Consider the following 51,548-nt stretch of genomic DNA (forward strand, 5'->3'; position numbering starts at 1 on the left):
CGCTATAAAAATTGAGCTATCTGGCTCAATCGAAGATATTATCCATTGTCATTGTTCGCTTTGCAGAAAAAATAGCGGTACAGCGTACGCTACGAATGGTTTTATTAATACTAGCGAGCTCAATATAACCGATCCACAAAATAAGCTTGGCACATATGAATTTAAGCCAGGGAAAAATAGACATTTTTGCACAGTCTGCGCATCTCCAATTTTCAGTTCAAATGCAGATAATCCTAGTAAACTCAGGATCCGCCTGGGCATCATTGATTCAGATATAACTGAAAGACCTTTGTCTCATAATTTTGTATCGTCAAAAGCCAATTGGGATAATTTAGACGCAGACATCCCCAGATATAACGGGTTTGAACCTGCACGTGCACGACACAGCAAGTAAATTTATCGCGGATTTTAAAAATTAAATGATTTGATGTGGTTAGCTGAGATACAGGTTATTTTAAAGCCGTTGTTAGTCATCATTCAGCTTAGTCTTTTGGCTAAAAGGCATTAACAACAAAGCCTTTAATGGGGTATTCACTTGCTCAGTGGAGTATTCTTTTAAGCCCAATTGAATACCATCGTCACCGTTTTTGGCCTGGTCGATATAGCTTCCAAATAACCTATCCCAAATGGATAAATTAAATCCAAAATTACTGTCTGTTTCATTAACTATGTAACTGTGGTGAATCCTGTGCATCGCTTGAGTGACAATCAGGGTACGTAAACACTTATCTAATTTAGACGGCAGTTTGATATTGCTGTGATTAAAAATAGAACTGGCGTTGAGTAATACTTCAAACACTAAAATCGCCACTAATGGCGCACCTAGGAATAGCACCGCGGCAATTTTCACCACTAAGCTTAGAGCTATTTCTATAGGATGAAAACGCAGACCCGTTGAAGCGTCAAGGTGCGGATCGGCGTGATGCACTCTATGGATCTTCCAAAGTATTGGAACGCGATGAAAAAGCCTGTGTTGCCAGTAAATTAGACAGTCCAATAACATTACTGTGATAGGCACAGTTACCCACAGGCTCAATGTTAAATTATTCCATAATCCAATCTGATTGTTTTGTGCGTAAATCGCAATAGCTGCCAAACCCGCTGGGATCATGAGCCTAGCGACCATGGCACCAAGCACCACTAAAGTGAAGTTACTTAGCCAACGTTTACCCGCACCGACAGGCGAATGGCGATTGGGTTTGAGGTATTCCCAAAGCATCATGATGGCTAATACTGAAATGAATACCCCAAGTCTAATCCAAGTTTCATTAATCATAGTGAGTGATGTTTACCCTTTAGGTGAATCAATTAGGAATATACCTGCAACTTCGATATTATCATCGAGATAATAAATTACAGGTCACTTATTTACAGGACATTATTTTTATGAAAATTCTTACATTAATTGCTGGTGTATTGGCTTTATTGTTGTTGCTGCTCTCTGGTCCGTTATATCAAGCAGAGATTCTTGGATTAATGAACGCATTTTTAGCCATGCGAGTTGCATTAATGGTAGGTGCGTTAGCAATTGTTTTGGCGTTAATCCAAATTATTTTTATGCGCAAAAATATCTCTTGGCCTGCAACTGGTGTGGCAGTGATATGTGCAGCTGTCGCAATTGTTGTACCTTTGAGTATGATGAACAAAGCCAAGTCAGTGCCTCCCATTCACGATATCACAACCGATTTAATTAACCCGCCTAAATTTGTTGCTATTTTACCGCTACGTGTTGATGCGCCAAATCCAGCTGATTATCAAGGTGAAGAAATCGCTAAACAACAGCGAGTCGCTTACCCAGAATTACAAACTCAAAAGTATCAACAAACAACAGATCAGGTATTTGACGCAGCGTTAGCGGCAGTGAAAAAAATGGGTTTAGAGTTAGTTAATTCCGATAAAAATACTGGTTTGATTGAAGCCTACGACACTACCACGTTTTTCGGCTTTGTTGATGATGTAGTCATTCGTATCCAAAAAGATGGCCAGGTGACCATGCTTGATGCCAGAAGTAAGTCACGTATTGGCAAAAGTGATATAGGTAAAAATGCACAACGTTTAAATTCATTAATCGCTGGTGTTAATAACAACCTAAATTAGCGCTTTCAATTTGCTTGCCTTTATTAAAGGCAAGCAATGCCTCTATTCAACACTCATAACATCTATCTATTGTGCCGAATGTATTTAAAGATTATTTACCACACATTCATTTGACAATTCCCAATTCACAACGTAATTTGACGATTGACCCTTGAGGTTAGGTTGCCCCCTAAAACCTAGTTCTGGAGCAAATCAAAATGGATCTTTTTCTAAACGAAGTGTTTAGCTTCCCTACTATAATATTCACCATTCCGTTGATTGTGTTACTGCTATTCTGGCTCATGGCTTTTGCAGGTTTAGCGGATATCGAAATGTTTGATATTGATGCCGATGCACAAGGTGATTCTGCTGTAGGCGGTTGGCTTGAAACTTTTGGTCTAAATGGTGTGCCTCTCACTGTTGCGCTCACTTTAGTTGATATTTATGCCTTTGCTTTGACCTATTTACTTCGAAAGACTGTAACGCCTCTATTTGATGGCATACTCTCGGCAACCGCTATCGGTTTTATTGTGGCGATCTTTGCATTAATGGTGGCGTTACCTATTGCTGCTCTTAGTTGTAAACCACTGCGTAGAGTCTTCGAAACCCACGAAGCCGTGTCTAAGAGAGATTTAGGTGGTGTTATTTGCACAGTCACCACACAAACTGTGACTGAGTCTTTTGGTCAAGCGACCTCAGACGACGGTATGGTGTACGCAGTAAGAGCCAATACCCCAAATGATTTATGTAAAGGTAGCCGTATCGTTTTGTTAGAATATTCTACAGAGCATGATAGTTACATTGTTGCTTCTGAAGCTGAAGTGATGGCAATGTCATCCACCAACCTATAACCTTCTTTTCTTAATCTATGTAGTAACGGAGTAAACACTAATGAATGCTGAAAGTGACGTAATTTTCTGGATCTCTCTTGCCGTTGGCATTTTTGTAGTAGTGATGGGAATCATTTTGATGTTAGCGCGCCTTTATAAAAAGGTTGAGCAAGGCCGCGCCATGATCATCAACAAAATGGGTAACGAGCCAACAGTCACCTTTACCGGTGGTGTGGTTATTCCTGTTTTTCATAAAATGGAAATTATGGATATCTCCCTAAAAACCATTGAAGTAGACAGAAGTGGCTCTGATGGCTTGATTTGTAATGACAACATTCGCGCCGATATCAAAGTAGGCTTTTTTGTTAAGGTAAATAAAAACCGTGATGACGTAATGAAAGTGGCTCAAGCCATTGGTTGTGAACGGGCATCAAACATTGCCACCTTAGAAGACTTGTTTAGTGCTAAGTTCTCAGAAGCTCTTAAAACCGTAGGTAAGTCTTTAGAATTTGAAGAGCTATACGCCAAGCGTGACAAATTCCGTGACATGATAATTGATAATATCGGCACCGACCTAAACGGCTATGTGCTTGAAGACGTGGCTATTGATTACCTTGAGCAAACTCCATTAGAAAAGCTCGACCCAAACAACATCTTAGACTCTCAGGGTATTCGTAAAATCACCCAATTGACCGCAGAGCAACATATTCAAACCAATGTGTTTGAGCGTGACGAAGAGATGAAAATCAAGCGTAAAGACGTTGAAACTCGTGAAGCAATCCTTGAATTAGAACGCCAGCAAGCTGATGCAGAAGCAAAGCAGAAGCGCGAAGTTGAAACAGTCGTAGCCCGTGAATCTGCCGAAACCGAACGTGTACAACACGAAGAAAAACTTAAGTCTGAACAAGCTCGCGTGCAGGCAGAACAAGAAATCGAAGTACAAGAGCAAAACAAACAACGTGAAGTTGAAGTCGCTGAAAACAACCGGTTACGTGCCGTTGCCATTGAAGAAGAGCGAGTTGTAAAAGCCCGTGAATTAGAGCAAATAGATCGCGAAAAAGAAGCCTCGCTACAGCGTATTGCGAATGAAAAACTCCTAGAGCACGAAAAGCGAGAAATTGCCGATGTGATCCGTAGCCGGGTTGAAGTAGATAAAACGGTAGCTGAAAAAGAAGAAGAAATTAACGATGTTAGGATAATTTCAGAGGCTGAACGTTTAAGAAAGTCTAAAGTAATAGCTGCAGAAGCTGAAGCTGAAGAAGCCTTAGTGAAAGATATTAAAGCGGCAGAAGCGGCAGAAAAATCAAGCGAATTTTTGGCTAAAGAGAAAGCCACGATAGCCGCAGCTGATTTAGATGTAGCTGAAAAACGAGCATTATCACAACGTAAAGAAGCAGAAGGTAATGAAGCACTTGCTGCGGCTACAGGCCTTGCTGAAGCTAAAGTAATGGAAGCCAAGGCCATAGCAGCAGAACAAGAAGGTATGGCTGAAGTAAGAGTACAAGAAGCCATGGCAGATGCCGTTGAGAAAACTGGCGTGGCCGAAGCTGAAGTTATGGCTAAAAAAGCCGCAGCCGAAGCAGAAGGCATGACCAAGAAGTTTGAGGCCATGGGCACCATGTCTGATAGCCAGCGTTCACATGAAGAATTCAGAATGCGTTTAGACAAGCATCACGAAGAAAACATGGAATCTATCACTACCAATGTAGAAATTGCTAAACAACAAGCCCTAGTGTTATCTGAAGCCTTGAAAGAAGCCAATATCGATATTGTAGGTGGCGATACCAGTTACCTAGACAGCTTTGTTAAATCTTTGTCTGTGGGCAAAGCAATTGACGGCACTATAGGTAAAAGTGAAACCTTACAAACTGCGTTTGCAGACCACTTTAACGGGGATGCCAGTTTTGTAGAAGATGCCAAAGAGTTAGTGGCTGGATTTGGTGGTGCTAGTGGTAATGCAAAAGATACCGCAATTACTGCTCTGGTGGCTAAATTCCTAAAAGAAGGTGGAGACAATCCACAAATAATGGATTTGGTGGCTAAAGCACTCAGTGCAAAAGGCACTAAACCCGACACCCCTTCAAGCTAATAGAGCGTTCGAGGGTAGCTTTCGCTGCCCGTTTTAATTAGCTGGGAGTATTTTAATGACAGATCACACTATGACTGATCAAAATCAGCTTGATCAAGCGGTTGCTGAAGGTGGCGCATACGAAGTGATTCGTGCCCGCTTAACGGAACAAGCCTCGACCCTTAAACAAAAAGTTGATGCCCTAAACCAAGCTCGAATTGATGAGTTTGGGCAAGCTAAACTTGATGTGCTTAGCCGAGTACGAGTTAGAACAGAAAACAATTGTGTTGCCCGCGACATAGTGCCAGTTGGCGATAACATTCTATTTGGTTACAACGTATTTATTGGTCTCAAAAAAGAGACCAAAGTCCAAGATGTGTTTGGTCTGTTCAAGTTAAAACCAAACGCAGCAGGGTTTGAGCTAGAAGCCCAAGACTTATCCGGTAGCTTTTTAGCAGATGCTAACTTTGTTAAAGAATTCAGCGAGTTATACGTTTATTACAAAGAAGCTAAGTTAATTCAGCTTAAGATACAAAACCAAACTCTGTTTGCAGTATTTCAAATTGGTCGAAAAATTGAAGATACCCGAGTATTTCAATGGCGGGTTAATAAAGATGGCTCAGCTAGTTACATTGATAACCGTGGCGAGAGGGCCATCAAAACCCCTGCTTCACATGATTTTGAATGGTTAAAGGCTGGCCGCGAACAACACGAAACCGGGCAACACCCCCACGTTAATATTCTCGATACGGTTTTTGTAGAAACCATTAGTGGGCAACTTACTATAAAAGTTGAGAATAATACCCAAGATGGTTTAGGCATTTATAATGAGCCAGTAGACGACCAAACCCAAAGCTTAGCTGATGCTGATATTCAATATGCACAAATTGGTAGCTTGATACTGTTAAAAATTCAGCCCTATCGAGAAAAACAGTATCGTTACTTAGTGTTTAACACTCGTACTAATCAAGTGACACGTATTGATGCCATAGGCTTGGCTTGCGTGTCGTTACCTGAAGATCACGGCATTATTTTCCCCGGTGGTTATTACCTACAAAATGGTGAAACTAAGTCTTTCCCTGATGAGATAGAAGGTTTACGTTTTAAACGTACTATCCGCTCGCCCAATGGCGAAGATGTGTTGTATGTGTTTTACGAACCAGAGTCTGGTTTGGTGGGCTTGTATTCTTACAACCTTATTCGTAAAGCCTTACAAAACCCTATTTATGCTCATGGTTATAGTGTGTTTGAAAACGGCACTATGGTGGTGTTTGTGGCTGAAGACGAAGCCACTCGTGTACATCCCATGCAGGTATGGGAGACCCCCTATTTCAGTCAAGAACATGCCGCTAAACAGCCCACAAGCGACAGCTTTTTTAGTCGTATCGGCAATAAAGAATTAGTGCGGGGTATTTCTGACCTAATTGCCATAAATCGTTCGGTGGCCAACCCAAATCCAAGTCGTAATTTATACGAAGATTTAATCAAAACCTGCCGTACTATGTTCGACAGTTATTATTGGTTAACCGAGCCCGAAGTGGATGGCCTGGGCGAAGTCGTTAAAAATATCACTGCTACCGCCGAGTTGGTAATCGATGAATTTATTAAAGTTGAGCAAATCCGACTTCAGGCTGACAAAGCCCTAACTCAAGCCGAGCAAAAACAGGCTGATGTGTTAGCCACAGTTAAGATTAGTGATTGGCAATCGCCCGAACACTATGTGGATTGTTTAACGGCTTTACGACAACAGCGTGGTCACTTGATCACCCTTAAAGATCAACGCTATATCAACAAAGCACGTATTACCGAGTTAGATACCCAAGTAACTGAACAATTTGAAATTGTCAGTAGTGCTACCGTTGAATTTTTAGCGGCTGATAAAGCCCTACAGCCTTATCACGACAAAATTATCACCTTAGAAAACAGTGTGGCTGAAGTCACACTAGTGGTAGATATTAAGCCATTAATCGATGAACTAGATGGTTTATCTATGGGCCTAGACTTATTAACCGAGATATTAAATGGCTTAAAAGTAGATGATGCCACAGTCAGAACTAAAATCCTTGATGATATTTCTGAGATCTATGCCAAGTTAAACCAAGTTAAAGCCCAAGGCAAAAAGCGCCGTAAAGAACTAGGCTCTGGTGAGTCTTCTGCTGAGTTTGCCGCGCAGTTCAGATTGTTTTCCCAAAGTATTAATAGCGCCATTGCTATGGTGGATACGCCAGAAAACGCCGACGAGCAGCTATCACGATTAATGATTCAGCTAGAAGAGTTAGAATCTAAATTCAGTGAGTACGATCAGTTTTTATCCGACATTATGGATAAGCGCGAAGAGTTACATAGTGTTTTTGAAAGTCGCAAACAAAGTTTATTAGAAGACCAACAGCGCCGCTCGCAAAATTTATATGGCGCTGCCGAACGTATTTTAAAAGGCGTCGCCCGTCGTGCTTACTCTTTTGGCGATCCTGACCAGTTAAATACCTACTTTGCCTCAGACCCTATGGTGATGAAAATCGCCGATTTGGTGGCGCAATTACGCGAATTGAATGACCCAGTTAAAGCAGATGATTTAGAAGCACAACTAAAAGCGGCCAAAGAACAAGGTATTCGTAGTTTACGAGATAAGCAGGATATTTTTGAAGACGGCGGCGCTGTTATCAAGTTAGGTAAACATAAGTTTAGTGTGAATTCACAAAACTTAGACCTAACCTTATTACCCCGTGATGATGGTCTGTATTGCCACTTAGTGGGCACAGATTATTTTGAACAACTCGATAATCAAGAACTAAATGATTTAAAGCCCTATTGGCAGCAGGCTTTAGTATCTGAAAATCAGCAAGTAAGCCGTATTGAATATTTAACCTCTTTAATTATTCGTGATGCTGAGCAACAACAAAATGGTCAGTCAATTAATGCCTTATACAAACTAGCGGATGATCCAAAGGCCTTACTTGAACTGGTGCGCAAGTATATTGCAGCTCGCTATCAAGAGGGTTACGAAAAAGGCGTGCATGACTCAGATACCGTTAAGGTTTTACAAGCTATTTTACCTGTGCATCAAAAGGCAGACTTATTACGTTTTGCGCCTAAAGCCCGTGGTTTAGCCATGATGTTTTGGGCGTTTTCAAGCCGAGACAAAAACCAAGAAAAGATTTGGCAAAGCCATGCTTTTAGTGCCCAGCTTTTGGCAAATTCCTTTAATAGCCTTAAGGGTTTTGAGCAACTACAGCAAAGTTTGCTGCAAAGATTACAAGGGTTTTGTGAGCAGTTTGGATTAACCTTTAGCCACAACGAAATTCAGCAAAGTACTGAATATTTAAGTGCAGAACTTGCACACAACAAACTCGCCTTTATCAGTAGCCAGCCAGCTAAAAGTTTATCTGAGAACTTCACCAAGCAGTTAGATGCCTTGGGCCATGGCCACGAATTCCAAGCGGCTATGGCACAGTTTAATCAGTTGATTGAACAGGCACCTACCGATGGACTTCATATACCAGGTTTAGAAGAACAGTGGTCGCTTACTAACGCTTGGTTGGCAGCTACTTTGTCAGAAAATGATAAGGCGCAGCTAGCCCATTATATACCAGAAGCCGCAGCCCTTATTATTTGCCAAGACAAGCTAAATACTCGCCCTAGTCAGGTCGACCTAAATGTCACCATTGATGGCTTGTTGAGTGATCACCCGAATATTAAAGATAGCCAACTGCTTATTGCCCTAGATGAATTCAGTGAACGCCTAAACCTGTATCACATTCAACACGTAGCGAATTTTCATCGATATCATGAGTTACGCCAGCAACAAATGGAGCTAAGCAAACAAGAGCTACAACTCGATGCGTATAAGGCCAAACCTCTTAGTTCGTTTGTACGTAACCGTTTAATTAACGAAGTGTATCTGCCTATTATTGGCGATAACCTAGCTAAACAAATGGGTACAGTGGGCGACAATAAACGTACCGATTTAATGGGGCTGTTATTACTTATTTCGCCGCCAGGTTATGGTAAAACCACCTTGATGGAATATGTGGCCGACCGCCTAGGTTTAGTGTTTATGAAAGTAAACTGTCCGTCACTTGGCCATGATGTTACCTCCATCGACCCTGAAAACGCACCTAATGCTACCGCTCGACAAGAACTTGAAAAGCTCAACTTAGGCTTAGAAATGGGCAGTAACGTGATGTTGTATTTGGACGATATTCAACATACCCACCCTGAGTTCTTACAAAAATTTATTTCATTGTGTGATGGCACTAGGCGGATTGAAGGGGTTTGGAAGGGCCAAGCTAAAACCTACGACATGCGTGGTAAAAAATTCTGTGTAGTCATGGCAGGTAACCCTTACACCGAATCAGGCGATGTATTTAAAGTGCCCGACATGTTGGCTAACCGAGCTGATATCTACAACTTAGGTGACGTACTTGGCGGTAAAGAAGAACAGTTTGCTCTGAGCTACATAGAAAACGCGCTGACCTCAAATCCAGTATTAGCGCCGCTAGCACTGCGAGATATGCAAGATGTCTACAAGCTAGTCACTTTGGCACAAAATGAAAATGGCGAAACGAGCAGTAGCGACCTAAGCCATCAATATAGCGGTGCAGAGGTGAACGAAATAATCAGTGTGTTAAAACACTTAAGCACCATTCAAGATGTGATCTTGAAGGTAAATTTACAATATATTCAATCCGCGGCTACTGCAGAAGATTACCGCGAAGAGCCGCCATTTAAACTGCAAGGTAGTTATCGCAACATGAATAAAATGGCCGAAAAAGTCTCGGCTGTTATGAATCATGATGAGTTGATGCAACTCATCGGCGACCATTACACGGGTGAAGCGCAAACCCTGACGTCGGGCGCCGAAGAAAACTTACTTAAACTGGCTGCATTACGGGGCGTGATGGACGACGAAAAAACTGCTCGTTGGCAGCACATTTGTAGCGCCTTTAGCAGTAAACAAACCCTAAAAGTAGAAGGTGACCCCACCACACAAGCGGTGCAACAACTAGGGCAAATGGCCAGTTCGTTAGAAGCCATAAAGCTTGATATGCAACAATCTGATACCACAGATCTCATCAAGCCCATAAACCGCGTAGCCACTGCCATGCACTTGTTAAGTAAGGTATGGTCGGGTGCTACCGAAGACGATTTTAAGAAAAATAAGTAATTTGAAAGCTGTTGTTTAATTAGCCACAGTATTAGAGATTAAGTCATGAGGGCAAAAATATGAATGGTGCTGGTGGAAGTTCAGGCGGTATAGGTCAATTTTTTATTGGTGTGGTAATGATGTGTGGTGGTTTTTATTTGTTACTTAACGCCATTACTGTTTCTTCAAACTTTGGTCTAGGTACACGGCTATTTGGTTTGGGTAATAACTTTGGGGTAACAGGTGGCATGATCATGATCCCTTTTATTTTCGGCATTGGATTGGTGTTCTTTAACGCTAAAAACATTCTGGGTTGGCTGTTAACTTTAGGTTCCATGACTGCGTTAATTTTTGGTGTGATTTCATCAGTGAGATTTAACTTACGCACCATGACAACTTTTGAATTGATTGTGATTTTAGTGTTAGCCGTGGGTGGATTAGGACTGTTTTTGCGATCATTGAAAAAAATTGATGCTAAGTATAGTTAAGTTGCAAAGTAATGAGCGTGAATCAGCAAATACTTGCTGATTACACCTAGCTAGGAAACGCTAAAGAACAACGACATATCATATGATTAGGGATAATTTATGAAACAAATATATACCAACGAAAATCGCCTGTTAGCCATGAATTCCAAGAATTTATTGGAGAGTGCTGGTATCGCAGTAGAATTAAAAAATGAACACACCTCAGGAAGCGCGATCCCAGGACATCAAATTTGGCTAGAACTTTGGGTAAACGATGACGACTACAATCGAGCGATGGAATTGTTAAGTTTGTCAAACAAAGAAGAATCTACGAGTTGGGTATGCGGCAAATGTGGAGAAGACAATCCTGAATCGTTCAATGTATGTTGGAACTGTCAAGCCGAAAAACCTTAAATAGATTAATGCGAGTTCCAGCTTACATTTTCTAAATGGAGAGCATAATCTAGTCTGAAAGACGGCACTGTGCTAATACCCTAATACCCTAATACCCTACCCTAATACCCGTCATTCCAAACTTGATTGGGAATCTCTGCTTAGTGCAAGTTATGGACATTGGGAAAGTGACTCAATTGCGTCAAGCGATAAAAGTTGCGCTTTATTTGTTTTGCTTGAACCAGTATCTAGATTAACTCACAGCACAAAGCAAACATCTAGAAAAGTTATGATTACATCCAATGCTTAACCAAGAATATGCTTAGGCTTCAACACTCCAAATGAAGTCTAAACTGAATTAGGTGGCGTACTTTCAATTAGAATCTGAAATCGATGGGGTCAGAGCCGCTGATTTATCATTAAACCAACGGCCGCAATTGGCATATGGGAAACTTAACTATCGACGAAAAAGCAGCAGATAAAAGCAAAAGACTAAAGCTTCTTACCACAGAGATGTATGGACTCCCTCCCCCTAGGGGGAGGGAGTCCATACATCTCTGTGGTTCAAATTCTTTTGCAAAAAGCGCAGCGGCAATTACTCTGTCACCCAATCTAATTGTTTTTCGACGGCATTAGCCCACAGCTTTTAAAATCAAAGGGGTTAATGATTCTGGTAGTTTTATTTTGCCCGCTAAAACAAACTCATGCGCATCAACAGACATTTTTTTCCAGGTTTTACGGATGATATCTATCCATTTTTGTTCTGTGTATTCAGGATGCTTGGCAGCAAAATCAAGCATGTAACTTTCTATGAAAACCAAGCCAACCACGTCTTCCAGTAATTGGGTATCAGGGTTTGATTTAATTCCTACTTTAGCAACGGCATTTTTAGCTCGTTTGATATCTTGCTCACTAAAACCTGCTTGAACCATGATGTTGGCCACTTTATCAGCATGAAAAATATAAAGATCACTACGCCACTTATGATAGCCCTGCTTATTCATAGGGTAAGCATTACGGGGCGATTGCCAGCGCTGAATATGCTGGCCGTGAATCGCCAGTTTTATTACAAAGTCAGCATCAGGTTTGTAACGCGCCAACATGTCGGACATGCGTCGACTATATAACTGCTCCTTAGGCCAATTTTTACCTTCAGCTTGCGCAATATTAGGATCCTGACTGTTGGCGTTATCAATAAGATTAATGGCTTGTTCGTAGGCAGCTTGAGTCATCACATTCTCCGAATAAATAAAGAGGGCAAAAAATTGATATAGGTGGGTATGTTATACCAATTCCATTGAAGAAGTACCCACTCAGTATGCCTCGGCGATTTTGGGCAAGGCGTCGTTGCGCTGTTATCCTGCTCCAAGTATGAACACAGAATAGGAAATTAATCAGGCATTGCATGATTTTCATTACGACTATTCAGTTAACTCGGTTAATTATCTATTGTGAAGTGCAACTAACCTTTCAATTCAGTGATGTGCCACCCAAAAATGGTATTCAAATTTTTCTCAGTAACCTGAACTTAGTTTAAGTAGCTTCCTTAAATTTTGCACATTTCCCCTAGGCGTTCTCGATTATATTTAGCCCAATGCTGAGACGAATTTGACACTTATTGACGACTAATAACTTATTTTTCTGCTCAGGTTGTCGCTCACATTTTCTAAAAATGTAGCTAAATAATGGGGTAGCCCTTTAGAGGAAAAGTCATGTTTACTCATAAAAATTTATTAGCAGCACTATGTGGTGTGGCGATTTTGCTAGTGTTGAGTGCCTGTGGTGGTAGCTCGTCTGACACTAACAATGCCGAAACAGTCACTGGTTCTGGCACTGACAGCGGAACTGGCTCGGGCTCAACAGCTGATTGTGATACGCCAGCGACAGAATTGTCGAGTGCATTCCTTGAATTTGTCGCTGCGCCTAATGTGACAGTTGTGTTATCTGAAGATGGATGCAGTGTTGCTTTAGAGTCAGCAGGCAAACCAGACCATACCTCTTCTTATTGGGATGCTGACAATGCTAGCGGTTTATATGTTGAGCCTGAGGACGCCACTTTATTTGCTACACAAAGGTCGCCAGGAGACATTGAGGACTATACCAACGATTTTGACTTGACCGTTTCGGTTTCGCCACAGCTTGCTAGCACACCTTCGGCTACGCCTTTAGGAGCTATAGGCATAGCTTTAAGTGGAGCTCCAATTTTTAATGACTCTGAAGGTAACGGTGATGTGTCTCTTGGGGTGATTCAAGGTTTTGACCGAAATGGTGCTCATACTGGTCCTCAAACTTACCATTATCACTTAGAGCCGAAGGCGATTTCTTACGATGATGATGCATTAGTGGGAATTATGGCTGATGGCTTCTTTATTTTCGGACGCAGATGCTACGCGACTGGAGGCTATCCCACTGATCTTGATGAGTCGAATGGCCACAGTACAGTAACTTTGTATACAGGTTCTGGTGAGGAAGATGCCGAGTACCATTATCATGTCTCAACCGAGCAATATCTCAATGGCGATTATTATCTAATTTTTCCTGGAAACTTCCAAGGTACGCCGAGTGAAATTAATTAAGAGCCATTTAGGATTATTAGAGGGCTGTTGTTTATTGATCTCGCTGACTGTTATTTGTATCTCTGTTTGGATGCATTTACAGGGGCCTTTAAAGGTCGATAAATCAGAAATTTCAATCAATAAACAAGGCCAGCGGGTATACCAAAGTCAACCTTTCACTGGTGAAATGCTGAGTTACCATGCTTCTGGAGCGCTGGCTTCGGCAGATCAATTCGTAAATGGTAGACGTCAAGGGTACGCCAAAAAGTGGTTTGCCGATGGAGTCTTAGGTTACGAGTCATATTATGTTTCAGGAGTAAGAGAGGGCACTACCCGAAGTTGGTGGTTTAATGGCAATCTTCGCTCTGAAACTAATTTTGTGGAAGGAAAATCGGAAGGTATCGCCTGGCGCTGGTACAGAAGTGGTGCCAAATTTAAACGATTTAACACTGAGGCTGGTAAGCCTGTTGGGTTGCAACAGGCATGGCGCAAGAACGGGACTTTGTACAGTAATTTTCAATACAAAAATGGACGAATTTATGGACTTAGAAAAGCAAACAACTGTGTTGGACTCGAAGATGAAGTTATCTCACCTGATTATTATGCCTCGCAAGATTATTAATATATTCACTAGCCTAGTGTTGTTAATGTTGGCTGTAAACGCCTCGGCAGGGAGTTTGCCTTATTACAACAGTAAGGAATTTACGCCTCATTGGTTACAGCCAAATAGTGCGCAACTAGAAAACTTTCATCAAATACCAGCCTTTAGCTTTACTGATCAAGATGGTACCCAAATCACCGAGAAAAATTTTGAAAATAAAATCTATGTAGCGGGGTTCTTCTTTAGCACTTGCCCCGGTATTTGCCCGATGATCCGCTCTAAATTATCTAAAGTTCAAGATACCTTTATTGCGGATCCTGACGTGAAAATTCTGCAACATTCAATTCGTCCTACTACGGACACGGTTGCTACGTTAAAAGCCTACGCTGATGAGCATGGTATTAAGAGTGGAAAATGGCATGTGGTAACGGGTGAAAAAGATGCAATCTATCAACTCGCTAAAACTGCTTATTTTGCCAGTGATGACTTGGGAAATATTCAAAACACCAATGATTTTTTGCATACTGAAAGTATTTTACTGATCGATCAGAATAAGTACATTAGGGGTATATACAACGGCTTAAACAGCGCCTCTATGGCGTATTTAATATCTGACATAGAAACCTTAAAGTTAGATTCTGGCACTCAGTGAGAGTATTAATTGTCGTTTTATAGAAAAATGGTAGTTGTTGTTTTAACCACAAGTGGCAGGATTAAGGAGCAACAAAACAAAAAAAGCGCCGAAGCGCTTTTTTAATAATTCAAACATTGAGCTAGCTACCTTGCTCACGAGCAATAGCGCGATAAGCAATATCATCGCGGTAAAACATGTCTTTGCAGTGAATAGTTTTCACTAAATCGTACGCATGTTTTTGCGCTTCGGTAACGGTTTTACCTAATGCGGTTGCACATAAAACACGGCCACCATTAGTGGTGATTTTACCGTCAACGTTTTTGGTGCCAGCATGAAATACTTTACTATCAGCACCGCCAAGTTCTAAGCCTTCAATAACGTCACCTTTGTTGTAACTGCCTGGGTAGCCACCTGCAGCTAACACTACTCCTACTGCGGCTCTAGCGTCAAAGGCTGCGCGAATTTGGTCAAGTTTGCCATCTAGTGCAGCTTCAACTAGTTCTACTAAATCAGACTGTAAACGCATCATAATCGGTTGAGTTTCTGGATCGCCAAATCGGCAGTTGTATTCAATTACTTTAGGGGTGCCGTCTGGCATGATCATTAAACCGGCATATAGAAAACCTACGTAGGTATTCCCTTCGGCAGCCATACCTTCGACAGTGGGATATATGACTTCTTCCATAACTCGTGCGTGAATATCGGGTGTCACTACCGGTGCCGGTGAGTATGCTCCCATACCTCCAGTATTGGGGCCTGTATCACCATCACCCACACGTTTGTGATCTTGGCTGGTTGCAAAAGGTAAAACGTTTTTGCCATCGACCATCACAATAAAGCTAGCTTCTTCTCCGTCGAGAAATTCTTCAATTACCACCCGGCTACCTGCTTCTCCAAAAGCGTTGCCTGCTAACATGTCGCGAATAGCGTCTTCTGCTTCGGTGAGTGTCATAGCCACTATCACACCTTTGCCCGCAGCGAGGCCGTCAGCTTTGATAACTATTGGCGCGCCTTTTTCTTGCACATAGGCGATTGCCGGATCAATTTCGGTAAAGTTTTGGTAGTCAGCGGTAGGAATTTTGTGACGCTCTAAAAAGTCTTTAGTAAAGGCTTTTGAGCCTTCTAATTGAGCTGCTGCTTGTGAAGGGCCGAATATACTTAATCCTTCGGCCTGAAACGCATCTACTACGCCTAAAACCAAGGGTACTTCAGGCCCAACAATAGTCAAATCAATTCGATTTTGTTTAGCAAAATCCAACAATGCAGGTACGTCTTCGGCGCCTACATCTACATTGCTGAGTTTGTCTTCAGCTGCGGTTCCCGCATTACCAGGTGCCAAGAATACTTGAGATACCTTTTCCGACTGGGCGGTTTTCCAAGCTAATGCATGTTCGCGACCACCGCCGCCAATAATCAATACTTTCATAGGGAGTGTTGTTCTTCTTTGAGTCTTATAAATTAAGGCTTAACAAACTTAAGCGTCATTCGAGTACTTTCACCAATGGCCAAGTATTTAGCTTGGTCTTTGTCGCCTAGTGCTAAGGTTGGCGGAAGTGTCCAAACCCCTCTTTCATGGTTAGATGAATCGAGTGGATTAAGATTAATTGCACTTTCCGCAACTAGGGTTAAGCCTGCTTTTTGTGCCGCGGCTACCACTACTGATTGTTTCATATACCCGGATTTTTTTTGCATATCATCTGAAGCTGACTCGGGGAGTTTGTGATCAACTACACCTACTATGCCACCTTTTTTCAGGGCTTTTGCAAAACTTATAAAGGCTTGTTCTATGCCTTCTTGTCCTGCATCCATATACCAATTGTGCACATTGCGAAACGTTAAAACACGGTCTAAAGAACCAGCAGGGGCAAAATCTTGAGCCTTAAGGTGATGAAATGCAGTGACTTTTGTATTCGAGTAGTCTGCCTGCGTGGCTACTTTTTGTTTAAAGCCGTCTAACAGTCGTTTGTAATAACCTGGCGCACCTTCGTAAAGATAAAAATGTGCCGCATAGTATTGGCCTTTGTCTTTAAGTAACGGTGCCAATATATTACTGTACCAACCACCACCTGGCGAAATTTCTGCTACAGCCATATCAGCTTGTACATCAAAGAAGCGCAGAGTTTGTTGTGGATTACGGTATTCATCGCGAATTTTTTGCTCAACAGGACGATTTTCGCTACCTACGGCATCAATAATTGCGTCCGCAAATACAGGGGCTGAGCTAAGTAGTGATAAAGAAACTGCCACTTTCAGTACATGTTTAAACATAATATTCTCTCTTTTATTCACATTAGAATTAAATAGATTGTATCGACAAAATACTCTAGAGGTAACAAAAAACCGAGCCAAAATGTTAAGGGATATTATTGGCTCAGTTTATTGGTTCAAACGTTTAGTGTTTAAAGTGACGCATGCCAGTAAATACCATGGCAATACCATGTTCGTCTGCTGCATCTATTACTTCTTGGTCGCGCATCGAACCACCGGGTTGAATAATCGCACTGATGCCCGCTGCAGCAGCGGCGTCTATACCATCACGAAATGGGAAGAAAGCATCTGATGCCATCACCGAACCTTCAACTTGTAATCCTTCGTCAGAAGCTTTAATGCCAGCAATCTTGGCAGAGTAAACGCGGCTCATTTGCCCAGCACCTACACCTATCGTTTTACCGTCTTTGCAGTACACAATAGCGTTAGACTTAACGTATTTAGCAACTTTCCAAGTAAACATTAAATCTTTCAATTGTTGTTCACTAGGTTGTAGCTTAGTCACAACTTTTAGCTCGTCTTGTTCGACCATTCCAAAGTCACGATCTTGAACTAACAAACCGCCATTGACTCGCTTAAAATCATGACCATCAGTTAATTGTCCTTGCCAATCTCCACATGCTAACAATCGCACATTTTTCTTGGCCGCTACTACTTCTACGGCGGCTTCACTAATAGATGGAGCAATAATCACTTCCACAAATTGTCGCTCAACAATGGCTTGGGCTGTGGCCGCGTCAAGTTCGCGGTTAAAGGCAATTATGCCTCCAAAGGCTGAAGTAGGATCGGTTTGATAAGCGCGAGTGTAGGCACTTAAAATGTCATCACCCAGTGCGACACCACAAGGATTGGCATGTTTAACTATGACACAGGCCGGAACATCAAATTCTTTTACACATTCAAGTGCCGCATCTGTATCGGCGATATTGTTAAAAGATAACTCTTTACCTTGAAGTTGAGTCGCGGTTGCAACCGAAGCTTCTTGAATGTCATTTTCAACATAAAACGCCGCGCTTTGATGACTGTTTTCACCGTAACGTAAATCTTGCTTTTTAGTGAACTGCATATTGTAGGTGCGTGGAAATTGACTGTGTTGATGTCCACAGTTTGTTTCACATTCGCTCGATTCAATCATGGCACCAAAGTAGTTAGCGATCATGCCGTCGTATTCTGCTGTATGTTCAAACGCCGCAATGGCTAAGTCAAAGCGTGTCGCCTGAGTAACTGTATTGTTGTTAGCTTGCATTTCTGCAGTTACGCGAGCGTAATCTTTAGCGTTTACAACAATAGTCACATCTTTGTTATTTTTAGCTGCGGCGCGCACCATGGTAGGTCCGCCGATATCGATGTTTTCAATCGCGTCTTCTAAGCTGCATTCGTCATTGGCAACCGTTGCCGCGAATGGATACAAGTTTACTACCACTAGATCAATAGCTTGAATGTTGTTGTCAGCCATGACTTGTTCATCTTGTCCGCGACGAGCCAGAATGCCACCATGGATTTTGGGGTGCAAAGTTTTCACTCTGCCATCCATAATTTCTGGGTGACCCGTGTAATCCGATGCTTCAATTACGGTTAGGCCATTATCGCTGAGTAACTTTGCGGTGCCACCAGTTGATAATAATTCGACACCTTGGCTGGCTAAGAATTGGGCAAACTCAAGTAGCCCGGATTTATCAGATACGCTTAACAGGGCGCGACGAATAGGAGTTGCTGGAGAGTCTTGTTGCATGTTTGTTCCACTATATAGACAAAGATTTCGGCGGATTAATCGAGGTGTTTGTTGACTGTTTGGTCATGCTTGTCACAAACAAAAAGAGCACCTAAAGGTGCTCTTAAAATTAGGCAATAAAACCTTAGTTCATGCCGTATTGTTTAAGTTTTTTACGTAAAGTGCCACGGTTGATACCTAACATAGTTGAAGCTTTTGTTTGGTTACCACGTGTGAAAGTCATTATTTCTTCTAACATTGGCGCTTCTACTTCGGCCATGACTAGCTCATATAAGTTTTCGATGTTGGTATTATCAAGTTGTTTTAAATACTTGTTTACAGCTTGTTTAACAGAATCACGAAGAGGTTTTTGAGCCTGCGTTTGCGAAGGAGTGGTTACCGTAGTGGTAAATGGAGAAGTTACATTTTGTTCGAACATATACAATCGAGCTCTTTAGTTAGTCATATTAAGCAGCAGGTGAAACGTCTTCAGACACCGATGAAGGTGCTGGTTCGCCTGCCAATTTATCAAAGTACATAGTTAACGCATCAAGTTGCTGCCTTGCATCTTCAATGACGTTGAACTTTGCACGGAACAGCCTTTGCTGGTCGTGTTTGGCCAAATACCAACCCACATGTTTGCGGGCAATTCTGCATCCCATAAAATCGCCATAGAACTGGTGAACATTGGCGACGTGTTCAAGCAAAATGCTACTCACTTCGTCAATGTTAGGTGCAGGCAATATTTGACCCGTTTGCAGATAGTGCAAGATCTCACGGAATATCCAAGGGTGACCTTGAGCACCGCGACCGATCATTAGCGCATCTGCTTCGGTATATTCCAAAACGTGCTTAGCTTTTTGCGCGCTGGTTATATCACCGTTGGCAACAACAGGGATAGACACGGCTTGTTTAATTGCCTTAATGGTGTCGTATTCTGCGTTGCCTTTGTACATACAGGCTTTGGTGCGACCATGCACCGCTAATGACTGAATGCCGTTGTCTTGTGCAATTTTGGCGATTGATACACCATTGCGATTTTCAACATTCCAACCTGTGCGTATTTTTAAGGTAACAGGTACATCGACTGCCTTGACTACCGCCTGAATGATTTTCTCAACCAGTGGTGGATCTTGCAGCAATGCCGAGCCTGCTAACTTTTTATTCACTTTTTTAGCCGGGCAACCCATATTGATATCAACAATCTGTGCGCCGTTACCTACATTAAACTGTGCAGCTTGTGCCATTAATTCAGGGTCAGACCCAGCAATTTGCACAGAACGCACACCCTCTTCACCTTCATGATCCATCCGTTGTTTGGATTTTTCTGAATTCCATACCCGAGGGTTGGACGAGAGCATTTCTGATACGACCAATCCAGCCCCGAGACGTTTACATAATTGCCTGAAGGGTCGGTCGGTTACTCCCGCCATGGGAGCCAGCATCAAATTGTTTTCTAAAGTATATGGACCAATTTGCATAATATAGAATGAATATCCTCCACACTTAATTGTGCAAAAATCGACCGGACTCTAAAAAGGGGCGCAAGTTTAAGGGTTTTTTGCTGGCTTGGAAAGGCTATAAATCAAACAAATTTGTACTTTTTTTAAGCAAACCATATTGACATTACAAAAAGTCGCAGTTTGAAGCTGGTTAACCAGTTTTTGACGGAAAATGGTGGGGGCATCGTTAGTTTTTTGTAAATGGTTTAATCCAAAAACGCTAACGTTTAATATTGCCAAGTAACATGTCTTTAAACATCACCCAATCACCTAGCAAGCTGTAAAGTGGATATTTGAAAGTAGCAGGTTTGTTGTGCTCAAAAAAGAAATGACCTACCCAAGCAAAGCCATATCCTAAAACCGGCAAAAACCACAACAATACCCATTGCTGTGTCAAAACTACATAAGCGATTAAAAACAAAATTAAAGTTGAGCCAACGAAATGCATGCGTCGGCAAGTCATATTTTCATGCTCTGAGAGGTAATAAGGATAGAATTCTGCAAAACTAGTAAATGATTTTTGTTTTGTTGTGTTCATAATTAATTACCTAGTAAAATACTAACGCTAAGTTAACATGGTAAATTTGTAGCAAATGTCTATTTAGCGACAATTGAGAGTAGAGAATCCAATTAGTTGCGTATTGAATATTTTAGTTATTCAACCCGAGCTCAGGTTATTTTAGGAGTAAATGCCCCAATAGGGCTTTTCGCCAAAATAATCGGCTAAGAAATCCACTAATCCCCTGACCCTTTGAGACAAATGTCGGGTGTGTGGATAAACCGCGTAAGCATTAGTCGTTTGGTTTCTCAACTGTTCACAAAGCAATAGCTTGAGCTGACCCGCTCTTATGGCTTCGTAGCAAATAAAATCTGGGCCAAACATTAATCCCCTGCCTGCTATGGCCTCTTCACAAAGGTAGTTGCCATTGTTGGCGCTAACCACTACAGGTGATTTTACAACTACAGTTTTCCCTGAGTCTGACACTAACTGCCATGCTTCAGGCATTAGGTTGTATCGTAAGCGCACATGGCCTTGGTTTAAATCCTCAGCGGTTTTGGGCTCTCCATATTGTTTTAAATAAGCAGGACTGGCACATAAAACCGGCGAAACAGACGTGATTTTTCTGGCAATTAGAGTAGAGTCAGCCAGCGTCGAAATACGAATAGCTAAGTCGTATCCTTCTTCAATTAAGTCAACTTTACGATCATTAAAATCTACATTGAATAAAACATTAGGGTGGGCCTGATTAAACTGCCTAAATGCTGGTGCAAGGTGCTTAAGGCCAAAAGAAAAAGGCACGGATATTTTGATAGTGCCGGCAAAAGAGCAATGCTTATCTTTAATACTCGCTTCCACTTCCGCTAGGTCCTCGATAATCCTTAGGCACTGCTGATAATAACTGAGCCCCGAATCGGTTAATGTTTGTGAGCGAGTGGTGCGTGTGAGTAGGGTTACCCCTAAACGTTTTTCTAACTCTGCTAAACGCCGACTAATGGCTGACTTAACTGTATTGAGTTGTTCCGATGCTCTAGTAATACTGCCTGCTTCAACAATACGTACAAAGGTTTGCATGTCTTCCAATTGATTCATTAACTAGTTGCTCCATATTTAATTGTTCTCTTTATGTGAACAATGATTTCAATTTTAAGTTGTTTTTCTTTTTAATGGCAACTGTAAACTGACCACTAAATTACTGTTAACCGTGAATCTTTAGGAATAAAAAATGAAGCAGTCAGGTATTTTATCTATTAACTCAAGCGGCCGTTACCAAGGCTCATTAACCCGTTTGGTTTCTGAAAAACTAGTAGACGAATTGCAAAAAAAAAGTGTGGGGCTGGCTGTCACTGAGCGTGATCTAGCCGAAGGAATACCTTTTGTAAATGAGCAGTGGATTGGCGCAAATTTCACTGACTCAGAGCAAAGAGACGAGACTCAAAAAGAGGCGCTTGCTTTGTCTGATAATTTGGTGAGCGAATTACAAAATGCCGAACATATTATTATTGGCTCGCCTATTTATAACTTTAGCGTGCCTGCCGTTCTTAAAGCTTGGGTAGACATGGTAGCCCGTGCTCGTGTGACTTTTCAATACACTGAAAATGGACCAGAAGGCTTATTGAAAGATAAAAAAGCCTATTTGGTCATGGCTTCTGGTGGCGTACCTATAGGTAGTGATATGGACATAGCAAGCATTTACTTAAAACGAGTTTTAGGGTTTATGGGGATTATCGATGTCACTGTGATTGATGCCACTAAAATAGATGTAAGTGCGGATAGAGTATTGCCGGCGTAATCATGGGGAGTTTGGGACATTCTCACACTAGCCTAGATCTAAACTGTGACTATGAATAGGAGGCACAAGGTGAAAATAATTCGACAAGTACAAGTTGTATTTGCAGGACAGCCTATATCAGAAGGCGCAGGGGTGCAGTTATCTCGTGTTATAGGTACACCGCAGTTCAATATGCTTGACCCTTTTTTGTTATTTGATGCCTTTAGTTCAGATCAACCCCAAGACTATATTGCAGGATTTCCACCGCATCCTCATCGAGGATTTGAAACGGTAACTTATATGTTGGCTGGCAAGATGCGCCACCAAGACAGTGCTGGCCACGAAGGCACCATTGAAGCTGGTGGTGTGCAGTGGATGACAGCGGGTAAAGGTATCATTCACTCAGAAATGCCAGAACAACAAGATGGTTTGCTTGCTGGGTTTCAGTTGTGGGTAAATTTGCCTAAGTCACATAAAATGATAGAGCCTGCCTATCAAGAAAAAAACGGTAATGAAATAGCTGTAGAATCCAGAGATGGCCTGAAAATTAGGGTCATTGCGGGGCAAACCCAAAATGGTACTACAGGGATTATCAACAACACTTTTGTAGAGCCTATTTACTGGGATATTCAGCAACAACCAGATACGCTGTTTGTAGAAAGCATCACAGCAGGTCACAACGGATTTGTTTATGTGTATGAAGGTGAAATTAAACTTTCAGAAGGCGCTAATCAAAGAGTTTCTAAAGGACAAGTAGCAGTGTTAACCGATGGCGATTCAATTGAAATTAGAGCTTTAAATGGTGCTAAGTATCTGTTGATTGCTGGTAGACCCTTAGACGAACCTATTGCTAGAGGGGGCCCATTTGTGATGAACACCCGCGAAGAGATCAATCAAGCCATTGCGGATTATCAAATGGGCAGGTTTGGTACTCAGAACTAGTAAATATCTATCCTTGAAATTGCATTGTTTGGCCCCATTCCTTTGGCAAGCCACTAATTCAGCATAAATCAGCTTTGGATTTTAAAATGCACAATTTCATCGATATTACCCCAGAAAATTTCCAGCAAGTTATCTTGCAAGACTCACAAACTAATGTTGTGATGGTTGAGTTTTGGGCTGAAGGTTACGAACCCAGTCAACAGCTGGCGCCAGTGTTAGCCAATGTGGCTGCAAAATTTAGTGACAGCCTTATTCATGCCCGAGTGGATTGCCAAACCCAGCAAGAAATAGCTGGTCAATTTGGAGTGCAAAATCTGCCAACCGTTATTTTAGTGAAAGAAGGTCAGCCAATAGATGGCTTTGCTGGGGTACAAACCGAAGCAGAGATTATTGCTAGTTTTGAGAAGCACTTACCTAAACCTGAAGATGGTTTGTATCAACAAGGCGTAGAACTCGTCACTGCGGGTGACTACCAACAAGCGTATACCGTTCTAAAACAAGCGCACGAGTTAGACGCGCAACGTGCAGATATCAAGTTGCTTTTGGCGGATTGCCAAGTAGAGGTTGGTCAGGTCAAACAGGCTAAAGAGCTGTTAAGCACTATCGGTTTAGTTGACCAAGACGCCTTATATAAAAGTATCTTAGGTAAAATTGAATTGGCCGAACAAGCTGCCGAATCGCCTGAAATTAAAGCCTTGCAAGCTGAATTAGCGGCAAAGCCGGACGACTTAGAAATTAAAGTCAAACTAGCGGTGCAATTACACCAAGCCAATCAAACCGAAGACGCCTTAGAGTTGATTATGTCGGTGTTGTATAAAGACTTAAACTTTGGCGAAGCCAAAAAGTTAACCTTAGATATGATTAATGCCCTTCCAGATGGCGACCCACTTAAATCAACATTTAGGCGCAAAATTTACGGCTTGTTATATTAACCGTTACTTATTTTTAAAGACGCACCTTACTTAGCGAACCAACAAAAAAACCGGCAAGCGCCGGTTTTTTTGTTGGTTATAGAAAATACAGGAGAGCTAACCCTGTTCCACACGTAAATGAAAAAATAGCGATAAGTAGTTATCTCTATAATCATACATTAAATTAATAGGCAGGCTTCTATTCACTAAGGATTACAAACTGGTCACGGACTTTTTGAATGCGCTCTCGGTTTACACCAAAATCTGAATAGCCAATTCTAGATGCTGAACGAAAATGAACTGTGGTTTCGGTAGTCTTGCTATCAGGAAAATAGAACTCTACATCATCTACAAATCTAAAAATATTAGAGGTAAATTCGGCCCTTATATAGTTTGTTTCTGTAGCTGTGATGGTTGAGTTGGGCATTTCTTTAAGAACCGTTAATATGTTATTTCGAATTGTTAGTGTGGTTCCTCTAAGTTGGATGGGTGCCACATATTGTTCTTTATCTGAAGTATAACTATTCACACAATTGGGTTTGTCGGGACATGGTGTAAGCTGTCCGTTGTTAACGCCTAACTGTGGTGGCGCAGAGGCGCATCCCGTGCCCAATAATATACAGCTCAAACCCGCTAACATAGACTTTTTCATACTTTCATTCCTTAACCATTTTGTAACATCTAAGTTTGTAACTTTAATATTTAAATAAACAATAACAAGAAAACCGTCGTATTTTCGAGATAATCCCATTAAACCTATAATATTTAGCGGCATAGCCTGATGGTGATTTTTAAAAGGCGTTTTCACAGAAACTAGCGTTAGTTATTTTTGACTTAAAATAAAAATCGCTCAAGGTTGCTTATTCACTTTTTACGGGTTTAAGGAAAGAGTTATGTGCTTCTTGATTTCGACAGCATATAATTATCTACAATATATTCGTTTACAAACCACAAGGTTAAATAATGACCAAAATTAATGGAAAGGTTGAAGAGTTGCTTGCCAAACATCCACACTTATCGCAACAAGACGCAATCTAGATCGTATCGGATAAAAATGAGCGCAAAAAGCAAAAGAGAAAAGAAAAAGCCGATAGGATCAATGCCAAAGTAAGTAAAAAAAAATCCGCAGCCATAAACTTGGATGAAGCCTGATGATTAGGCTTATAGCAATTATTGGTAGGCAAGGGCTCTCGTTCCAGAGCCTCTTGTTGTAGCTAAGTATAGCGCATTAACTATATGACATTGGGGAGCATTGCTTCGAGGGATTATCTACAAATAGTTTCGATATTTATTCTTAATCATATCACCATCATTTCCATATTTTTGGCCAAGGTTGAGTAGTCAAAAGTATAAAAGAACTATTGGGTATTTAGAATTTACCCGCCGGCATGATAATTTATATTTAGCTGCGGAATCTGTTATTGCAGCTTAGAAGTCATGTGATTAAAAACAACTACTTTGGATAAAAAAGTTAGTTAGCGCTAACTACGTATTTGCGTCTTATTTCATTTGAGTTTTTGGCTTGAAAGGCCAATCAAATATGCATTCATCTGTTACCGCGACTTTTCAAAGGTATTGTCAATACCATACTGATAACTGTTTTCACTGGCTTTTTAATACATAAACCTTTTCTATTTGTGCCGTCTTTCCGAAGTATTTTGCGGAAATACAAAGGAAACCAAATTTAATTTTTATTGGATCATATCAAAGGAGTACAAGTTGTTTTCAGCATTAAGAAATTCTTTAGTTGGCGGAATGAAAATTTCGGAAATTCAAGCTAACATTCTTGCTGGTTTAACTGTTGGGGTGATTGCATTGCCCCTTTCTATGGCGCTCGCCATTGCAAGTGGCGTCCCTCCACAACATGGTTTGTACACAGCAATTATTGCTGGCATTGTCATCGCCATTGGTGGTGGCTCGAAAGTGAATATATCAGGCCCTACTGCCGCATTTGTTGTTGTGCTATTGCCCATTGTTCAGCAGTTTGGAATAGGCGGATTACTTTTAAGCGGTTTGATGGCTGGTTTGGTTTTGATATTGATGGGCTTAGGTAAGTTCGGAAAGCTTATCGAAATTGTTCCCTACCCAGTCGTTATTGGGTTTACTGCGGGTATAGGTGTGGTGATTGGCACCTTTCAAATTAAAGATTTTCTAGGTCTTGATATCGAAGCAATGGATGGGGATTATCTCGATAAACTTTTGTTGATAGTGAATTCGTTGCCAAGCATTGACTGGCAGGAGCTTCTCATAGCTAGTTTAACTATAACCATATTATTATTATGGCCACGTATACGCTCACGAATACCTGGCCATTTAATTGCGCTACTTTTAGGTTCAGCAACTGCGTGGCTACTTAGCCAGTTCATTCAGGATTTTTCTGTAGCGACAATCGGAAGTCGGTTCAATTATGAGATAAATGGAATAGCAGGTAACGGTATTCCTGCACTTTTACCAAGTTTCGAATGGCCATGGAATTTACCGGGAGCCGATGGTGAGCCCATTGGTTTGAGCTTTGAACTGATTAAGCTGTTATTACCATCAGCGATCACTATTGCGATATTGGGCGCCCTTGAATCGCTATTATGTGCGGTGGTTGCCGACGGGATGACCGGAAAGAAACATAATTCTAACGATGAACTTATTGGACAAGGTCTCGGTAATATCATCGCGCCGCTTTTTGGAGGGATACCTGCAACCGCAGCCATTGCTCGCACAGCAGCAAGTATTAAAGCGGGTAGTACTTCACCACTAGCTTCGGTGGTCCACGGTTTGTTTATTCTTGGGGCAATACTCGCCCTTACACCTCTACTAGCTTATATCCCTATGGCTTCTATGGCGGCACTGTTATTAGTTGTTGCTTGGAATATGAGCGAACCCAAACAATTTATACGAACAATTAAAATTGCCCCTAGGGATGACGTGATTGTTTTGATTTTGTGTTTCTTACTAACCGTCTTATTTGATATGACAGTTGCCGTTGCAGTTGGAATTGGGCTGGCTTCTATGTTGTTTATTCGCAAAAGCATCACAATAACCAGTACAACTAGGGTTGAGAAAAGCCATGAAGACTACGGAGATTTGCCTGATAGCATTGCTATATATGACATTAATGGTTCATTATTTTTTGGTTCAGCTCAAAAAGCACTACAGGCTATTTCCACAGTGACGCCAAATCTCCGTGTTGTCATACTCGATATGACAGAAGTTAACATGCTTGATATGAGTGCTATCGTTGCAATGGAGTCAATTACAGAGAGCCTAGCGAAACAGCACATAGTCCTCATCATTAGTAATTTGCAACAACGCATGGCAGCAAAATTACATCGTGTTGGCATAAATGAAAAACCAGAAGCAGTACAATTTTCTGGGACAGTAGATGAAGCAATTGTTATGGCTAACAAAATGCTATAACCGGGTAGCTAGAGACTGACTTTGGCCCCTAATAGCTAATAAAAAAGTCATATATCGTAGAATTACCGGATAGTAATTGTTAGCTGTTGTCACTGCTTTATTCCGCTCACTAAGCGAAAATGACTAAATGCATTAAGGTACCTTCTGAAAATTGTGTTCACCGAAAAAGCGTGAATTTTAGGGGGAGTCAAATCGCATAATAGCTTGCAAAGTAAGCTATTTTTCTTTTAGTATCCAGCACCATTTTGGTGCGAATATATTAAAAAATGACAATAAAACATTTAGTTAACGAGTTTCTGTTGCTTAGTGGCTTTACTGCTAATTCTACTAGCCATACCGAAAAAATCATTTCTGCTTTTGGTGGCTTAATCGGTATTTCTGGTGTTTTCCTGATAACTCACCTCTTAATACAGACGGGGACGTTAGACTCTACTAGCGGTATTTTAGTGATCGCTTCTATGGGAGCCAGCGCGGTATTACTATTTGCAGTACCACACGGGGCTTTATCTCAACCATGGGCTGTGGCTGGTGGACACATTATCTCCGGTTTTATTGGGGTCAGTTGTTTTAAATTGTTTGGTAATACCTTTATTGTTTCTGGTGCGGCGGTAGGTACGGCCATTGGCGCAATGTATTATCTACGATGTATTCATCCACCAGGAGGGGCGACCGCGTTAACTGTGGTGATGGGCGGCTCAGTAATCACTGATCTAGGATACCAATATCTACTCGTACCTATAGCAGCTAATTTACTCGCAATTCTGTTACTCAGCCTTGCATACAACGCACTTTTTACATGGCGTCGCTACCCAGCACATTTGGCCCATAAATTTAAAAAAACAGTTACTACTAAGCCCAAAGACAGACAATTTGAATTAACTCATGAAGATTTTGCGGCTGCGATGCAAGAGTTAGACTCGTATGTAGATATTACTCCTGAAGGTTTGGCTGACTTATTAGAATTAGCCAAACAACACGCCGAGAAAAACATAACCCATCCCCCTGAAATTATTGCTGGACACATATATAGTAATGGAAAAATTGGGAGTTTATGGAGTATTCGACAAATTGTTGATGCGTCTCCCAAGAATAGTCGGCCCCATTTGGACAAAGTAATATACAAGGTGCTGGCTGGTGATGGGGGGTATGAAACTAATATTTGTTTACGTTCAGAGTTTCACCAATGGGCAAGGTTTGAAGTGATAAAGCATCAGCAGCAATGGATAAAAGTTGAAGTTGATGATTAGCTACAATGAGCGCACTTCTGGTTTCTAATTGAAATAGGGGAGTTTAAAATGAGAAGAACTATTGTATTGATGAGTTGGTTAGTTTTATTTGTTACTGCAACCATCACTGCCACCGCAAATTCTGGTGAATTCGATGGTGAAAAATTTGCCCGCGACTATTTTAACGCTTGGAAAGCGACACAATCTCCACAGGCAAAGGAAAGCGATATTCAGGTCTACCTTAGCTTGCTTAAAAATGATGTTGGACATCAGCATTTACCCTATGATCCTGATGCGACTAGGGAACCCGAAGGCAAACACAGGATGTTGCAAGGCATGCTTTATTATTTAGGAACTCATACTCAGTACACCGCTACTCTTAAATCAGTGGTCAGCGGATACAAGGTTGTGGTTATTAACTATCACACTCAATCAAGCGGTACACATCCACAAAGTGGAGAGGTCATGCAACTTTCATATGACACAGTTGAAGTGTTAGAAATTGAAGATGGCAAAGTCGCCGTGATACGAAAATATAGCGAATAGCGATTATTAATAACTGTAAACGTTTGCAAAAAGTTTGACTCCTAAATGCGAAAAGTAATAATGGTGACCTTAACGCTAAAAAAAGAGGCCAGTCAAAATGAGTAAATTAAGCAGAAGACAATTTATGGCTATAACCGGAGCAAGTATTGTTGCGGGGTCAGTGAAAGGGGAGCAACTAATGGAAACAAAAACACAACTGATCCATACCGCATATTTTTGGTTGAAAAATCCAGAATCTAAAGCCGACCGCGACCAACTAATCGCAGGATTGCAAACCCTTAGACAAGTTCCAACAGTAAAGGTCCTACATATAGGTTTGCCCGCTACCACTGAAAAACGTGATGTGGTTGATAATAGTTTTCAGGTATCAGAATTAATGATGTTCGACGATTTAGCTGGTCAAAGTGAATATCAAGCACATCCAATTCACCAAGCTTTTGTAGAAAATTGCTCTCATTTGTGGTCTAAAGTAGCGGTAAAAGACTCAATTACAGTGTAGCCCGTCGTTTGATAGAGGCTTTGATATTGGCAATAAGTTTATGTGATCAGCTGAGGTAAATTTTGAATAAGAGCATTGTGGTTATATTATTCATAGGGTTATTTGTAAGCTGCAGCAATACTGATTGGCGTGACGCGAGCAGAGAGCCTGCGGGAATATCAGCGGATCCAACTACAGAAAAACACGCTGTAATAGAAGTGTACGCGGCCGATGCATTTAGTTGGCGAGGTTGGTTTGCGGTACATACTTGGATTGCTGTTAAACCACAAGATGCGGCAGATTATACCGTTTATGAAGTGGTTGGTTGGCGCGTAAAAAGTGGCTTACCAGCGCTGCGTATTTATCAAACCGCAACGCCAGATCGTTATTGGTATGGGGCTAAGCCACAAAAGCTCTTATCGATACAAGGTGATAAAGCGGATCAGTTGATCCCGAAGATTTCTGAAGCGGTTGCGCGTTATCCTTGGGCTAATGAATACACATTATTTCCGGGCCCTAATAGCAACACTTTTCCGCAATGGATAGCTCTACAAGTACCCGAATTGGGATTAGAGTTGCCTTTCAGAGCTTTAGGCAGTGGTTATGCTGACTGACGCTATATTTCTACAATAATGACTTCAATTCCAAGCCTTTGTAGTCCTTCATGATAGTCTTTGGGAATGTTTTGATCTGTTACTATTTTTCTTACTCCACTAGGCTCCAAAATTTTATGTAAACAAACATGGCCGAATTTGGATGAGTCTGTCACTACTATGACTTCACTCGCCACTTTGCACATCAATTTATTGAGTAGTGCTTCTGCTTCAAAATGAGTAGTGATGCCGCGTTCCATGTGAAAACCATCAACACCTAAAAATAGTTTGTCTACATGAAGCTCCCGTAATGTATTTTCAGCTAAGCTGCCAAAAAAGGATTGGCTTTTACGTCGCAACGTACCCCCTAGTAGCATCACGTTCAATTTCTCGCGATGGGCAAGTTCGTTAACTATGTTCAAACCATTGGTGACAATAGTGACGTTTTCTTTGTTTTCCAAATGTGAGGCGATTTGTAAGGTGGTAGACCCTGAATCGAGTATGATTGAATCACCATCTTCCACTAAATTGGCAGCCACGGCACCTATATTAGATTTTTCCGCCGCGTGTAATACTTGCTTGTCGTCAACAGTGACTTCAGTTTCAATCAAGGTATTGTCTTTTAACATAGCTCCGCCATAGGAGCGTGTTGCTAAGCCTTGTTTCTCTAAAAACCTTAAATCTTTTCTGATGGTAACAGTGGAAACCTTGAACATCTCAGACAGACTAGGTACTTGGACACTGCCTTTTTCTTTGAGCATCCGAGAAATTTCTACTCGTCTTTGGCTGGTATCGCGCATTCATGATCCTTTTTCTTAACTTTCAGTCTGAGTCTAATGTTGGGGATAATAGTCACAATGAAACATTTAAACAACTATTGGTTTCACTTTGCCTTATATTAGTCTCAATTTTCAGCGATCAATTTTTCTAATACCGCTTTGATAAAAGTTTTGTGATTAGAATTGAATCCTTTATGAATCAGCCTTACTCGACCTTTAGCATCGATAAAAAAAGCGGTTGGCATAGCTTCAATTGCATATTTTTCAGCAATGTCAGTATTGAAACCGCCTAGATGGATAAAGTGAGTTGGAAATTGTTTAAGAAAATCTGTGGCAAGCTGTGGATCTTCATCTAAGTTCACCGATACCACTTCAAAACCTTGTTGTTGATACTCTTGCTTTAATTGTTCAAGGAATGGGAAGGATTGTCTACACGGCCCGCACCAAGAGGCCCAAAAATCCAAGTACACAACTTTGCCTTTAAACTGAGACAAAGTAATTTGTTGCTCACCCTGGAGTGACTTAAGTGTGAAGTGTGGTGCATCATCATTAATTACTACTGCTTGTGCGGTTTGAGCGCACAAGCAGTAGTTTATTATCAGCAGTAAGCCAAAGAGTTGTTTTGTTAACTTCATCATTTTACTGTGTGTTAGCAACGGGGATTAACTCCAACAATAGATAATCGTTAAACTTTGCAGGTATTTGGGCAACTGGTCCGGAGACAGTGCCTAGGTTGATATTATTGATGTAATCAAATACCTGATATTGGGCTGCCTGCAAACCTCTTAATTCTAGCGTTTTATCCCAATTTTTGGCATAAAACCCGTAATACAAGCGGTCATCTTTTGCGATAGCGTGAGCTTCTGGTAAGTCAAAACCGATGTCGTACAACTCTCCTAAATATTCCCCTTTAGGTAACATTTTTGTATTGTAGAGGCTTATCCATTTGGTCCATTCTTTTTCTTGTTCAGCGTTTAATAAAAAGGCTTCGGCCGCTTTATTTTCAGAAGGAATGGTGAATTTAGTTCCGACTACTGCGCCGATTCCCATTGAAGACGCAAAATCACTCGCGTTGTCACTCAGTTCCACATGATCACCATAATAGGGAGCAGATTCGCCCATTAATCCTTTTAGGGTTTTCCCTTTTAAACGCACTTGCCAAGAAGAGAGTGGATCTGAGCTTACAGCTTGGTTCATATAGGGTAAGTTATGAAATGCGTATGAAGTCCCACAGGGACAAATTTCAACAACGGCTTCCTTATCGATTTCAAGGGCTGTTTCGTAGACCATTTTCCAGAATTCAGCGAGCTTCTCTACTGATTCCTGGGGAGACTTGTGGTTATGTTTAGGGTTGTAACATGGAGGAACACCATTTAAGTGCTGTCCATCGATTTTTAACCCTGAGTAACCCCAAGTGCCGATCATTTTTTTAACCAGTTCTTTGGTATATTTTAAGGTGCCTTCATACGCGGGACATAAGTAAAAACTATTCCACCAAGTCACATCATGCACTGCGCCCCATTCATCGAGTAATAACATGTCAGAGTGTTCGTGTAACAAATCTGTACCTGGATCCACTGCTAACGGTGCCCACCATAGTTTGGCTTTTAAGCCTTGATCGTTGATTTCTTTCACAAAGGCTTGCATATCGGCATCGCCGTTCGGAAATTTGTCTGGATGCAAATACCAATCCCCTTCAGCGGTTTGCCAACCATCGTCAAGTACTGCCCATTTTAAGCCCATTTCTTTGGCTTTAGGTAATGTAGCCAATACTTCATCTACGCTAAAATCACGCTCATAACCCCAAGCACACCATATAGATTCGTAGGCCGAATCAGGTATGTCGTCTATTTTTAGACCTTTATCGGCCATAGTATTGCGGTAATTTTTAAGGGTGGCGTAGTAGTCGCCTTGATGCACATTGACGAATGTTTCTAGCGTGTCAGTCGACTCTCCTGGCTCTAGCGTTACTGTTTTCTCGAGTTCGATATGAAGTTGCGCAGCATTCACGTTTTCAGGAAAACTCACGGGTATCGCTACTAATTTAGGATCGACTTCACTGTGACCTACGGCGATCCCACCAGCGGTAGTCCAAACATCTGATATGGCCGTTCCACTGCCATAATCAGAGGCATTCATACCCATATAATTTTGCTGATAAAAGCCGGGTTCTAAGGGCATAACCCAATCCCGTCGATCTGCGAAAGAGGCGCCTTGATAAGACCAAAATGCAGCTTGTTCAGAGTTTATCGCCGGGCCTTTATTTATTGTGTAGTGGTTATTTACCCATTTGGTAATTTTGATGGGTTGTTCAGTTTTATTGCTGTATTTAACCTCAAAGAATAACATTGAAGGGTATCGGTCAAATCGGCTAACCGAAGCGGTTTTTTGTAAACCAACATCCGACTGACCAACAATTACAGATTGACTGCCCGCACCTAATTCGGTTTCGATTTTGGTTTCGTTAGCACTAACAAAAGCGAAATCTGCCACAGTCTCACCACTTTGCAATAAAATGTACTCACTGGCTTGAAATGCACCAAGTGTTGAAGAGTCTGCGGTTAAATTAGAGACAACTCGGCTGTGCAGGTTGTGGTCGAACTCGATCGTTATTTGAGTATTCTTAACTGAATAGACTGCTTCAGGTTGCGCTGCATTTGTAACTGTGACTTGGGTCATCGTTTGGCTGTAGCCAACCACGCCACTGGCTAGCCCAATGGCACAGAAAGCTAGTGCTAGCTTGTTTTGAAATGTAATGTTCATTTTAACTCCATGAAAAACAATAATTGATATCTGAATATAGGGGTGAGTTGTTAGGTCAAAAAATCGTTGTGCATTTATAGGTACTAGCATGAATATGCGCATCAATTTCAGTGACCTTCTAAAAATCCAGCATGTTGTAATGTCCGGACTTTTTGGCATTGGTTAGCTGCATTTTTCTGAATCAGGTTATCGAGAACAAGCAGTCATTGAAAAGCACAGTACGGTAATAACCAATAAACGTACTGTGCATTTAGGATGACTGTTATTTATCAATAGTTTTTTCTTCAGGCTCAATTGCTAGAATAATTGCAGCAATAATGGCTAGCGTTATCCCTACTATTTTCACATCACTCGGCACTACACCCATCAAAATTATTACTAAAACAGAAGAAATAAGCGGTGCGCCAGCATTTGTTAATGGTGAAACCACAATGGCTTTCCCAAATCGAAATGCATATACCAAACACAATGCACCAATGGCATTAAGAATTTGAATCGCTGCTGTGGTTGAAATAACAGTTAGGCTGAAATCAATTTCTTGGCTAAAGTCAGTCATAGCGTAAGCAACAGGGATGAGGGCCAGTGCAGTAATCGTCATGTAGAAAAAAATACTCTCAGCACTCATAGTGTTGTTCGAAAATTTCATGAAGTACGCCTGTAGCCCCCACGCAGTCATCACTATCAAAGCAAATGCAAACCATAATATACCTTCGGTTTGTTCACCATCTCCCGGTGAGTATTCAAATAATGGCAATGCAACAAGGGCTAAAACAATGCCTAAAGCCCCTAATTTTCTAGTGCGCTCTCGCAATAAACCGAATGAAAGAGCGATAGTAATAATCGGTGACAAAGAAATGATGGGAAATATCAAATAGGCTGGACCAATATTGACCGCCTGAAACAACAACATTTGCCCTCCTGAACCTAAAAGGCCAATAGTGCAACCCAGTATGATGGAGCGAGTGTCATACTCTAATTTCCAACCAATAAGTTTCAAGGCAATTATACAAGGCGGTATCATAGTGACTGCCCAAATAGCATACACCATGGTTGACGGAATACTGTCATTAGCGAATAGACCGGTGAGTGCTCCCCAAAGCCCCCAAGCTAGGGTTGTTACAATTGCGAAAATTAGCCATTTTTTAGATTGCATATTCGGTTTCTCTCTTATTATTATCGTTGTGTTGCAGGCTTATTTCATAAATTGCTTGCTGGTTAGCAACAATGGTTTAGCAACTGACAACTACTTTTTTTGTGTCACATAATTAAGTCTAGACATAAAAGTAAGGAGCCCAATAGTGTCTGTTGGGCTCCTTGACAAATCCATGACTAAAAGTTGTAACGTGCACCAAATTTAATGGTTCTGCCATATATCTGGATATTACCAGGTAAATCACTACGTCCTTGGAAGATACGATTTGACTCTCCCAATAAGTTATTACCTTCGATAAATAACTGTGCATTATCAGTCAAGCTATAGTTAAATGATGCACTAACCATAGACACTTCTTCCATGGTGCTCTGGTAGCTATCACCTAAAGGACTAAAAGGGTCTGATACTAATTCACCGGTATAATCTAGCGCTATCTGAGCACTGATTTTGTCTTTTTCATAGATAAGTGATAATGAATAAGAATTGTCGGCTACACCTGTTAAGGCGCCAGCATCTTCCCCGTCTACGATAGTGCTTGAATCGGTATAGGCATAACTAGCCGTAACGCCAAATCCGTTTTCGAAGAATTTTTGTAGTACTAACTCAAAACCTGTTACTTCAGCAGAATCCCCATTTATAGGTTGTGTAACAGTAAAGGTTTCTCCTGCAATTTCGATATTTGTGGTATTCGAGGTGATAAAACCTTCTAAATCTTTCCTAAAAATAGATGCGCCGATTAAGCTGTTTTCCGCAAAGTACCATTCTAGCGCTAAATCAATTTGGTCTGAAAACACCGGTTCAATGGCTGGGTTGCCACTGATATCCATAGTAAATAAACCAGATTGTGCGTTGTCAGTAGTTAACGGGGCTAGTTGATCAAGGGTTGGTCGAGATAGTGATTGTGCTGCGGCGACTCTCAATAACAAGTTTTCTTTTATATAGTACCCAGCGTTAATAGCAGGTAATAGTTTGCTGTAACTACCTTTTGCTGCTTGGTCAGAACTATCTGAGTATTCAACATCCCATGAAGGGTTTGATGAATTTGGGTCGACTATTTCTATAGATAAAATACTATTGTATGAATAAGACGCGCTCACTTCTGTATCAATCCATCTAGCCCCCACATTAGCATACCAATTTTCGCCTTCTAAATTAGCCTGAAAATAAAGTGCAGTGGTGTCTTCTGTAATATCGTAAGAATTGACAGGATTAAATACAGGTTCCCATAGCGCTGATTCGTTGGCGCCAAACGTACGAGTATTGCCGTTATAATCTGTAAGGGTCAAGCCATCAGCTGCCGCAAGTCCAGAGGCATAAGCTGGGATACTAAATATGGGAAATGAACGAGGAATATTGCCAGATTCACCATCAAACAAGTTGTCATATGGGAAGGGTAGAACCACGTTAGCACCCACTTCACCAAAGGTGAAAGGATAACCACAATAATTACAGGCTCCGTCTGTGTAGTTATCGTAGGCGCTATTGGTTTTGTTACGGCTAGTAAAAGCGACTCCAAAATCCACATTTACTAAAAATTCGTGAGCGAACTGCCAATCGCCATCTAATGTATATCCAGTAACTTCATCTTTTATATCGCTTCCGTCACGGGCTGCCCAGTGTGGCGAAAAATCGTCATTACCAAAATCATCCGACGAACGCCCTTCAGTCCAGTTGGGAATATAATCGGGTAGTCCACCCTGGTTTAGCTTATAAGTACCTGTATGAGTACCTGGGTTGCCGGCTACGACGTAAGTGTTTTTACCACCAGAATCTCGCTCTGAGTTTGACTGGTAAATGTCGCCTTTAAGAGTTAAATCGTCAGTCAGCATATATTCTGCTGTGACTGCGAACATGCTGGTATCGACGGTGCGATGGTCGTCTAAGGTGACCACTTCCATACTAACATCGGCAATGTCCATTTGAGTGATGACGTTTCCGTCTAACACTATATTTGATAAGCGATTTTGTGCCTCGCTTTCATCCACCATATAAAAGGATTGGGTAAATCCTGTGGCATCGGCTTCCAATTTGGTTAGCATGACATCTGCGGTTATCTCTAGTCTGTTATTTGGACGCCACTGTAAAGAGGAGGTAAGGCCAGTGCGATTAAAGTCTGTTGCATAAGAGCCTAAAGCGTATGAACCAGGTACCACTAAATTTTCTTCGTTTGAGCTAATTACACCGTCTTTATTAACGTCATAATTAATTCCGTCATTAACCCCAAAAACGTAATTATCAAACATTTCATCAGCTCTTTCGTTACCCGAAGAAGAGCTTAAGCCTATAATTAGACCTACAGTGTCGTCTGCAAAAGTGTTACTAAAGACGCCATTAAATTTCTTTCCGACTTCTTCAGATAAGTCATTGTAGTCACCAGTAACAGATACAATACCTTGCATTCCCGGGTTATCAAAGGCTCGTGCCGACTTTAGGTTAACCGCGCCACCAATACTTCCCTCGATGTTTTTGGCTTGTACCGTTTTCCACACATCTGCACCACTGATCATCTCAGACGGGATAACGTCAAAGGCAAAGTTTCGCCCACCGTCATCGGTGGCAAGGATGCGATTATTTAGAGTGACTATGCTAAATTCCGGCCCAAGGCCTCGAATGTTTACGTATTGAGCTTCGCCACCACGGGTTCTACTGACTGTAATACCAGCGATATGGGACAGGGAATCGGCAACGTTATCATCAGGAAAGCGACCAAGTTCTTCTGCAGCAATTGAATCAACCAAAGATTTAGCATCTTTTTTATTGGCTAAGGATTCAGCCAAGCTGCTTCGCACCCCAGTAATGACGATTACTTCTGATTCATCATCTGCTTGTTGCGCTAGTACGTTGGGCGTACTTAGCGCTGTTAAAACAGAAAATGTCACTGCTGTCTTTCTAAATTTACTATCCAAATTCCGATGCATAATGTTTACCTTTTTATGTTGTCTTTATGATGTCAGTTTTGTTTTTTTTAGTTGTAAGAAATTGATGTAAACTTGCTAAATAATGAACAGCAATGAAACTTAAGTCAATAATTGAAACAAAATAACCTGTCGATTTTTTGTTTTTATCGTTATTTTTCGACCAGTTGTTGACAGGAAGTAATTAAATGAAACATAATATCGGTAGATTTTAGAAGTGCTGTTTCGATTTGCATTAAATGTGAATAAAACCTAAGCACGATTAATATGAGGGGTTTAATTTGAACGCTTTACTACAGATGGTTCAACGCCATAAAAATGGAGAGGGGAACGGTGTTTATTCGGTATGTTCTTCACATCCTTTGGTGATAGAAGCGTCAATGCGCCATGCACTTAATAATGATGAAACGTTATTGTTAGAAGCCACGTCAAATCAAGTGAATCAAGACGGTGGTTATACTGGATTAGTACCCAAAGATTTCTGCGCACTGGTTTTTTCTATTGCAGATAAAGTAGGTCTCAATCACAGCAGAATCATATTGGGTGGTGATCATCTAGGGCCAAATTGTTGGCAGGATCTAACCGCGGCAGAAGCTATGGCAAAATCTGATGTACTAATTGCTGAGTATATTAAAGCGGGATTTAGAAAAATACATTTGGATTGCTCTATGTCATGCGAGGGTGATCCTGTGCCTCTTGGTGACGATTTAGTTGCGCAACGAGCCGCAAGATTGTGCCAAATTGCTGAGCATACTTGGCAGACCGTAGGAGGAGAGTCGCCAGTATATATAATAGGCACTGAAGTACCAGTACCAGGTGGCGCCCATGAGGGCTTAAACGAGTTACACCCTACTTCTGTTGATGCTGCTAAGCAAACTATCTCGATTCATAAGGAAGCGTTTTTTAAAGCTGGCCTAGAGGACGTTTGGCCAAGAATTATTGGTCTAGTTGTTCAACCTGGAGTGGAGTTTGATCTGCACAAGGTTATTGCATTTAAACCAGATCAAGCAGTGAAGTTAAGTGATTACATTGAAAGTCAGCCTCTGATGATTTACGAAGCGCACTCAACAGATTACCAAACAGCTGAACATTTAGCTGCTTTGGTTAAAGGACATTTCGCTATTTTAAAGGTCGGTCCATGGTTATCTTTTGCTTTGCGTGAAGCATGTTGGGCATTGGATATGATTGAGCAAGAATGGATAGATAAAGCTGATTGTTCGAATTTGAAACAAACACTGTTGCAAGCTATGCAAGATAATCCAGTGTATTGGAAAAAGTATTATTCAGATGAACCTAAGGCTCAAGCATTGGATTGCCAATACAGTTTAAGTGATCGTATTCGATATTACTGGCCGCAACCAGAAGTTGAAGCCAGCTTAACAAAGTTGATTGATAATTTGGATAACTCTCCGGCGCCACTTACGCTTATTAGTCAGTATATGCCAACGCAATACCAAGCTATTGTTGATGGAGAGTTAGAACGAGATACTCGAGGAATAATATTCCATAAGATCTCTGAAGTATTGGCACAATATTCAGCGGCTTGCTATACAAGCCAAACCGCATAACGATGGAAGTACAAAAAGTAATGACATATTTAGATTATTCAGAATCAACGTTGCGCGAGATGGATGCTTATTGGACTGCCAAGGAAATTCAACAGCAGCCCGAGTCCTGGGCAAAAACCTATGCAATGTTGAAAGATAACCAGGCTCAAATTGACTCCTTCCTAAAGCCAGTTTTGGCTAAGCCTGGAGTACGCATCATATTAACCGGTGCAGGGACGTCAGCTTTTGTAGGAGCTAGCATCGCCCCTGCTATGATGAAAAGTTTAGGCGCAAGGGTAGAGGCGATACCTACCACGGATTTGGTCTCCAATCCCCATGAGTATTTCCAGAAAGATGTACCTACTTTACTGGTGTCTTTTGCCCGTTCTGGTAACAGCCCAGAAAGTGTCGCTGCTTTTGAATGCGCTGAAAAGTTATTGAGCGATTGTTCTCAATTAGCCATCACCTGTAACGAACAAGGTGCTTTGTATCAGCGATGCGCGGGTGATAATAAGTTAGCTTTGTTGATGCCTGAAGAAACCAACGACAAAAGTTTCGCTATGACATCTAGTTTCAGCTGTATGTTACTCAGTGCGTCATATTTATTTTGTCCACGTGATGATTTTTATAAACAATTAACCTTAACAATGCAGGCCACCGCCTCCTTAATCGAAACTTACAATATGATGTTAAAGAGTGTGGCGATTAAGAAGTATCAAAGGGTGGTTTATCTTGGTAGCGGGGTCTCAAAGGGGCTTGCTCAGGAAAGTGCGCTGAAACTCTTGGAGTTGACAGATGGCCAAGCAGCATCGAGCTTTGATACACCTCTTGGGTTTCGTCATGGTCCTAAAGCGATAGTTAACAAAGATACATTAGTGGTTATTTTTGTATCGAATGACCCTTATACACGTCAATACGATTTGGAGTTGTTGGCCGAGTTACAAAGAGACAGTGAAGTAGGTCAAATACTCTCAATTACTGCGCAAGATGACCCTGTTCTTAAACAAGGTGAATCGGTTATGTTGTCGGGTATGCAACAAGCGGATGATGTATTTTTATTATTCCCTTTTATTGCCTGCGCGCAGGTTTATGCGTTGCAACATTCTCTTGCTCTTGGGAATACACCTGATAACCCTAGCTCATCAGGCACCATTAACCGAGTAGTACAAGGTGTGAATATTCACGCCCTGTAAGTAGGAATGAATTTTCGGATGGGGAAATGACATGTATTTAGGGGTTGATGGTGGTGGTACAAAAACAGCTTTTGTACTCGTTGACCAACATGGAAATATTCTCGCAGAACATCAAGAGCCTACTTGTTATCATATTCAGGTAGGTGTTGATGGGGCGCAGAGAGTGCTTCATCAAGGTATCCTTAGTACTCTGAGACTAGCCAATAAAAAAGTAGAAGATCTCACTTTTGCTTTTTTGGGGCTCCCCGCTTTTGGCGAGGATAGCAAAGTTGATAAAATTGTTGAGCAGATCCCTGCAGGCATCTTACCAAAAGACATTTATCGCTGTGACAACGATATGGTTAATGGCTGGGCTGCAGCTTCAGGAGGGGAAGACGGTATCAATATTGTTGCAGGTACCGGCTCTATAGCCTATGGAGAAAGGCAAAAGTTAGGTGCTCGATGTGGTGGTTGGGGAGAGTTGTTTAGCGATGAAGGTTCAGCTTATTGGATTGGTATTAAATGCTTAAATAGGTTTTCGAAAATGTCCGATGGACGCTTACCTAAAGGGCCTTTGTATGACATCCTAAAGCGTGAATTAGGTTTAGTTAACGACTTAGATATCACCGCACTTGTTCTCAGCGAATGGCAAGGAGAACGTAATCGTATAGCGTCACTTTCACAGTTGGTCACAACTGCAGTTGAACAAGGCGACAAAATAGCGGCTAAGATTATGCGCGACGCTGGGTGTGAGTTAGCGCGGATTGTTAACAGTACAAAACAAGCCTTAAAGTTTCCAGAAAACGAGTCTGTAAAAGTTTCTTACTCAGGAGGGGTATTCCGTTCAAAGGATATAATCTTAGAGCCATTTACTGCCGCCTTACATCAATATTCCCCTAACTTCGAAGTTTCGGCACCACTTTACACACCGGTAATTGGAGCAGCGTTGTACGCTTGTTCTCTGTCAGGCAATAAAATGCAGAGTCAGTATTTACATAAGCTGACGAATAAGTGATAGCAAAACTAAGGAAGAGCAGCGCGCCGAAGCGGTAAAAATCAATGAATGGCAATCGACAAGTTTTATGTGTGTAGTGCCTTGGGTGTAACAATGGTTACACCCTTTTTTAAACCTTAGTTTTTATTCGCTTTATTTAACTTTATGCAGAGATTAGATGTTGCGCAGTAACTAAATGATAAGTGCTAGATCTTTATAAATTCGTATTCCTTTCGTGATACTTTCGCGATAACTTTTAATCAAACTCTTTCTCGCAACGTCAAATTAACTTATTGCGAGGAATAATATGAACAAATTTACTAAAATCTGCGCCGCCAGCGCTTTGGTTTTCGCCAGTAGCCAAACAGTCGCAGCAGATGTATCTATTACCATTCAAAACCTTACCCAAGGAATGTATTTCACACCTATTGCTGCGGTAGCTCATACGCCAGACGCTAGCCTTTTTGAGCTAGGTGAACAAGCTAGCCCAGAGATCCAAGAAATGGCTGAAGGCGGCAGCTTAGCTGGATTAACAACAATAGCGACTTCAATTGGTGCTGATGTATTGGCAGAGCCAACGGCCGGACCATTGGGGCCAACCGAATCAGTGTCAGGCACCTTTACAACGGCAGACGGTAATTCAGTGTTATCAGTTGTTGCAATGATTCTGCCTTCAAACGATGGTTTTATTGGTTTAGATAATTGGAGTATTCCAACAGAAGCGGGAACTTACACCGTATACCTGAATGCTTACGACGCAGGAACTGAAGCAAATGACGAAATAGTGGGCGGTGGTGCGCCAGGTACCCCAGGTATGCCAGCTCCACCTTTCTTAACTTTAGGAACCGGTGGTAGTGGCGTAACAGCTGAGAGTAGTAACACTAACGTACATATTCATCCAGGCAACATTGGTGATGATGATGCAGCTGGTGGTAGCAGTGACGTAACTAACTCTATTCATCGCTGGTTAAATCCAGTGGCTAAAGTCACAGTTACCGTTAACTAAGGAGACTGTCATGATTAAACGTTTAAAGCTAACCAAAAAGCGACTCGCTATATTAGTGGGTATGCCTATCCTATTAAGTGCTTGTAGTGATGACGAAGTTGAAGTTATCAAAGAGGTCGAAGTAATAGTTGAGGTGCCGGCACCGGTTCCTGAACCGGTTGATGTGAGCTATGAGGTAACAGTTACCAATTTAACTAACGCTCAACCTTTGTCTCCGGTGGCAGTTGTGTTACATGCTAACGGACATTTATTTTCAGTGGGAGAAGTCCCTTCGGTAGACCTAGAAAAGTTGGCTGAAGGCGGCATGAATGCGGGTTTGTTAGCACTAGGCGAAGCATCCGCTACAGGTGCAGGCGCCATTGCGCCAGGCGCTAGCGAAACCATTAGTGTCACTATTGAAGATGTGACCACAGCTAAATTGTCTGTCGTGACTATGTTGGTGAATACAAATGACGCTTTTAGCGGTCTTGATGCTCTAGACCTAAGTGACTTTGCAGTTGGAGATAGCTGGACTGCTACTGCTGGTGTTTATGATGCGGGTACAGAGGTCAATACTGAAGCTGTGGGAAGCATTCCGGGTCCTGCTGATGGAGGCGAAGGTTTTAACGCCATTAGAATAGATACTGGATATGTTGCCATGCACCCAGGAGTGGTTACAGTTGATGATGGATTAAGTGACTCCGTTTTGACAATTCAGCATAAGTTCGACAACCCAGCACTACGCATTATGGTTACTCGTATTGAGTAAATTTAAGCTTTCAGAAGTTTGAATTTTAAAACGCTCAATTAATTAATGGTTGAGCGTTTTTTGCTTTAGCCTAACTAGGAATAAATGACATGTCTGACAGTGTTTTATTGGTTGAAGACGACCGAGATATAGCGGAACTTATTCGTGTTAATCTGCAGGAGTTAGGGGTAGTGACCACTGTGCAAGAGCAGGGTGATCAAGCATTAAATATGGCTCTAGAGAGTGACTTTTCTTTGCTCATTCTAGACGTAATGTTACCAGGAGTAAGTGGCCTAGATATTTGCCGACAAGTACGGGAGCAAAAACCTACTCAAGCGATTATTATGTTGACGGCAAAAAATTCTGAAACGGACAGAGTGCTAGGATTAGAGTTAGGTGCTGACGACTACGTTACTAAGCCGTTTAGTGTGCGTGAATTGCAGGCTAGAGTGCGCTCACAATTACGAAAAGTACATGTATTACAAGCGGTCAATAGTGCAGACGTTATAGATAACACTAGTGCGTTAGTGATTGGTGCTTTACATATAAACCAAAAAAATCATCAAGTCATTTTTCAAGAAAATGAGCTCGAACTGACCGCTACAGAATTTGAATTACTGCATCATCTAGCAAGCCATCCCAACCAGGTTTTTAGTCGCAGCCAATTACTCGAATCAGTATGGGGTTATCATCATAGTGGTTATGAGCATACCGTAAACTCACATATTAATAGATTACGGGCCAAAATCGAACAAGATGCCACCTCACCACAAATTGTGCAGACTGTTTGGGGGGTGGGATATAAGTTTAACCCGCTAGGGGTAGAGCCACTTTAAACTTAGTTTTGCCTAAACCCGCTGTCGTATTATCCTATCTACCAGTCTTTAAATTTTAGGTAAATTAAATGTATTCGTTTGGCGAAGTGATATTCATGGCAATGGCATTAGTGTTAATTATCGAAGGTTTAGGCCCAATGTTATTTGCTAATAAGTGGCAAAGATATTTATCGCAAATTTCGCAGCAACCGGTTAATCAATTACGTTCTTTGGGCGGGGTTTTAGTGACTATTGGTGTGGTCAGTTTAATTTATTTGCTTTGATTTTAGACTCGTCTTTTATCGATGCTTTAAAATTGATTATAAGCTGCGCAATTTTGCTATTTAGATGCAGATTGTTTTTTGTTAGAATCCCCGCCTAATTTTATGACTCCCGTCTTATTCATGGCTAAAAATGTTGTTGTACTCGGCACCCAATGGGGTGATGAGGGTAAAGGTAAGGTTGTTGATTTACTCACAGATCAAGCAACTTATGTAGTGCGTTATCAAGGTGGCCACAACGCTGGTCATACACTTGTGATAGATGGTGAAAAAACCGTCTTACACCTTATTCCTTCGGGAATCTTACGCGAAAACGTAACGTGCGTAATTGGCAATGGTGTAGTGTTAAGTCCTGAAGCGTTACTTGAAGAAACCGCGATGCTAGAAGCCCGTGGTGTTCCGGTTAAAGATCGCCTAAGAATTAGCGAAGCTTGCCCACTTATTCTTCCTTATCATGTCGAACTCGATGTGGCGCGAGAAAAAGCCCGCGGCAAAAAAGCTATTGGCACTACTGGTCGCGGTATTGGACCGGCTTATGAAGATAAAGTCTCGCGCCGCGGTTTACGTGTAGGTGACTTATTTAATCCTCAAGACTTTGCCGTCAAGTTAAAAGAAATTCTCGAATACCATAACTTTATGCTAACCAACTACTATAAAGTTGAGACTGTTAGTTATGAAAAAGTATTGGCTGATGCATTAGCTGTGGCTGATATCTTAAAAGCTATGGTTGTGGATGTGACCGATGTATTAGATAAAGCACGTTTACGCGGTGACGCTATTATGTTTGAAGGTGCTCAAGGTACCTTATTAGATATTGATCATGGTACTTACCCTTATGTGACGTCTTCTAATACCACTGTTGGTGGTGTTGCCACTGGTGCTGGTTTTGGTCCACTTAACTTGGATTATGTATTAGGTATTGTTAAAGCCTATACCACTCGTGTGGGTTCTGGCCCTTTCCCTACTGAGTTAGACTGTGAAGTAGGTCAACATCTTGGGGTAAAAGGACATGAATTTGGCGCGACTACTGGCCGCAAGCGCCGCACTGGTTGGTTTGATGCCGTAGCGATGAAGCGAGCAGTACAAATTAATTCTATTACAGGTTTTTGCTTAACTAAGTTAGATGTATTGGATGGCTTAGAAAGTTTAAGTATTTGTACCGGTTATAAAGATGCCCAAGGCAATATCAGTGATGTGCCTCCAATGGCGGCTGATGGGTACGAATTGATTACGCCAGTGTATGAAAGCATGCCAGGTTGGAGTGAAAACTCATTTGGTGTGACAGTGTATGATGAGTTGCCTGAAGCGGCTAAAAATTATATCAAGCGCCTTGAAGAACTTTTAGAAGTGCCGATTGATATTATTTCAACGGGCCCTGAAAGAAACGAGACAATTGTTTTACGACATCCGTTCGAGGTTTAATTCTTCAATTTATTGTTGATGTTTTTATAAGGCTGCTTTTTGCGGCCTTTTTTATTGGTTGATCAAAGTCACTTTCTTAAGTTCCGCCGCCCTATTCATCTAAACCTTGCTTTATTGTTATACCACTATGAGGCGTTGAAGCGCCTATAGATAGTCACTCAAGCATGGTTCTATAGTTTTATTCTAATGCTTCAAATGAAATGCGGTGTTTGTTTTATGCGCGAAATAACATCAAAGAAACACAAAAAATCGATTTGTATGATTTCATTTTATTTCACTTGATTTTGAATAAGTTTAATATTTCATTTGATTTCATTGTTGGTTTTTGGTACAAAAGTTCCAACATAAAAATAAAATAAAGCCAGCGGTGAGAACATGAACGAAAAATTTAATAAAACAAAATTAACATTAGCGATCAGTTTGCTTTGTTGTTCGGCAAATATTTATGCTGCAGCTCAAGTCGAGCCAGAAGTTGATCCAGAAGACGACGTTGAAGTTATTACGGTTTCTTCTACAAAACGAAGCCTTATTAAGGCATTGGACATAAAACGCCAAAGTGATTCTATAGTCGACGGCATAACCGCTTCTGAATTAGGGGTCTTTCCAGACGCTAACGTAGCGGATTCGTTATCACATATTACTGGTGTCACAATTGATCGAACCTCTGGTGGCGAAGGCCAAGGTGTGAGTATTCGTGGTTTGGGGCCGGAATTTAGTATCGTTACTATTAATAATCGAATTATGGCCACTGACTCTTCAAGCCGTGACTTTGCCTTTGATGTGTTGCCTTCGTCAGTCATCTCTGAAGCTTGGGTACATAAATCAGTCACCGCTTCTCAATTAGAAGGCAGTATTGGTGGCGCCATTAATCTTAAAACTGCAAGACCGTTCGACAACCCTGGTACACACGGCTCTTTTGGCGCAGAAGGAATATATGGTGAACAGGCTGACAAATTCGGCTACAAGTTAACCAGTGTAGGTAGTCATACGTTTAATGACAATACTATGGGAATTTTAGTGTCTGCCTTATATAGCAGAGCACCAACACGAACTGACGAATTGTCAGATAACTGGTGGGAACCTTCTACCAGTACCAACTGGTCTTGGGACCGCAATGGTGACGGGCTCACCAATGACCCAGCGGATGACGAACTTATTTTCCCTGGTACTATTGCGTACACTGCTCGTGAAGAAAACAAAGAGCGTACTGCGGTCTCGGCCGCTTTCCAATATCGGCCTAACAATGATCTTGATATTGTAATCGATGCGTTATGGACACGATTAGACACGCCGAGCAAAGGTTACACAGAGTCCTATTTTTTCCCAGATGTTATCGCCAGTGGTTCTGACGCTACCTATGGCGGCATCAAGACTGAGCTAAACCCTTTAGGCACACTGGTTACAGGTATTACAGTACAAAATTTAGTTCCACAGTTGGTGACGCTTGAAGAGCATCGCGTAGTCGATACAGTCAATTTAGGAGCAAACTTTACCTATAACGTCACTGATAACTCAGTACTTACAGGCGACATTTACATGTCTACCGCTACTCGTGAAGCAGGAGGTAAAGATAGGTTTGTCGTATCTGTCCCTGTCGTTGCTGGTGAAACAACAGCAAGAATGGAATTAACAGATGGTGGGTTACCAAGTATCACCTTAGATTTTGCTGATAATGAAGGTGGTATCACCCAAGTGAGTGATATTGTTGGAAACGGCCAATTTGGACCGCACTTTACTCGATTAGAAGGCATTGATATTGATGATCAAGTCATTGGCGCTTCACTAGGCCACGAAATATTTTTGGATATGGCTGTTTTAGATAGTGTTGAATACGGAGTGGTATACAACAAGCGTACCAAAGATCGGGAACAATATGACAACAGGGCCAACATGTCGTTATATAGTGGTGCCCCTTTTACTTGGGATGATGTCGACGCTGACGTTGTACAAGCCTTCCCGTTTGATAATTTCTTAGATGGCGTAAGTGGAGACTTCCCTCGAGAATTTACCGTTTTTGATGTAGCAAAAGCGTTTGAAGCCATTAAGTCGGCCGACGGCAACCCCAATGTCATAAACCCGCTAACAGGCGAACCTTATGTTGCTGGATATTCGGATGCGTTATTTCCGGTATTTAACTCTAATTTGTCAGGTTCGGTCGAGGAAGAAACTGTGTCCTTGTATGCACAAAGCAACTTTAGCCTAGAACTAGATAATATGAATATCTCGGGTAATATTGGCTTAAGGTATGTGCAAACTGATGTCACGTCGTCAGGTTATGATTCACCTATTTTAAGTGTGTCTGAAGCACCGCAAACAATATGGGCATCGGTAGTTGATTACGGACCGACAGTGGCGATCGAAATCGAAAACGATTATGACGAGTTATTGCCGTCGATGAATTTACAGTTCGAGTTTTCTGAAGAGCTAGTGGTACGTTTGTCCTATGCTGAAGTGATGTCCAGACCGGGTATAGACCAGTTATCAACCCAAGTCGATCATGACTCTCTTACATACAACCAATGGTATATCACCAAAATTGGGGATCCAGGCTTAAGCCCAGTCACAGCTGAGCAAGCAGACTTATCGATAGAGTGGTATTACAAAGAAGGTTCTTCGGTAAGTGCGGCAATCTTTCAAAAAGACATTCGAGGCTTTGTTCAATCTGGTATAGACCTTTTTGAAGCCAATCCAGAAGAAAAGCCCACTTATCTTGTTGAAAACCCAATACGTTGGGCACCATCAGGTACCTATGAAGAAGTAGCCTTTACTATTGCTGGGCCGAGAAACTTAGACCAAGCCAAAATTTTAGGTTATGAATTTGCTTTGCAACACTTCTTTGATTCAGGATTTGGCATAGTATCTAATTATACCTATATCGATACTGAATCCATTGTCAGTGGTTTTTCGGTCGGGGTTTTAGAAAACATCCCAGACACCTCTTACTCACTTAGTTTGATGTATAACAGCGACAAGATGAGCCTGAACCTTTCGGCGTACCACACCGAATCGTTTGTCACTAGCCATTGGTCTCCACTAAATGTGTTTGCCGAAGATGGCAGTGTCACCGACACTTATAAAGGTAAAGCAGACCCAACTACCTGGTCATCTGCCTCGGCCACCTTCTACGTTGCTGAAGGCCTAGAGGTGTATGCCCAGTTAGATAACTTATTAGACGAAGGCTGGCATGGTTATAACGGCACAACTGACTTACCAGGCAGCTATGCCGAATGGGGCAGAACTGCAAAAGCGGGCGTGCGATATAAGTTTTAATCAAAGTAGCTTAAGGGTGAAGTAAAGCTTCATTTCTTACTTTGAAAACATCAAGGGGTTAATTGTTATTGACCCCTTTTTTTCGTGTTGAGAAACCGAAAAATTAACCTGAGCTTTTATTCTTTTATTTTTACGTTTCTAGAGGTGGCATCCCCTCAAGGCGAGAGTTAGATAACCCAAAGTTATATGGAGAAATAAGCAACGATTTTGCTCCTTTCTTGTTTGCCATAAGTCGTAAACACTTTGCAGAACTTTTTATAAAGACAGACACAATTAAAATGGATATTTAGGCCGAGTTTGGTCTTAAAAATTATTATGGGTGGCTTGTTAAAAAATGCTAAATGAAAGGCGCTCTGTGGAGTCGCATGCAGGGTGTTGTGGGAACTGGAGGTTAGAGTCCTTCGGCTACCCGATTAGTTTTTACTACGACACGGAACTACGATTAAAGGCTGAACGAAGTAGCCCAACACCTGCAATAGCAAATAAAAATGAAGCAATACCATTTATCCATCGACTTGCTCGTAGATACCAGTTCATAACGCCACGATATGAGAAACAAATTGAATACATAGCATTTGTAGCAAATCCGACAATCATACAAACGAGTAAACCTGAAACAAGAGAAAGGATTCCATCATTTGAACCCAACCCTACAGAAAGCGCAGCCATCCATGCGATTACTGTTTTTGGGTTAGAAATATTCATAATAACACCACGAAAAAACCAGCTTTTACCTGAAACATTTTCATCAATCATTTCAATGTTAGATGAATTAGACTTCATAGTTTCTTTAGCAGAAAGGTAAGCAAGTCTTAATAGGTATAGGCCACCGAAAATCTTCAGTGCCATTAGTAAATAAATGGAATTTTGAAGAACAGCCCCCATGCCACTTGCAGCAATAACTCCCCAAAAAACTAAACCAGTAGAAAGCCCAGCACCATAAATTAAACTAGTTATTCTCCCTTTACTCATTGCTATGGTTGCATTAGAAATGTTTGCGGGTCCAGGTGAAACAGCGATAACGAAAAATGCAAGACCGATACTTAATAATGAAAATAGATCTATCACTTATATTTCCTCTTTGGTGGGTGCAAAAATTTACTAAAAACTAACGCTGAATTAAGCGGCACTACCTGCCCTATCTAAAGATGAGCAATACATTTAATTTCAATTTTGAGTTCAGGCTGAACAAGTGCCGCTACTTGTACAACAGTTTGACTAACTTCAGGCATACCGCCATATGCAGATTCCCTTTGTCCATAAACGGTTTCAACGTTTCCCATCAATTCGTTCATATTAGTAACGAAGAAGGTTTCATCAACGATATTGCTCATATCCGCCCCGAACTGTGACAAGACATCCTTCATATTTGAATAAGCAATAGCTGTTTGTTCGGCAATGTCTAATGGAACCGAACCGTTCCTATCTATTCCTACTTGTCCTGCCATGTAAAGAATATTTCCAACTTGAGTACCTTGAGCAATGAAATCCTTGAACGGTCCACTTCGATAAGTTTTCTTTTCAATTGCCATTTTGCATGTTCCTCTAAGTGTATGAGCATCTAACCGCTCATTATGTAAAAGGCTCAGTAAAATCCAAGGCTTCTACGCCAATTAATTACTCTAACCTAACCAATAATCAATTAGTTGCAAAGCATTAAGTGCACTATATTTGTCCATTCTTTAGGATATTACCGAGAAGTCTAAGTAATATCCTCGATTACGTTTGAAGAGCGTTTTTGGGTAGCTATTGCCGTAAGGTTCAACAAACACCCTATGTATTCTTTGTCGGATCTGTCGTCTTAAGCATAACAAAAGAAAAAGTCCGCTTATCTCCCAAGTCGACTATCAGTCTTTACTTCTATAACTCAATTTGTTTGCCAATAAATTGTTTGAGAAACGAAAAAGCAGTTAACCATCACCTGGTTAACTGCTCAAACTCTTGTAAAGTGTTTGTCTTAGCCTCTACGCCATTCTATGTCTTATTCAACCATCGGAAAATGTTTATACAAACACATTGGTGTTGCGCGGCGGCGGCAAATGAATGAGACTCCATGAGCTTTAATGCTGTTCACTTAAG

44 protein-coding genes (1 of these 44 only partly in view) are annotated in these 51,548 nt (G+C 41.4%); 27 read left to right on the plus strand and 17 right to left on the minus strand.

All coding sequences use genetic code 11. The annotated features are described in order from the left end of the window. Nucleotides 1-394, plus strand: the 3' portion of a protein-coding gene (locus tag KO534_RS21230; RefSeq protein ID WP_215933066.1) for a GFA family protein. Its footprint begins 26 nt before the window's first position; 394 of the gene's 420 nt are visible here — the last part of the coding sequence; the start codon falls outside the window, past its left edge; its stop codon occupies nt 392-394. Between the two features lie 72 nt (nt 395-466). Here the strand turns inward: KO534_RS21230 and KO534_RS21235 are convergent, their stop codons facing one another. Next, a complete protein-coding gene (locus tag KO534_RS21235; RefSeq protein WP_215933068.1) occupies nt 467-1,276 on the minus strand; it encodes a sterol desaturase family protein in 810 nt (269 codons plus the stop codon). Between the two features lie 110 nt (nt 1,277-1,386). On the opposite strand from KO534_RS21235, the gene KO534_RS21240 reads away from it, so the two are divergent. The 6 genes from KO534_RS21240 (at nt 1,387) to KO534_RS21265 (ending at nt 10,998) form a co-directional block, all read left to right on the plus strand. Further along, entirely contained in the window at nt 1,387-2,097 is a 711-nt protein-coding gene (locus tag KO534_RS21240; RefSeq protein WP_215933070.1) for a DUF1499 domain-containing protein, read from the plus strand. A gap of 197 nt (nt 2,098-2,294) precedes the next feature. Continuing rightward, nucleotides 2,295-2,927, plus strand: coding sequence for a YqiJ family protein (locus KO534_RS21245; protein ID WP_215933072.1), 633 nt, complete (start codon nt 2,295-2,297; stop codon nt 2,925-2,927). A gap of 40 nt (nt 2,928-2,967) precedes the next feature. Next, nucleotides 2,968-4,995, plus strand: coding sequence for a flotillin family protein (locus KO534_RS21250; RefSeq protein WP_215933074.1), 2,028 nt, complete (start codon nt 2,968-2,970; stop codon nt 4,993-4,995). Nucleotides 4,996-5,050: 55 nt separating this feature from the next. Then, complete coding sequence (locus tag KO534_RS21255; RefSeq protein WP_252732336.1) at nt 5,051-10,138, plus strand: DNA repair ATPase; 5,088 nt, start codon at nt 5,051-5,053, stop codon at nt 10,136-10,138. Nucleotides 10,139-10,197: 59 nt separating this feature from the next. Beyond that, nucleotides 10,198-10,605: a hypothetical protein gene (locus tag KO534_RS21260; RefSeq protein ID WP_215933076.1), complete on the plus strand. Its 408-nt coding sequence runs from the start codon at nt 10,198-10,200 to the stop codon at nt 10,603-10,605. A 99-nt stretch (nt 10,606-10,704) separates the two neighbouring features. Beyond that, nucleotides 10,705-10,998: a putative signal transducing protein gene (locus KO534_RS21265; protein ID WP_215933078.1), complete on the plus strand. Its 294-nt coding sequence runs from the start codon at nt 10,705-10,707 to the stop codon at nt 10,996-10,998. 611 nt (nt 10,999-11,609) lie between these two features. Here KO534_RS21265 and KO534_RS21270 read toward each other — a convergent pair. Then, nucleotides 11,610-12,209, minus strand: a complete 600-nt coding sequence (locus KO534_RS21270; RefSeq protein ID WP_215933080.1) for a DUF4202 domain-containing protein — start codon at nt 12,207-12,209, stop codon at nt 11,610-11,612. Between the two features lie 480 nt (nt 12,210-12,689). Here KO534_RS21270 and KO534_RS21275 point away from each other — a divergent pair, with 480 nt between their 5' ends. From KO534_RS21275 to KO534_RS21285, 3 genes are read left to right on the plus strand one after another with little or no spacing between them, the layout of a single operon-like run. Further along, entirely contained in the window at nt 12,690-13,553 is an 864-nt protein-coding gene (locus KO534_RS21275; RefSeq protein WP_215933082.1) for a YHYH protein, read from the plus strand. Then, complete coding sequence (locus KO534_RS21280; RefSeq protein ID WP_215933084.1) at nt 13,540-14,154, plus strand: toxin-antitoxin system YwqK family antitoxin; 615 nt, start codon at nt 13,540-13,542, stop codon at nt 14,152-14,154. Before KO534_RS21275 ends, KO534_RS21280 begins: the two co-directional genes overlap by 14 nt. Then, nucleotides 14,111-14,785 carry an SCO family protein gene (locus tag KO534_RS21285; RefSeq protein WP_252732337.1) on the plus strand — a complete coding sequence of 225 codons (675 nt, stop codon included), beginning with the start codon at nt 14,111-14,113 and terminating at the stop codon, nt 14,783-14,785. The genes KO534_RS21280 and KO534_RS21285 overlap by 44 nt, the downstream gene beginning before the upstream one ends. 121 nt (nt 14,786-14,906) lie before the next feature. On the opposite strand, the gene purD is transcribed toward KO534_RS21285, so the two are convergent. The 7 genes from purD to KO534_RS21320 form a co-directional block, all read right to left on the minus strand. Continuing rightward, nucleotides 14,907-16,193, minus strand: coding sequence for a phosphoribosylamine--glycine ligase (purD, locus tag KO534_RS21290; RefSeq protein ID WP_215933086.1), 1,287 nt, complete (start codon nt 16,191-16,193; stop codon nt 14,907-14,909). 32 nt (nt 16,194-16,225) lie between these two features. Beyond that, nucleotides 16,226-17,035 carry a class I SAM-dependent methyltransferase gene (locus tag KO534_RS21295; protein ID WP_215933088.1) on the minus strand — a complete coding sequence of 270 codons (810 nt, stop codon included), beginning with the start codon at nt 17,033-17,035 and terminating at the stop codon, nt 16,226-16,228. 124 nt (nt 17,036-17,159) lie between these two features. Further along, nucleotides 17,160-18,767, minus strand: a complete 1,608-nt coding sequence (purH, locus tag KO534_RS21300; RefSeq protein ID WP_215933090.1) for a bifunctional phosphoribosylaminoimidazolecarboxamide formyltransferase/IMP cyclohydrolase — start codon at nt 18,765-18,767, stop codon at nt 17,160-17,162. A 124-nt stretch (nt 18,768-18,891) separates the two neighbouring features. After that, nucleotides 18,892-19,185 carry a DNA-binding transcriptional regulator Fis gene (fis, locus tag KO534_RS21305; RefSeq protein ID WP_007619851.1) on the minus strand — a complete coding sequence of 98 codons (294 nt, stop codon included), beginning with the start codon at nt 19,183-19,185 and terminating at the stop codon, nt 18,892-18,894. A 28-nt stretch (nt 19,186-19,213) separates the two neighbouring features. Further along, on the minus strand, nt 19,214-20,227 hold the full coding sequence (gene dusB, locus KO534_RS21310; RefSeq protein WP_215933092.1) for a tRNA dihydrouridine synthase DusB: 1,014 nt from the start codon (nt 20,225-20,227) through the stop codon (nt 19,214-19,216). A gap of 241 nt (nt 20,228-20,468) precedes the next feature. Further along, a complete protein-coding gene (locus tag KO534_RS21315; RefSeq protein WP_215933094.1) occupies nt 20,469-20,786 on the minus strand; it encodes a DUF962 domain-containing protein in 318 nt (105 codons plus the stop codon). 141 nt (nt 20,787-20,927) lie between these two features. Further along, nucleotides 20,928-21,839: a LysR family transcriptional regulator gene (locus KO534_RS21320; protein WP_215933096.1), complete on the minus strand. Its 912-nt coding sequence runs from the start codon at nt 21,837-21,839 to the stop codon at nt 20,928-20,930. A gap of 133 nt (nt 21,840-21,972) precedes the next feature. Between KO534_RS21320 and KO534_RS21325 the strand changes: the two genes are divergently transcribed. From KO534_RS21325 to KO534_RS21335, 3 genes are all read left to right on the plus strand, one after another. Continuing rightward, a complete protein-coding gene (locus tag KO534_RS21325; RefSeq protein ID WP_215933098.1) occupies nt 21,973-22,539 on the plus strand; it encodes an FMN-dependent NADH-azoreductase in 567 nt (188 codons plus the stop codon). Between the two features lie 69 nt (nt 22,540-22,608). Next, entirely contained in the window at nt 22,609-23,460 is an 852-nt protein-coding gene (locus tag KO534_RS21330; RefSeq protein ID WP_354667970.1) for a pirin family protein, read from the plus strand. Nucleotides 23,461-23,546: 86 nt separating this feature from the next. After that, a complete protein-coding gene (locus KO534_RS21335) occupies nt 23,547-24,392 on the plus strand; it encodes a tetratricopeptide repeat protein (protein ID WP_215933102.1) in 846 nt (281 codons plus the stop codon). Nucleotides 24,393-24,570: 178 nt separating this feature from the next. Here the strand turns inward: KO534_RS21335 and KO534_RS21340 are convergent, their stop codons facing one another. After that, on the minus strand, nt 24,571-25,023 hold the full coding sequence (locus KO534_RS21340) for a DUF1499 domain-containing protein (RefSeq protein WP_252732338.1): 453 nt from the start codon (nt 25,021-25,023) through the stop codon (nt 24,571-24,573). Between the two features lie 1,067 nt (nt 25,024-26,090). Here KO534_RS21340 and dauA point away from each other — a divergent pair. The 5 genes from dauA to KO534_RS21365 all read left to right on the plus strand — a co-directional run bounded on the left by dauA (nt 26,091) and on the right by KO534_RS21365 (nt 30,646). Beyond that, nucleotides 26,091-27,782 (plus strand): C4-dicarboxylic acid transporter DauA, encoded by a 1,692-nt coding sequence (dauA, locus tag KO534_RS21345; RefSeq protein ID WP_252732339.1) that lies wholly within the window; start codon nt 26,091-26,093, stop codon nt 27,780-27,782. Between the two features lie 266 nt (nt 27,783-28,048). Continuing rightward, a complete protein-coding gene (locus KO534_RS21350; protein WP_215933104.1) occupies nt 28,049-29,029 on the plus strand; it encodes an HPP family protein in 981 nt (326 codons plus the stop codon). Between the two features lie 48 nt (nt 29,030-29,077). Then, entirely contained in the window at nt 29,078-29,554 is a 477-nt protein-coding gene (locus tag KO534_RS21355) for a nuclear transport factor 2 family protein (protein ID WP_252732340.1), read from the plus strand. A 97-nt stretch (nt 29,555-29,651) separates the two neighbouring features. Then, nucleotides 29,652-30,053 (plus strand): Dabb family protein, encoded by a 402-nt coding sequence (locus KO534_RS21360; RefSeq protein ID WP_215933107.1) that lies wholly within the window; start codon nt 29,652-29,654, stop codon nt 30,051-30,053. 62 nt (nt 30,054-30,115) lie between these two features. Continuing rightward, complete coding sequence (locus KO534_RS21365; protein WP_215933109.1) at nt 30,116-30,646, plus strand: DUF3750 domain-containing protein; 531 nt, start codon at nt 30,116-30,118, stop codon at nt 30,644-30,646. 2 nt (nt 30,647-30,648) lie between these two features. Here the strand turns inward: KO534_RS21365 and agaR are convergent, their stop codons facing one another. From agaR to KO534_RS21390, 5 genes are all read right to left on the minus strand, one after another. Beyond that, nucleotides 30,649-31,425: a transcriptional repressor AgaR gene (agaR, locus tag KO534_RS21370; RefSeq protein WP_215933111.1), complete on the minus strand. Its 777-nt coding sequence runs from the start codon at nt 31,423-31,425 to the stop codon at nt 30,649-30,651. A gap of 104 nt (nt 31,426-31,529) precedes the next feature. After that, nucleotides 31,530-32,042, minus strand: coding sequence for a TlpA family protein disulfide reductase (locus KO534_RS21375; RefSeq protein ID WP_252732341.1), 513 nt, complete (start codon nt 32,040-32,042; stop codon nt 31,530-31,532). A 1-nt stretch (nt 32,043) separates the two neighbouring features. Then, on the minus strand, nt 32,044-34,167 hold the full coding sequence (locus tag KO534_RS21380) for a glycoside hydrolase family 36 protein (RefSeq protein WP_215933113.1): 2,124 nt from the start codon (nt 34,165-34,167) through the stop codon (nt 32,044-32,046). Between the two features lie 262 nt (nt 34,168-34,429). Beyond that, nucleotides 34,430-35,320: a DMT family transporter gene (locus KO534_RS21385; RefSeq protein ID WP_215933115.1), complete on the minus strand. Its 891-nt coding sequence runs from the start codon at nt 35,318-35,320 to the stop codon at nt 34,430-34,432. Nucleotides 35,321-35,496: 176 nt separating this feature from the next. Next, nucleotides 35,497-38,238 (minus strand): TonB-dependent receptor, encoded by a 2,742-nt coding sequence (locus tag KO534_RS21390; RefSeq protein WP_215933117.1) that lies wholly within the window; start codon nt 38,236-38,238, stop codon nt 35,497-35,499. A gap of 278 nt (nt 38,239-38,516) precedes the next feature. Here KO534_RS21390 and KO534_RS21395 point away from each other — a divergent pair, with 278 nt between their 5' ends. From KO534_RS21395 to KO534_RS21435, 9 genes are all read left to right on the plus strand, one after another. Next, nucleotides 38,517-39,803, plus strand: coding sequence for a D-tagatose-bisphosphate aldolase, class II, non-catalytic subunit (locus KO534_RS21395; RefSeq protein ID WP_252732342.1), 1,287 nt, complete (start codon nt 38,517-38,519; stop codon nt 39,801-39,803). A 20-nt stretch (nt 39,804-39,823) separates the two neighbouring features. Then, on the plus strand, nt 39,824-40,975 hold the full coding sequence (locus tag KO534_RS21400; RefSeq protein WP_215933119.1) for an SIS domain-containing protein: 1,152 nt from the start codon (nt 39,824-39,826) through the stop codon (nt 40,973-40,975). A gap of 31 nt (nt 40,976-41,006) precedes the next feature. After that, a complete protein-coding gene (locus tag KO534_RS21405) occupies nt 41,007-41,969 on the plus strand; it encodes an N-acetylglucosamine kinase (RefSeq protein ID WP_215933121.1) in 963 nt (320 codons plus the stop codon). Between the two features lie 286 nt (nt 41,970-42,255). Beyond that, nucleotides 42,256-42,954, plus strand: a complete 699-nt coding sequence (locus KO534_RS21410) for a spondin domain-containing protein (RefSeq protein WP_215933123.1) — start codon at nt 42,256-42,258, stop codon at nt 42,952-42,954. A 10-nt stretch (nt 42,955-42,964) separates the two neighbouring features. Continuing rightward, nucleotides 42,965-43,702 carry a spondin domain-containing protein gene (locus KO534_RS21415; RefSeq protein ID WP_215933125.1) on the plus strand — a complete coding sequence of 246 codons (738 nt, stop codon included), beginning with the start codon at nt 42,965-42,967 and terminating at the stop codon, nt 43,700-43,702. A gap of 89 nt (nt 43,703-43,791) precedes the next feature. Beyond that, nucleotides 43,792-44,517, plus strand: a complete 726-nt coding sequence (locus tag KO534_RS21420; protein ID WP_215933128.1) for a response regulator transcription factor — start codon at nt 43,792-43,794, stop codon at nt 44,515-44,517. Between the two features lie 68 nt (nt 44,518-44,585). Then, nucleotides 44,586-44,780 carry a DUF2065 domain-containing protein gene (locus tag KO534_RS21425; protein WP_252732343.1) on the plus strand — a complete coding sequence of 65 codons (195 nt, stop codon included), beginning with the start codon at nt 44,586-44,588 and terminating at the stop codon, nt 44,778-44,780. Between the two features lie 120 nt (nt 44,781-44,900). Next, nucleotides 44,901-46,199 carry an adenylosuccinate synthase gene (locus KO534_RS21430; protein WP_215933131.1) on the plus strand — a complete coding sequence of 433 codons (1,299 nt, stop codon included), beginning with the start codon at nt 44,901-44,903 and terminating at the stop codon, nt 46,197-46,199. Nucleotides 46,200-46,574: 375 nt separating this feature from the next. Then, nucleotides 46,575-49,469 carry a TonB-dependent receptor gene (locus KO534_RS21435; RefSeq protein ID WP_215933134.1) on the plus strand — a complete coding sequence of 965 codons (2,895 nt, stop codon included), beginning with the start codon at nt 46,575-46,577 and terminating at the stop codon, nt 49,467-49,469. A gap of 423 nt (nt 49,470-49,892) precedes the next feature. Here the strand turns inward: KO534_RS21435 and KO534_RS21440 are convergent, their stop codons facing one another. Next, complete coding sequence (locus KO534_RS21440) at nt 49,893-50,537, minus strand: LysE family translocator (protein WP_215933136.1); 645 nt, start codon at nt 50,535-50,537, stop codon at nt 49,893-49,895. A gap of 74 nt (nt 50,538-50,611) precedes the next feature. Continuing rightward, nucleotides 50,612-51,001 (minus strand): RidA family protein, encoded by a 390-nt coding sequence (locus KO534_RS21445; protein WP_215933139.1) that lies wholly within the window; start codon nt 50,999-51,001, stop codon nt 50,612-50,614. Nucleotides 51,002-51,548 lie beyond the last annotated feature (547 nt).

Origin of the sequence: Paraglaciecola arctica (genome assembly GCF_018861065.1) — a bacterium.
GTDB classification, from domain to species: Bacteria; Pseudomonadota; Gammaproteobacteria; order Enterobacterales; family Alteromonadaceae; genus Paraglaciecola; species Paraglaciecola arctica_B.

Coding starts and splice junctions, on each gene's coding strand:
- agaR (WP_215933111.1), bottom strand. CDS start 31,425: ATGCGCGATACCAGCCAAAGACGAGTAGAAATTTCTCGGATGCTCAAA.
- KO534_RS21295 (WP_215933088.1), bottom strand. CDS start 17,035: ATGTTTAAACATGTACTGAAAGTGGCAGTTTCTTTATCACTACTTAGC.
- KO534_RS21265 (WP_215933078.1), top strand. CDS start 10,705: ATGAAACAAATATATACCAACGAAAATCGCCTGTTAGCCATGAATTCC.
- KO534_RS21375 (WP_252732341.1), bottom strand. CDS start 32,042: ATGATGAAGTTAACAAAACAACTCTTTGGCTTACTGCTGATAATAAAC.
- KO534_RS21445 (WP_215933139.1), bottom strand. CDS start 51,001: ATGGCAATTGAAAAGAAAACTTATCGAAGTGGACCGTTCAAGGATTTC.
- KO534_RS21250 (WP_215933074.1), top strand. CDS start 2,968: ATGAATGCTGAAAGTGACGTAATTTTCTGGATCTCTCTTGCCGTTGGC.
- purH (WP_215933090.1), bottom strand. CDS start 18,767: ATGCAACAAGACTCTCCAGCAACTCCTATTCGTCGCGCCCTGTTAAGC.
- KO534_RS21240 (WP_215933070.1), top strand. CDS start 1,387: ATGAAAATTCTTACATTAATTGCTGGTGTATTGGCTTTATTGTTGTTG.
- KO534_RS21420 (WP_215933128.1), top strand. CDS start 43,792: ATGTCTGACAGTGTTTTATTGGTTGAAGACGACCGAGATATAGCGGAA.
- KO534_RS21415 (WP_215933125.1), top strand. CDS start 42,965: ATGATTAAACGTTTAAAGCTAACCAAAAAGCGACTCGCTATATTAGTG.
- dusB (WP_215933092.1), bottom strand. CDS start 20,227: ATGCAAATTGGTCCATATACTTTAGAAAACAATTTGATGCTGGCTCCC.
- KO534_RS21285 (WP_252732337.1), top strand. CDS start 14,111: ATGAAGTTATCTCACCTGATTATTATGCCTCGCAAGATTATTAATATA.
- purD (WP_215933086.1), bottom strand. CDS start 16,193: ATGAAAGTATTGATTATTGGCGGCGGTGGTCGCGAACATGCATTAGCT.
- KO534_RS21380 (WP_215933113.1), bottom strand. CDS start 34,167: ATGAACATTACATTTCAAAACAAGCTAGCACTAGCTTTCTGTGCCATT.
- KO534_RS21340 (WP_252732338.1), bottom strand. CDS start 25,023: ATGAAAAAGTCTATGTTAGCGGGTTTGAGCTGTATATTATTGGGCACG.
- KO534_RS21385 (WP_215933115.1), bottom strand. CDS start 35,320: ATGCAATCTAAAAAATGGCTAATTTTCGCAATTGTAACAACCCTAGCT.
- KO534_RS21360 (WP_215933107.1), top strand. CDS start 29,652: ATGAGTAAATTAAGCAGAAGACAATTTATGGCTATAACCGGAGCAAGT.
- fis (WP_007619851.1), bottom strand. CDS start 19,185: ATGTTCGAACAAAATGTAACTTCTCCATTTACCACTACGGTAACCACT.
- KO534_RS21355 (WP_252732340.1), top strand. CDS start 29,078: ATGAGAAGAACTATTGTATTGATGAGTTGGTTAGTTTTATTTGTTACT.
- KO534_RS21255 (WP_252732336.1), top strand. CDS start 5,051: ATGACAGATCACACTATGACTGATCAAAATCAGCTTGATCAAGCGGTT.
- KO534_RS21325 (WP_215933098.1), top strand. CDS start 21,973: ATGAAGCAGTCAGGTATTTTATCTATTAACTCAAGCGGCCGTTACCAA.
- KO534_RS21235 (WP_215933068.1), bottom strand. CDS start 1,276: ATGATTAATGAAACTTGGATTAGACTTGGGGTATTCATTTCAGTATTA.
- KO534_RS21270 (WP_215933080.1), bottom strand. CDS start 12,209: ATGACTCAAGCTGCCTACGAACAAGCCATTAATCTTATTGATAACGCC.
- KO534_RS21260 (WP_215933076.1), top strand. CDS start 10,198: ATGAATGGTGCTGGTGGAAGTTCAGGCGGTATAGGTCAATTTTTTATT.
- KO534_RS21320 (WP_215933096.1), bottom strand. CDS start 21,839: ATGAATCAATTGGAAGACATGCAAACCTTTGTACGTATTGTTGAAGCA.
- KO534_RS21425 (WP_252732343.1), top strand. CDS start 44,586: ATGTATTCGTTTGGCGAAGTGATATTCATGGCAATGGCATTAGTGTTA.
- KO534_RS21390 (WP_215933117.1), bottom strand. CDS start 38,238: ATGCATCGGAATTTGGATAGTAAATTTAGAAAGACAGCAGTGACATTT.
- KO534_RS21405 (WP_215933121.1), top strand. CDS start 41,007: ATGTATTTAGGGGTTGATGGTGGTGGTACAAAAACAGCTTTTGTACTC.
- KO534_RS21430 (WP_215933131.1), top strand. CDS start 44,901: ATGGCTAAAAATGTTGTTGTACTCGGCACCCAATGGGGTGATGAGGGT.
- KO534_RS21275 (WP_215933082.1), top strand. CDS start 12,690: ATGTTTACTCATAAAAATTTATTAGCAGCACTATGTGGTGTGGCGATT.
- KO534_RS21410 (WP_215933123.1), top strand. CDS start 42,256: ATGAACAAATTTACTAAAATCTGCGCCGCCAGCGCTTTGGTTTTCGCC.
- KO534_RS21335 (WP_215933102.1), top strand. CDS start 23,547: ATGCACAATTTCATCGATATTACCCCAGAAAATTTCCAGCAAGTTATC.
- KO534_RS21435 (WP_215933134.1), top strand. CDS start 46,575: ATGAACGAAAAATTTAATAAAACAAAATTAACATTAGCGATCAGTTTG.
- KO534_RS21350 (WP_215933104.1), top strand. CDS start 28,049: ATGACAATAAAACATTTAGTTAACGAGTTTCTGTTGCTTAGTGGCTTT.
- KO534_RS21400 (WP_215933119.1), top strand. CDS start 39,824: ATGACATATTTAGATTATTCAGAATCAACGTTGCGCGAGATGGATGCT.
- KO534_RS21315 (WP_215933094.1), bottom strand. CDS start 20,786: ATGAACACAACAAAACAAAAATCATTTACTAGTTTTGCAGAATTCTAT.
- KO534_RS21245 (WP_215933072.1), top strand. CDS start 2,295: ATGGATCTTTTTCTAAACGAAGTGTTTAGCTTCCCTACTATAATATTC.